Consider the following 56,355-nt stretch of genomic DNA (forward strand, 5'->3'; position numbering starts at 1 on the left):
CTGGCGACGCGCCTTGCCGAGCGCATCGAGGATCAGGCTTTCGACGTCGTCCCACGGAGCGAAGGCGGCATCGAGCGTTCCCTGCGCTGGCGTCGGACGGTCGCCCGGATCGAAGGCGTGCGCAGAAAATCCCGCAAAAAACAAGGACAGCGCCAGCGCGATGGCGCGACCGTGCTGTCGCTTCAACTGCCGCATTATTTTTTGCGTTCCAGTACGGCTGCGAAGAAACCGTCGGTCTGATGCAGATGCGGCAACAGCTTGAGATAGTCGCCCATGTCCAGCGCGATCTTTTGCTCGGCCAGCACGGTGCTCATCGGCACCAGCGCATAGTCCGGATTCGCTCGCAGGAATTCGGCGATGACGTCTTCATTTTCTTCGTTGAGGAAACTGCAGGTGCCGTACACCAGGCGGCCGCCGGCCTTCACCAGACGTGCTGCGCTGTTCAGGATGCTGATCTGCTTGGCGTGCATCTCGGCGACGGTTTCCACAGTCTGGCGCCACTTCATGTCGGGATTGCGGCGCAGCGTGCCGAGGCCGCTGCATGGCGCATCGACCAGCACGCGGTCGATCTTGCCGGCCAAACGCTTGACCTTGGCGTCGTTCTCGTGGGCGATCATGACCGGATGTACGTTGGACAGGCCGCTGCGCGCCAGGCGCGGCTTGAGCTTGGCGAGGCGCTTTTCCGACACGTCGAAGGCATACAGGCGGCCGGTGTTGCGCATGCCGGCGCCAAGCGCCAGCGTCTTGCCGCCAGCGCCAGCGCAAAAATCGACCACCATTTCGCCGCGCTTGGCGCCGACGATCTGGGCCAGCAATTGGCTACCTTCGTCTTGCACTTCGATGGCCCCGTCCTTGAACAGCGGCAGGTTTTGCAACGTGGGTTTTTTCTGCAGGCGCAGGCCCAGCGGCGAATAAGGCGTCGGTTCGCACAGGATCGGCGCGGCCGCGAGTTCGGTCATGACGTCGTCGCGATTGGCCTTGACGGCGTTGACGCGCAGGTCCAGCGGCGCCGGCTGGTTCATGGCTTCAGCAAGTTCCATGGCGGCGGCTTCGCCATCGCGCGCGATCAGCTTGTCGAGCAGCCACGGCGGCATGTTGGCGCGCATTGCCAGCGGCAGCTTGTTGCGATCGATCTGCGCAGTGCGCGTAAGCCAGTCGACTTCTTCCGGCGACAGGCCGGCAATCGATTCGATACTGACCGTATCGGTCAGGCCCAGCAGGGCCATGCGACGCATCATCGGACCGACGCCTGCTTCTGCGAAATTGGTGTAGACCGACTTGTTGCGCAAGAGGCCGTAAACAGCTTCGGCGATGACGCCGCGTTCGCGGCCGCCAAGCTTGGGATTTTCGCGGAAATAACGCGACAGCGTGACGTCGGCCGGGCCGGTGAAACGCAAGATTTCGCGCAAGACTTCTTCCGTGTGGGGAACGATTGCGGGTGGCAATCTCATACTGCTTCCTTCAAAAAATGTGATTCAGGCTTGCTCGGCGGACGGATCGACGCGGACGCGACCGCCGTCCAGGCTAAGCTTGCCTTCGACGAACCAGCGCACAGCGCGCGGGTAAATAAGATGCTCCTGTTCCAGCACGCGTTCGGCCAGCGTCTCTTCCCTGTCCGCGCCAAATACAGGCACCGCAGCCTGCGCCACGATCGGACCATGGTCGAGGTCTGGCGTGACGAAATGCACCGTGGCGCCATGCAATTTGACGCCTGCGGCCAAAGCTTGCCGGTGCGTCGCCAGTCCCGGAAAGGACGGTAGCAACGACGGATGAATGTTAAGCATCCGACCGGCATAGTGATCGACGAACGGCGTGGTCAGGATACGCATGAAGCCGGCCAACACTACCAGATCGGGCGAAAAACCATCGATCACGGCCCGCAGGGCAGTATCGAATTGCTCGCGCGAGGGGTAGTCCTTGTTGGCGACAACCGCAGTGGCGATGCCATGCTGCCGGGCAAAATCGAGACCGGCCGAATCGCTTCGGTTGCTGATGACTGCTGCGATGGAAACAGGCCAGTTTTCTGCCTGTGCGGTCCGGACGATGGCTTCCATGTTGCTGCCTCGGCCGGAAATCAGGATAACAATGCTTCTCATGGTCGGCATTGTAACCGCTGCCCGCAACCTGATTGCCAAAAATTGGCGCAAGCAAGACGGCGGGCGAGGGAATTTTTACTGAAACGAGTAAAAAACGCGGAAAGCGACTTTTTTGTCGGCCCAGAAGTCGGCGGCATCACGAAACACGTCTAGCAAGGTTTCACGAGCTTCCTTGTCAAATTTCTGGGTATTCGGCAATTGCTCGATAACAACAATGAAGCCGGGTTGTGGGCCAGCCTTGTATGTCAGGTCGGTAAGGCAGTCACCGAGCGCATCGAAATTCTTGCCGAAATGGCGAGGAAAATGAAAAGCGCCGGCAATGATCGCAAGGACCTGCTGCTTGGTCGTCGCCTCGGCACAATAGGCGTACAGAAAGTGCTGGCCAAGACGAGCAGCCTCTTCCTGCAAGTCGTTCACGCGAAAGGCGCGGATAGACTGCACAACATTTGGCGGCACCGTTTTAAATAAACTCATTTCTCCCTCAGATTTTGCAATGAATGCTGCAACCAGGATCGCCTCCTCATTCCCTGATGCGCTGGAATGTCCGGTAATGATCCCCGGTGTAATAGTACTCACCCGACGTTTGCGGATTGCCGCCGGAAATGATCCGGCGCGCGCCGCGATTACGCGCTTTAGGCGTTTTCACGGTGAATTCGTGATAATACCCGCGCTTCTGCCTGGGTAAAACCCCTTCGTAGTTGCCAAAAACAACACCGTCCTTCGCGTACGGATAAGGTCCGCCCTGCCTGATCAGGTCTAGGGTCTGCCGCGCTTCAGGCGGCAGGGCGCCGGCCGCGATATCGCCAACGGCCAGCGGGCCTTTTGCGAATACGGAGCAAGATAACAACAGCGCAGCAAGGAAAACAAACCACTGTCTTACAAATGTCGTCTTCAAGAGCAGGCTCGCATTTTTATGTTGCAGAAGTATTAATTTTTCGCAATACCATTGCGTAGAGTAACGTTTTGCTTCAAACCAAGCAACTCGAATCTTTGTCGGGACATGCTTGACGCCGGGCTCAGGCTTGGAGCGCAGCGACCCGTTCTGGTTCAAAAAAAGCAAGAACCTGGTCGCGCATGGCGTAAGTGTCGCGTTCGCCGAGACTGATCAATTCCTGGGTAAAACTTTGTTCGAACAACAGGTAAGAAGCCAGCGCGGCGCCGCGCGCTTCGGTGGCGCCAATGCCTCCCAGCATCACACGCACCGGCCGCGGCAGGCTGGTGACATGGCGGCTGGCGATTTCGTCGATACGCTGTGACGGGGAAATCACCAGCACTTCGATCGGCTTGAGCGGCGTTTTGGCAAGCTGCTCCGGGGTCAGCATGGACAACGTCTGGTTGACCCGGTTGGTGCGCTCGATATCGGCGGCCAGGCCATCGAGGAAGATGCTCGACAAGGCATGCCCGGCCACTTGCGCCAGGCTGGGGTACTGCGCCAGTTGGGTCGGCGCTTCGGAACGCTCGCCCATGCGGCCGGCGCCTATCACCAGGATCTTGCTGGCGCCGAGATGGATGGCCGGCGAAATCGGCGCAATCTGGCGCATCGAGCCGTCGCCGAAATACTCGCGCCGACCTTCGTAAAAAATCGGGATCGCGGGAAAGATAAACGGAATCGCCGACGACGCCAGCAAATGCTCGACGCCGATCTGGTCGCGAATGGCGGCGCGTTGCGTACGCCGCCACGGCTCGATTTCCTGCATCGACTGATAAAACGTCAGATGCTGGCCTCCGCTATAGGACGATGCCGTTACCGCCAGCGCATGCAGGTTGCCGCTGGACAATGCGTCATCCAGCCGCGGCAAGTCCAGAAGACGATGCAGCATGGTCACCAGCGGCGTGTTGTCGAGCAAGGAATTGGGTGGATTGGCCTTCCATTTGCGCAGTAGCCAGCCGAACGAAAACAGCGACAGCCAGCGCGCGCCCGAGCGGATGACGCCGAGCGAGTCGGCGCGGTAGACCTGCTCGACCTTGAAATGGGCCCATACGCTCATCAGTTCGCGCACGCCTTCGCCGAAATCGTCGGCGCGGCAAGCCAGCGCAGTGGCATTGATGGCGCCAGCCGAAGTGCCGCAAATGATCTTGAAAGGATTCTGATGCGCCGGCCAGCCGGACTCCAGCAAAATCATGGACAAAGCGTTGAGGACGCCAACTTGATATGCCGCGCGTGCGCCTCCTCCGGTCAGGATCAATCCCGTTTTTTTATCTATTGACTCCATGCCAACAGCTTAGCAGGGCGCACGCTCTTTAGGCAGCAAAAATTCCAGATACCACCAAAAATATACAGGCAAAAGTTACGTAATTATTCTATTTTGGCGGCATCCGGATGGCGCCGTCGAGACGGATGGTTTCGCCGTTGAGCATGAGGTTTTCAATGATGGTCCTGGCCAGGTGAGCGTATTCCACGGCCTTGCCCAGGCGCGGCGGAAACGGTACGGCGCCGCCCAGCGAATCCAGCACTTCCTGCGGCATGGACATCATCATCGGCGTTTCGAAAATTCCCGGTGCAATGGTCATCACGCGGATGCCGCTGCGCGCTAGGTCGCGCGCCATCGGCAACGTCATGCCGACGATCGCGGCCTTGGAGGCGGAATAGGCAACCTGCCCGATCTGGCCGTCGAAGGCTGCCACCGAGGCGGTATTGATGATCACGCCGCGTTCGCCCTGCTCCAACGGTTCCAGCTTGCTCATGGCATCGGCCGCCAGGCGCGCCATGTTGAAGGTGCCGACCAGGTTGATATTCAGGGTCTTCTGGAACAAGGCCATCGTATGCGGGCCGTCCTTGCCGATCAGCTTGGCGCCCGGAGCGATACCGGCGCAATTGACCAGGCCGCGCAGGCTGCCCAGTTGCCGTGCCGCCTCGATCACCTTCAAGCCGTCTTCTTCAGTCGTCACATCGCAGCGCACAAATTTGCCCTGCAACTCGGCCGCCAGCTTCGCGCCGGCCTCTTCCTGCACATCGGCCAGCACCACCTTGCCGCCGTTTTCCGCCAGCATGCGCGACGTCGCCGCACCCAAACCCGATGCCGCGCCCGTTACGATAAACACCTGTCCTGCAATCTGCATGTCTCTGTTCTCCAATATTCCAATATAAAACCGGCATGGAATACCCATGCCGGTCGTTTTGTGATCATCCTCGCGGGATGGGAGAGCTTATTTTCCCACGGGTATGGTAATCACGACAGCAGTCGATGCGTCGGCCGACGTCGCAGTGGCTGCCGGTATCGGCAACAAAGGAACCAGCAGCAAGGCGACGATGTTGATGATCTTGATCAGCGGGTTGACGGCGGGGCCGGCGGTATCCTTGTACGGATCGCCGACGGTATCGCCGGTGACTGCCGCCTTGTGCGCGTCGGAACCCTTGCCGCCGTGGTGGCCGTCTTCGATGTATTTCTTGGCGTTATCCCAGGCGCCGCCGCCGGTGGTCATCGAAATCGCCACGAACAGGCCGGTGACGATGGTGCCCATCAGCAAGCCGCCCAGCGCCGCCGGTCCGAGCAGCAGGCCGACAATGATAGGCACAACCACTGGCAGCAAGGAAGGCACGATCATTTCCTTGATCGCCGACGACGTCAGCATGTCGACCGCCTTGTCGTATTCCGGCTTGCCGCTGCCGTCCATGATGCCCTTGATCTCGCTGAACTGACGACGGACCTCGATCACCACGGCACCCGCTGCGCGGCCCACCGCCTCCATCGCCATGGCGCCGAACAGGTAGGGAATCAGGCCGCCGATGAACAGTCCGACGATCACCATCGGATTGGACAAGTCGAACGACGTGCTCTTGCCGACCGAGTCCAGCGCATGCGTATAGTCGGCAAACAGCACCAGCGCCGCCAGCCCGGCCGAACCGATGGCGTAGCCTTTGGTGACGGCCTTGGTGGTATTGCCGACCGCATCGAGCGGGTCGGTGATCGCGCGCACCGATTCCGGCATGCCCGACATCTCGGCGATGCCGCCGGCATTGTCGGTAATCGGACCGTAGGCATCGAGCGCGACGATGATGCCGGCCATCGACAGCATGGCCGTCGCCGCGATCGCAATGCCGTACAGGCCGGCCAGCCAGTACGACGCCAGGATCGCCACGCACACCGCGAGCACCGGATACGCGGTCGACTTCATCGACACGCCCAGGCCGGCGATGATGTTGGTGCCGTGCCCTGTGGTCGAGGCCTGCGCAATGTGCCTGACCGGTTTGAAGTCGGTGCCGGTGTAGTACTCCGTGATGTAGACCATCAAGCCGGTCAGCACGATGCCGATCACCGCCGACCCCATCAATGGCACGCGCAGTTCCGGCGGCACCATGGTCCAGGTGACGACCGCAAAGCCGACCAGGCTCAACCCCGCCGCCCACCACAAACCGGTGTACAACGCCGACATGATCTTCTTGCCGGGCGCGACCTTGACCATCATGCAGCCGATGATCGACGCCAGGATCGAGACGCCGCCCAGCGCCAGCGGATAGAGCACCGCCAGCACCTCGGCCCCTTTGATCACCAGGCTGCCGAGCAGCATCGTCGCAATCAGCGTGACCACATACGTCTCGAACAGGTCGGCCGCCATGCCGGCGCAGTCGCCGACATTGTCGCCGACGTTATCGGCGATCACCGCCGGGTTGCGCGGATCGTCTTCGGGAATGCCGGCCTCGACCTTACCCACCAGGTCGGCGCCGACATCGGCGCCCTTGGTGAAGATGCCGCCGCCGAGCCGGGCGAAGATGGAAATCAGCGATGCGCCGAAAGCCAGTCCGATCAACGGCCGCAAAGCATCATGCAGCGACGCCGCGCGCCCTTCGCCATGCAGGAACAGCCACCAGAAAAAGAGCACCACGCCGAGCAGGCCCAGGCCGACGACCAGCATGCCAGTGATGGCGCCGCCGCGGAACGCCACGTTGAGCGCCTCGTTCATGCCTTTGGTGGCGGCCTGCGCGGTGCGCACGTTGGCGCGCACCGAGACGTTCATGCCGATGAAACCGCATGCGCCCGATAGCACCGCGCCGACCAGAAAGCCGATCGCCGTGATCCAGCCGAGGCCGGGTATCAATGCAACGAGGATGAAGAGCACCACGCCGACCAGGGCGATAGTTCGGTATTGGCGCGCGAGATAGGCTGCCGCGCCTTGCTGGATGGCAGTCGCGATGTCCTGCATACGCTGGTTGCCGGGGTCTTGCTTGAGAATCCAACTGCGGGAAATAAGACCGTAGATCACTGCGATAACGCCGCATGCCACGGCAAACCATAAGGCTCCTGCCATCATGTCTCCTCCTTGTTTTTCACGACAAAGCAACAATCACGACCTTCCGCGCCAACGACCGTTATGGCGTCATTGCGGACACTGCGCACTGCAATACTTTCCGTGGCCTTTTTTATGGATTTGCTGGGCCGCCCCTTGCTGCCGATTCTTCCGAGTTGCAACTCCCTGTATTCAATGGACTGCGAGCATTCGCTTCAGGCGTAAAAAAAGCGGACACATGGTCCGCTTCATTTTATGACGACAGTGCGGCAAATGCACTCTCTCTGATTTGCTCCACCGGTCCGACGCCGGCGATCTTGCGATATTTCGGCGCTCCCGGCTGGCCCGACGCAGCCCACTTGCCGTAATAACCGACCAGCACCTCGGTCTGTTCGTGATAGACCGACAGGCGCTTCTTGACGGTTTCTTCCTTGTCGTCGTCGCGCTGGATCAGCGCTTCGCCGGTGACGTCGTCCTTGCCTTCGACCTTCGGCGGATTGAACTTGACGTGGTAAGTGCGGCCAGAAGGCTGGTGCACGCGACGGCCGCTCATGCGCTCGATGATGGCGCTGTCGGGTACGTCGATTTCCAGCACGTAGTCAATCATGACGCCGGCATCCTTCATGGCGTCGGCTTGCGGCGTAGTGCGCGGAAAGCCGTCGAACAGGTAGCCGTTGGCGCAGTCGGGCTGCTTCAGGCGGTCCTTGACCAAGCCGATGATGATGTCGTCGGAAACCAGGCCGCCCGCGTCCATGACCTTCTTGGCGGCAATGCCGAGTTCAGTACCGGCAGCGACGGCGGCGCGCAGCATGTCGCCCGTCGAAATCTGAGGAATGTTGAATTTTTCCTTGATAAAAGTGGCTTGCGTACCTTTACCGGCACCAGGCGCTCCTAGAAGGATGAGGCGCATATGTTTTCCTAAATTGAAGTTTTGAATTCTGTTGCGATGGCGACCGATCTACAAACTGCCCACACCGCTGCCATCGAAGGCGATTGTCTCTGCTGACGTCGCTTGTATCTTTGCTCTGTACGAAACTTACCACAAAATCTTACCGAATCATGACAAACGCCTATTTTTTAGGCAACCCGGCCTCCTGAATTATCGTCGCCTAGAATGACGGCAGACTTACAAAACCGCGACAGGAGCGCGCTTCAGGCGAAACCTATCGTCTCGATCGGATTCGCCCGACTTACAGCGCGGAAATAGCCGCCACCAGCGGACTGTCCGGCGGAGCTTGGAAATGCTTGCGCACGCGCTCCAGATCTTCCGGCGTATCGACACCGGCTTCGGGCAGCAAGGAAGTGACGTGGACGGCGATCGAGTAGCCGTGCCAGAGCACGCGCAACTGTTCCAGCGCTTCGATGCGCTCCAGCGGGGAAGCTGTCAGCGTCGGGTAGATCTGCAGGAATTTGTTGGTGTAGGCGTACAGGCCGATGTGCCGCAGCGGCGCGAACTCATGGCTGTGCAACTCCGACAGACTGTCTTTCGACTGCGCAAAGCCGTCGCGATGCCACGGAATCGCGGCGCGCGAGAAATACATCGCCCGTCCCTCCTTGTCCAGCACCAGCTTGACGACGTTGGGGTTGAACATCTCCGGCAGCAATTCGATCGAATGCGCCGCCGTCGCCATCGGCACGTCGGCCTTGATATGGCCGGCGGTGGCAGCGATCAGGCCGGGATCGATCAGCGGCTCGTCGCCCTGCACGTTGACCACCACGGCGTCGTCGGCCAGATCCAGCGCCGCCGCCACTTCGGCGATGCGGTCTGTGCCGGACGGATGATCGGCGCGCGTCATGGCGACATCGATGCCGTGCTGTTCGCAGGCGGCATAGATATCGCGGTGGTCGGTCGCCACCACGATGCGCGCCGCGCCCGACAGCGCCGCCCGCTCCGCGACGCGCACGATCATCGGCTTGCCGCCCAGATCAGCCAGAGGCTTGTTCGGCAAACGGGTGGACGCGAGGCGCGCGGGAATGATGACGGTAAAGGACATGTCGGATGCAATCAAACGTTCAGCGGGAAAACAGGAGCGGGCCTTATTCGGCAATCGGCTCGGCGGCGGGTGCAGCGGGCGAAGCACCCAGATCGCGCGCTTCGTCGGCCCACATGATGGGGATGCCGTCGCGGATTGGATAAGCCAGCTTGTCGCCGTTGCAAATCAGTTCCTGGGCTTTTTTGTCGTACTCGAGCGGTCCCTTGCAGATGGGACAGACGAGGATATCAAGCAGTCGGGCGTTCACGGAGTTTCTCCACAATTTGTTCAGCCAGCGCGCCGTCTATGCGCGCCGTCACAGGCACGACCCAGATGCGGGGGTCATTTTTGATGGCCTCTATTGCCCTGCATTTTACTGCATCCTTCTCGGTGATCAGGATCACGGCGGCTGGCAGGCCGGCGAAGGGGTTGTGCGCGAAATCGTAGTGGTCAGGCAATGCCAGCGCCTCAAAGTTCAGGCCAGCCTGCGCCAGGGTGGCAAAGAAACGCTCCGGATTGCCGATGCCGGCCACGGCTGCGATGCCGTTCGCCGCGCTCAAGGATGCCAGCGGCTGTGTGCAGGACCGGTCCTGCAGGAGCTCGACCCGGTCCGCCGCCAGACGCATCGCGAAAGCGCCGGCAGGCACCACCGTGTCGCCGCTGCCGACATTGCATACCGTGAAATCACGCCGGCGCGAAACCGGTTCGCGCAGCGGCCCAGCCGGCAGTAGCCAGCCGTTGCCGTTGCCGCGCGCATCGGACAGGACGATTTCGACGTCCCGCGCCAGGGCATAGTGCTGCAGACCGTCGTCCGACACGATCACGTCGACCTCGGGATGCGCCGCCAGCAAGGCTTGTGCCGCGGCGACGCGGCCGCGTCCGACCATGACCGGGCAGCCGGCGCGCTCGGCGATCAGCAAGGGTTCGTCGCCGACGTCCTGCGCGCGCGACTCCGCGGTCACGGGCCGTGCTTCGGCCTGCGCCGAACCATAACCGCGCGAAATCACGCCGGGCGTATAACCGGCCTGGCGCAAGGCGTCGACCAGCCAGATCGCCAGTGGCGTCTTGCCGGTGCCGCCGACGAAAATGTTGCCGACCACCACCACCGGCGCCGCCACGCGGATCGCCTGCTTCACGCCGAGCCGATACAGCGAACGCCGCAGCAGCGCGACAAAACCGAACAGCAGCGACAACGGCCACAGCAGGCAGGCCAGCCAGCCGCGCCGCGTCCAGGCGCGCGTCAGCATGGATTCAAAGGATGAGTGGTCGGACAAAAGCTGGCCTGAGGGAGAACTACTTGCCGCTGCCGGTCTGGGCAGCGAATGTGACCTTGGCGAAACCGGCCGTACGCGCCGCTTCCAGCACGTTGATCACGCTCTGGTGGGTAGCCAGCGCATCGGCGTTGACGATCACCACCGGATCGGGCTTGGCGCCGCCGTCGGCATTGCCGACATTGGCCTGTTGTACCGCGCTTTGCAGCTCGCGCGCCAGTCCGGCGGCGTCGCGTGCGGCGACCTGCACGTTGTTGACGGCGTAGCGGCCTTGCGCATCGACCGCGACGTTCAGCTCGAAGGGCTGTTCCAGCGCCTTTTCGGCGTTGGCGGTCGGCAGCGTGATTTGCAAGGCGGTGAACTTGCTGTAGGTGGTGGTCACCATCAGGAAGATGACGATCACCAGCAACACGTCGATGAAAGGAATCAGGTTGATTTCCAACTCTTCCCGCGCGCGGCCTTTGCGAAAATTCATGACGCTTCCTTTACCGTTACTGGCGCGAGCCGTGCACGACGTCGACGAACTTGACCGCCTGCTGCTCCATATCGACCACGAAACTGTCGACCAGCGCGCGGAAGTGGCGGTAGAACACCAGCGAAGGCATCGCAATCGCCAGGCCGAATCCGGTGTTGTACAAGGCAATCGAGATGCCGTGGGCGAGTTGCGCCGGATTGGTGCCGGCGGCGTTTTGCGAGGCGAAGATTTCAATCATGCCGATGACCGTGCCGAACAGTCCCATCAGCGGCGCCAGCGAAGCGATCGTGCCGAGCGTGGTCAGGTAGCGTTCGAGCCGGTGGGCGGCAGCCTGGCCGGCCTCTTCGATGGCTTCCTTCATGACTTCGCGCGGCGTGTCGACATTGCGCAGGCCGGCTGCGAGCACCTGCCCCAGCGGCGAATTCTGTTCCAGCTTGTCGATCACGTCGTCATTGACGCGGCCGTTTTCATAGACGCGCACCACTTCCGGCAACAAGTCCCCCGGCAGCACGCGCGAGCGGCGCAGGTACAAGAGTCTTTCGATGATCAGCGCAAGGCCGATGACGGAGGCGATCAACAACGGCCAGATCGGCCAGCCTGCGGCTTGGATGATTGCGAACAAGAGGGACTCCTTTATTACAGATACGTGAGAATGCGGGTTGATTTTCCGGTGCAGAATGTAACGCGTTGCTCCCCGCCGGGCAAGGCCAAGATGCATTTCTCCGGACGGCGCGGCCAAACGGCTTTAAAATCGCGCTTTGAAATCCTGTGCAGGTTACCCACATTTTCTGTGCATAACTTTGTGCACAAGCTCCTCTCAAGCAGACAAGAGCTTTGATTTCAAAGCGTTTTCTCCTTCTGTACAGAAAAGACGCACAACGCAGGCAACATCACCGCAAGCCCATCGGATTCCAGCCAGCCCCATGACCTACGACGATTTTTCCAGTCCCGCCCCATCCGTGCCGCAGTCCGGGCCGCCGGTGCTCGCCGTATCGGCGCTCAACCAGGCGGTCGCGCGCGTGCTCGAACGAACCTTCCCTTTGGTCTGGGTGTCCGGCGAAATATCCAATTTTACCCGCGCTGCGTCCGGCCACTGGTATTTCACGCTGAAAGACGACTCCGCCCAGGTGCGCGCCGTGATGTTCAAGGGCCGCGCCCAGCATGCCGGTTTTTCGCCGCGCGAAGGCGACAAGGTCGAAGTGCGCACGCTGGTCACGCTGTACGCGCCGCGCGGCGACTATCAGCTCAACGTCGAAGCGATCCGCCGCGCCGGCGTCGGCAATCTCTACGAAGCCTTCCTGCGCCTGAAAGAAAAGCTCGAAAACGAAGGCCTGTTCGACCCGGACCGCAAACGTCCCCTGCCGGTCTTCCCGCGCTGCGTCGGCATCGTCACCAGCCCGCAGGCTGCGGCGCTGCATGACATCCTGACCGCGCTGCGGCGCCGTGCGCCGCATGTGCGCGTGATCCTGTATCCCACGCCGGTCCAGGGCGAAGGCGCGGGCGCAAAGATTGCCCACGCCATCCGGACCGCCTCGCAGCGCGCCGAATGCGACGTGCTGCTGGTCGGCCGCGGCGGCGGCAGCATGGAAGACCTGTGGGCCTTCAACGATGAAGCCGTGGCGCGCGCGATTGCCGCCTGCCCGGTGCCGGTGATTTCCGGCGTCGGCCACGAAACCGATTTCACGATTGCCGATTTCGCCGCCGACCTGCGCGCGCCGACGCCCACTGCCGCCGCCGAACTGTGCGCAATGCCGCGCGCCGAATGGTTGGCGCAGTTGCAGAATCACGCCGCCGACCTGACGCGCGCATTGAAGCGCCATCTCGCCGAGCGCGGCCAGACCGTCGACTGGATGTCGCGCCGCCTGGCCAGCCCCGCGTCATACATTGCGCATGAACGCGTCAAGCTCAACGCGTTGCAGGCCCGGCTCGAGCACGCCACGCGCACGCCGGTGACCAAGGCACGCTACCAACTCCAGCATTTGCAAACACGTTTGCACAACCGCCTGCCCGACACCCGCGCGGCGCGCCTGCTGCTCAGCGACCGTCAGCGCCGCATCGGCAATGCGGCCGCACTGATGACGCAGCGGCGGCGCCAACTGCTGACGGCGCAAACAGCCCAGCTCGAATTGCTCAACCCGCAACGCACTCTCGAGCGCGGCTACGCCATCGTCACCGATGCCAAAGGCAAGGTGCTGCGCGCGCCGTCCGAACTGCAGCCGCGCAGCAACGTCACGCTGCGCCTGGCCGAAGGCAGCGCCGACGTCGGCATCGCCAGCGTGCAACCGATGCTCGATTAACGGGATCGGCAATAGGGATGACAAAACGCCGCGCCGGATTCCTACGCCAAAATCAGGCGTAGGCCACCGGTTTGAGAGAGTGCAAAGAATCGCTATCCGCTTTAGAATCACAGTCTGAGAATAAAAACGTTTGTTTCAATCAACAATACCGAAAGGATTCACCATGGCACATACCCTACCGGCACTGCCTTATGAACTGGACGCACTGGCGCCAACCATTTCCAAGGAAACGCTCGAATACCACTACGGCAAGCACCATCAGACCTATGTGACCAATTTGAACAACCTGATCCCGGGCACCGAATTCGAAAACCTGTCGCTCGAAGACATCATCAAGAAGTCCTCCGGCGGCGTTTTCAACAACGCAGCGCAAATCTGGAACCACACGTTCTACTGGAACAGCCTGACGCCAAAGGGCGCCGGTGCTCCGAGCGGCGCCCTGGCTGACGCCATCAACGCCAAGTGGGGTTCGTTCGATGCCTTCAAGGCGGAATTCACCAAGCAAGGCCTGGCCAACTTCGGTTCGGGCTGGACATGGCTGGTCAAGAAAGCCGACGGCACGCTGGACATCGTCAACACCACCGGCGCCGGCACACCGCTGACCACCGACAGCAAGGCGCTGCTGACCATCGACGTCTGGGAACACGCCTATTACATCGACTACCGCAACGCACGCGCGAAGTATGTCGAAGCATTCTGGGGCATCGTGAACTGGGATTTCGCAGCGAAGAATTTCGCATAAGCAAATTCGTTTTTTGCGCGCCACGAAAAAGCCTGCTCGATGCAGGCTTTTTTATGCCCGGGGAAAAGGGAGTGTGCAACAATCACTGCACGTCATCCGCACCCTCATGTAAAGGAGCGATCACATCATGGCAACCGTACACCTGCACAACGACGCCGGCTATGCGCAACGGATCCGTGCGCGCACCCATCAACTCCAGGCCGACGAACCGTCCGACAACGGCGGCGGCGACACCGGCCCCGCTCCTTACGAGCTGCTGCTGTCGGCATTGGCCGCCTGCACTTCGCTGACCTTGCGCATGTACGCCGATCGCAAGGGATGGGAACTCGGCAGCATCCATATCGATGCACGCTTTTCGCGCGACGACTGCGGACTCGAAAATATCGAACGCACGATCACGTTCGGCAATGCGCTGACGCCGGAACAGCTCCATCGCCTGGCGGAAATCTGCGAAAAAACGCCGGTCACCAAGACGCTGCTGGAAGGCACGCCGATACGGACAGCCTTCGTCTGATCCGGCGACCAAAGAGATTTTCGATTTTTATCGAAAAACATCAAAAAATCGCCTCTAAAGTCGCAATGGAAAAGTCATTTAAAACAAATAAACACAATAAATATCAACGACTTACATAAATCATCGAATAATTCGATGATACCCCGCAAATCTTTCCGTTTTTCTTTTGATTTCCCTCCGCTCATACTCCGTTCTGTCCACTTGATCCCGCAAGCAAGAGGCGATTTCCGCAGAGGAAAACCGCCCTTGCCTGCACTAACCGACGGAGAAAATCATGCTTCAAATACGCAAGGGAAACGAACGCGGCGTCGCCGATCACGGTTGGCTGAATTCACACCATACCTTTTCGTTCGGCCATTACTACGATCCGCAACATCTGGGTTTCGGTCCGCTGCAAGTCATCAACGAAGACCGGGTGACGCCTGGCATGGGTTTCGGCACGCACGGCCACAGCGACATGGAAATCATTTCCTATGTCCTGGACGGCGCGCTCGAGCACAAGGACAGCATGGGCACAGGCTCGGTGCTGCACTACGGCGACGTCCAGCGCATGAGCGCCGGCAGCGGCGTGCGCCACAGCGAGTTCAATCACTCGAAGACGGAACCGGTGCACTTCCTGCAGATCTGGATCCAGCCGAACGTGAAAGGCATCGCGCCGAGCTACGAGGAAAAGAACTTCACCCCGGAGCAAAAGCAAGGCCAGTTGCGCCTGATCGCCTCGTCCGACGGCCGCGACAACTCGGTGCTGATCCATCAGGACGCATCGGTTTACGCCTCGATCCTGAACGGCGGCGACAAGCTGGAGTACGAACTGGGCCAGAAACGCCTCGGCTATGTGCACCTGATCCGCGGCAACCTGACCGTCAACGGCACCGCGTTGTCGGGCGGCGACGCTCTCAAGATCAGCGCCGAAAGCCTGGTCACGTTCGAAAAGGCCGAAGCGGCTGAATTCCTGCTGTTCGATCTGCCTTACTGATCAACGCAAGCCAACCCGATGCGTCGCCAACCCGGCGGCGCGTCGCCACACCTACCAACAAGGAAAACATCATGGCAAACATTCTATTCATCAACAGCAGCGCACGCAGCACCGGCTCGATCTCGCGCCAGGTCGCCGGCGAATTCGTCGCCAAACTGCAAGCGGCGCAACCGGGCAGCGTGGTGGTCGAACGCGACGTCGCCGCCAATCCGATTCCGCATCTGGACGAGCAAAAACTGGGCGCATTCTTCACCCCGGCCGACAAACGCACTGCCGAACAGCAAGCGCTGGTCAAACTCTCCGAAGAACTGATCGCCGAAGTCAACGCCGCCGACATCATCGTCATCGGCGCGCCGATGTACAACTTCTCGATCACCTCCACGCTGAAGACGTGGATCGACCATGTGGCGCGCGCCGGTGTGACCTTCAAGTACACAGAAACCGGTCCGGTCGGCCTGGTCCAGGACAAGAAGGTGTACGTGTTCACCTCGCGCGGCGGCGTCTATAGCGAAGGTCCGGCCAAGGCGATGGATTTCCATGAAACCTATCTGCGCGCCGTGCTCGGCTTCATCGGCATGACCGACATCACGTTCATCCACAGCGAAGGCCTGGGCATGGGCGAAGCGGCGGTCGAAAAAGCCGTCGCTCAAACCCGCCAGACCATCGGTACATTGATCGCTGCCTGATCCCGGGCTGTATCAATGAAAAAGCGCGGCAGCCACAAGCTGTCGCGCTTTTTTCGTCCGAAAATCTTCACAGTCCTTCGTCGGCGATCTGCGACAGCATGCGTTTCAGGATATCGGTTTCGCGCATGCGGTTGAGCCACCAGGTCAGCGCCGCGCCGTCTTCGCCGACGCGCCAGGCCAACGAAAAGGTTTCATCCGCGCGCGGCTCTTCGACTTCCTTGACGACCAGCGCGCCGGATGCGATCGCCTTGCGCACGCATGGTTCGGGCAAGAAACCGAAACCCACGCCCGCCAGTTGCAAGGCGTATTTGCTGCGCATGTCCGGCACCGTCAGCGTGTCCTGTCCGAACAGCAGGCCGACCGTGCGCGGCGCCATCCGGCGCGCCGAATCGGCCACGCTGATGGCGCGGTAGGGATGCAGGTCGGCCTTGCTCAACACCTTGTCCACTTTTGCCAGCGGATGGCTCGGCGCCACCACGAACATGAAGCGCACCGTACCGATCTGTTCGGCGACATAGCCGCCGCCGGCCGGCCCTTCGCCCGGCGCCGCGATCAGCAAATCCACGCGACGATCCAGCAAGGCTTCCCAGGTGCCGGCCAGCGACTCGCGCGCAATGCGCAGGCGCGTGCGGTCGGCGACCTGGTAAAACGCCACGATGTCCGGCTCCAGCGAAGCCGCGGAATACAACGAATCGAGGCCGATCGTGAATTCGGTCTCCCAGCCTGAGGCGACGCGACGCACCCGGTGCTCAAGATCTTCAGCGGCCTTGAGCAGGTAGCGCCCTTCTTTCAGCAATTCTTCGCCGGCGCGCGTGAGCGCCACTTTCGGTCCCTGGCGTTCGAATACCTGTACGCCGAGATCCTGCTCCAGTTTCGACACCGTATAGGAGATCGTCGACGGCACGCGGTGCAGTTCAAGACCTGCCGCCGAGAACGAACCGCGCCGGTCGATCGCATCGAGAATCAACAAGGCGTCGAGACTGATTCTGAACATGGAGATTCCTGCAAAAAGTGAGGTTGAACGCCGACGATCAGGCTTCGATGGAATAACCCGCAGCCACCCAGGCGTCGATGCCGCCGGTCAGCGGACGCACGCGCTTGTAGCCGCGCTGCATCAGTTGCTTGGCGACCAGCGCCGCCGAAGCTTCGTTGGGACAGGCGCAATAGACGATCACTTCATCCTCCATCGGCGCATCGAAGACGAAAGTATGAATCTCCTGATTGGAGATCGTCAGCGCGCCGGGAATGCGGCCGGTCTGTTGCGACGCCGGCGAACGCACATCGACGATGGTCGGACGCTCCCCGCTCTTCAACAAGCTGTCAAGCTCGCCAACCGAAATGCGCGCCATTTCCAGCGACTTGCGAAAACGCCGACGCTGCCACCATTTGCTCGCAACGAACACGGCAAAAGCAATCGCCACCAGCATCATTCCGTATTGACCCAGCTCGGCCAACACATTGAGCACATCGTCGATGGCGGTGTTGAACAACGCACCGAGGAAAATCGCCAGCCCGGCCCACAAGGCCGCGCCGACGCCGTCATACAGCAGGAACCTGCCGCGCGTCGTGCCGACCGTGCCGGCCAGCGCGCTGGCGATCGAAGCGAAACCGGGAATGAATTTGGCGACCAGCAGCGAACGCGCACCCCAGCGCGAATAAATCGACTCGGTCTGACGCACGCAGGAATCGGGAGACAGGGAAATGCGGCACAGCGTCGACATGATGCGACGGCCGTAACGCTTGCCGGCAAGATACCAGGCATAGTCGGCGATCAGCGCGGCAAACACCGCCACCGACAGCAGCAAGGCCACGGGATACTGGCCGCGGTAAGCCAGCGCCCCGGTGATCACCAGCGTCGGATAAGCAGGAATCGGCGCGCCCAACTGCTCGGTCAGCACGTTCACGAATACGATGATCAGACCGTACTGTTCAATCAGGTGGTACAAATAACTCATCGCCGCTCCACTGCCCTTGTGTTTACTTGCGTTCAACTATCCGAATGTTCGAATTTTGCCCCTGGCGCACATTATAAAGAGGAAGTCGCCGCCAGCCCGGCCTTTATCCCGATATATTCGGCCCGGATCATCGCGACCAGAATCGCAGCCGGCAACAGCAGCGCGAGGAACAACGCATAGCGGTAGGCAAACGCCCCGCCGATGGCACCCGCGCCGAACGCGACGATAGGCCAGAAGAACTTGATGCAGCGCTGGCGCACACCGGCGTCGGCCGCGCCGCGCAACACATCCACCACATCAATCACCAGTTGCGTGACGTTGCCAGTCATGACCGTAGTTGGCGTCAACTGCGGCAGAATCAAGCGGGAGGCGGCGTTTTGCACGCCCATGGCGGCGGCGCCGAACATACCTGCCAGCAAGGCCGCCGTCGCACGCGCATCGGCCACCGGGGCGATGCTCTGGCCGATGCTCATGAACGCCAGCAGGAACAGCAACTGCAGCGCCAGCACATAAGGCAGCGCCGGCTTGCCGCTGCGCTCCAGCCAGATCACCGCCATGCGCGTGAGCACCACCGAAGCGATGAAGGCAGGGAAAGCCAGGAACTTGATCAACACGCCGTGCGAGGGATTCGCCAGTTCGCTGCCGATCAAAACGAAGTTGCCGGTGACGTGCGCAGTGAACAATCCGAACAGGGCGACGAAGCCGACCGTATCCACATAACCCGCCAGAAAGCTCATGGCGATGCTCTGGCAAGTGGCGCGATTGAACTTGTCCATGTCAGTCCTCGATCTTCTGCGCCAGCGCCGCATCGATGGAATAGCGGCCGGCGCCCATCAACGTGATGCCGCCAAACACGATCATCAGCAACCAACCGAATTGGCCTTCCGCCACGCTCCAGTCGGCATGCACCAGGAACATCGACACCGCCAGCAGGAACAACACCGCGGCACTGGCAAGCCGCGTCAGGATGCCGGGCACAATCAGCACCGGGCACAGGACTTCGGCAAAGATCGCGAACCCCAGCGTGAAAGCGCGGCCGACGTGCAGTGGATCGTCGATATGTTGCAGCTCGCCGGCGAAGTTGATGATCTTCGGCAGGCCATGCACATACAGCAACAGCAAGGCGCCGCTCAGGCGCAAGAACAGCAGGCCGAGATCCTGGGCCGGCGCCCACAGCAGGCGCGGCAGCCAGGATTGTTTTGAAGTGTGAAAGGTTTGCATTGCAATTTTCCTCAATCAGAAATGTCCCGCCAGCACATAGCCGGCGACTACGTAACCCAGTGTCATGGCCACCACCAGCGACGCGCCGACCGGCGTCGGCGGCGTCGGCGAAGGCAGGCCGAACCAACGGCAGACGGCGCCGATCAGCGTGCCCAGCACGGCTCCGGTGAACAGCGCGCTCATGATGTCGCCTTCGCCTGCCTGGTTGCCCTGGCGGCCAGATAACGATCAGTCAGCCAGTAGCCGCTGCTCATCAGGAACACCAGCAAGGCGCCGCTCAGGACCGGCGGCGACGGCACCGGGATCTGCGCCAGATGGCAGCAGAAACCGACCACGAAGGAGAGTGCGAGGCCCCAGATGATTTTTGAATAAGTCATGACGTTCTCCTGCGCTCAGAAGGCGAAGCAACTGCAACCGAGCGCGCCCCAGAAGCCCGAAAAATTCGAGGCCGGCACCGACGAGCGGCGTGCGATGTCGTGCGAGTGCGCATGGACATTGCAGGCTCCCGCGCACTGGTGCGGCAGAATCAAACGGCGTTGCTGCTGCTGGCTTTGCGCACCTTGCTTGAGCGGCCGATAGTGGCCCGGCACGTTCTTGACCGGCGACCATTCCGGCAGCACCGGAATCGGCGGCGGCGCCAGCGGGTCGAACTCTTCGGCGCCGTAGACGATCTTGCCGCCGACCACGGTCATGACCGATTCGATGGCTTTGATGTCGTCTTCCGCGACGCTGAAGAAGTCGGACGACAGCACCGCGAGGTCCGCCAACTGGCCGGCCTTGATGCGGCCCTTCTTGTCCTGCTCGCTGGAGAACCAGGCGCTGCCGGCGGTCCATAATTCGAGCGCAGTCTCGCGCGGCAAACCGGATTCCGCCAATTGCAGGCCGCCTACGGTTTTGCCCGATACCAGCCAGTACAGCGCGGTCCACGGATTGTAGCTGGCCACGCGGGTGGCATCAGTGCCGGCGCCGACCGGCACGCCCATGTCCAGCATGCGCGCCACCGGCGGCGTGGCCTTGGCGGCTTCCTGACCGTAGCGGTCGACGAAATATTCGCCCTGGAAAGCCATGCGATGCTGGATCGCCAGACCGCCGCCGAGCGCGCGCACGCGTTCGATGTTGCGCGGCGAAATGGTCTCTGCATGGTCGAACATCCAGTGCAGGCCGTCGAACGGAATGTCGCGATTCACCTTTTCGAAAACATCGAGCATGCGGCTGATCGATTCGTCGTAGGTCGCATGCAGGCGGAACGGCCAGCGGTTGGACACCAGATGGCGCACGACTTTTTCGAGTTCGTCTTCCATGCCGGCAGCGAGTTCGGGACGCGGTTCGAGGAAGTCTTCAAAATCGGCCGCCGAGAACACCAGCATTTCGCCGGCGCCGTTGTGGCGGTAGAAATCGTCGCCCTGACCCGGCTTGACCAGGTCCGTCCAGCGCTGGAAGTCTTCCAGTTCCTGGCCCTTGCGCTGGGTGAACAGGTTGTAGGCGATGCGAATCGTCAGTTGTTGTTCGCGCGCCAGTTTGTCGATGATGGCATAGTCTTCCGGATAATTCTGGAAGCCGCCGCCGGTGTCGATGACGCTGGTCACGCCGAGGCGATTAAGTTCGCGCATGAACTGGCGCGTGGAATTGATTTGCTGATCGAGCGGCAGCGACGGGCCCTTGGCCAGCGTCGCATACAGGATCATGGCGTTGGGGCGGGCGATCAGCATGCCTGTCGGGTTGCCGGCGGCGTCGCGCTGGATCTCGCCGCCCGGCGGATTGGGCGTGTCCTTGGTGTAACCGACGGCACGCAACGCGGCCTGGTTGAGCAAGGCGCGATCGTACAGATGCAGGATGAACACCGGCGTATCGGGCGCGGCGGCGTTGATTTCTTCCAGCGTCGGCATGCGGCGCTCGGCGAACTGGAACTCAGTCCAGCCGCCGACCACACGCACCCACTGCGGGTGCGGCGTGCGCAAGGCTTGCTCGCGCAACATGCGCAGCGCGTCGGCCAGCGACGGTACGCCTTCCCAGCGCAGTTCGAGGTTGTAGTTCAGGCCGCCGCGGATCAGGTGGATGTGCGAGTCGTTCAGGCCCGGCACCGCGCTGCGACCGTTCAGGTCGATCACTTGCGTGGCGTCGCCGCGATGACGCATGGCTGCTTCGGCGTCGCCGACGGCGAGGAACTTGCCGTCCTTGATCGCTACGGCATTGGCCAGCGGTTGTTCTTTGTCGATGGTATGGAAACGTCCGTTCAGCAGAATCAGGTCGGCGCTCATGTTCACTCCTGGGTTGTTCGTCATGCGTTGTCGAGGGGACTACGAAAACTGCGGGATCCCGTTCATCGATGAAGCAGGATCCCGGATGAGGGCTTGATGGCCGATCAATGGCCTTCCGAAGCGTTGAACATGGTCTTGGCGTAGATCAGGCCCAGGCCGTATGCGCCGCCGTTGGCGATGGCGGTCGCGACGGTTTGATTGTAGGTCTCGGTGCGGGCCCAGTCGCGCTGCAATTCGAGCAGATATTGCAAGGATGTCATCGGCCGCGCGCCCAGTTGAATCATGCGTTCGACGGCGCGTTGATGGGCTTCGTTGGACACGTCGCCGCTGGCGTCGGTGATCACATAGACTTCAAAGCCCTGGTCCAGCGCCGACAAGGCGGGGCCGACGATGCACACGGAAGTCCACAGGCCGGCCAGCACGATCTTGCTCTTGCCGATGGCGTTGACGCGGTCAGCGATGCGCTGGTCTTCCCATGTGTTCATGGTGGTGCGGTCGATCACTTCCTGTTCGGGGAAAACGGATTTGATTTCATCGAAGATCGGGCCGGAAAAGGACTTTTCGGCGACCGTCGTCAAAATCGTCGATACCTTGAACTCCTTGGCGGCCTTGGCAACCAGCGCGGCATTGTTGCGCAGGGTGACGGCGTCGATCGAATGCGTCGCAAACGACATCTGCGATTGGTGATCAATCATGATCAGGGTGTGGTTGGTTGGGTTCAGCAGGGTGCTGCCTGGTTGTGCCTTTGCGATTGCCATGATGCTCTCCTTGTAGGTATGTGCGATTAATTCGATAAATGGGATGAACCGTGCTGCCTTGTTTGATGTGCCGCTTTCACTGCGGCTTCATCAATGGAGCGAAGTATGGAGGAGTGGAAGACGAAAGAAAAACGGAAAGATTAATGATCAATTATCGAAATATTCGAAAATTAAATGAAAGGCGTTTTTTCACTCCAACTTTTGCTTTCCAGGCAATAAAGTTTTGCTTTCCAACCTATTTCTGCAATAGCGCTTTGCCCGCATACTGCACGACACGGCAATGCACCACCACCCATGCAAAGGAACCACATGAACACAATTCCCGCTTTCGGTCTCGGCACCTTTCGCCTGAAAGACCAGCAAGTCATCGATTCTGTCGCCAACGGCTTGGAACTCGGCTATCGCCACATCGACACCGCGCAGATTTACGGCAATGAAGCCGAAGTCGGCAAGGCGATCGCCGTCGGCAAGGTCGCGCGCCAGGATCTGTTTGTCACCACCAAGATCTGGACCGACAATCTGTCCAGGGACAAACTGATCCCCAGCCTCAAGGAAAGCCTGTCCAAGCTGCAAATGGAGCAAGTCGACCTGACGCTGATCCACTGGCCTGCGCCCAACGACAGCATCGCTGTCGCAACCTACATGGAAACGCTGGCCGAAGCCAAGGCGCAGGGCCTGACCAAGCTGATCGGCGTGTCCAATTTCACCATCGCGCATCTCAAGCAAGCCATCGCCGCCGTCGGCGCCGCCGAGATCGCCACGCTACAAATCGAGATTCATCCCTTCCTGCAAAACCGCAAGGTGGTGGAGTTCGCGCGCAGCCAAGGCATCCATCTGACGGCCTACATGCCGCTGGCCTACGGCAAGGTCATGACAGATCCGACCATCGTGGAAATCGCCGGGGCGCATCAGGCCAATCCGGCGCAGATCGCGCTGGCGTGGTCGTTGCAACAAGGCTTCGCGACCATCCCGTCGTCGACCAAACGCGCCAACCTGGAAAGCAACCTGGCGGCAAAGAACATCCGCTTGTCGGATGCGGAAATGCGAGTCATCGCCGCGCTGGATCGCGGCGAACGCCTGGCCAATCCCGGTTTTGCGCCGCAATGGGATTAAGCTGATTCGTGCGCAGCCCATCAGCCATCAATGAGCGGATGGGCTCTGCCAACCTCACCTTCCCTTCGACGCAAAAACTCGACTCTGCATTTTTTATTTAAATTGCTTGCAATTTAATTTTGTTAAATTTAATATTCGATCCATGCACTGACTCCACCGTTCAAACCTGCAAAGGTTTCCCCGATGAGAGAAGCGCATGCATGCAGCATCCAGCTCGTCGAAACATCAAATATATTGCACACAATTTAATTGCTTGATTTTAATCTACCCAACCACTGAAAGGAAACATCATGAAATCCATCAAACAGATTCTCGCCCTCAGCGCTATCGCTCTTGCCAGCGCCGCCGCCGTGCAGACCGCATCGGCAGCATCGGTCGAACCGCAAACCCAGGGTTTCCTCGACGCCCTCGCCGCTGCCGGCGGCCCGCCGATCTACACATTGACGCCTGAACAGGCGCGCAACCTGCTGGCCGGCGCGCAATCGGGCCAAGTCGCCAAGCCTGCCGCCGACATCGAAGACCGCGTGATTCCGGTCGGCCCCACCGGCAGCACCCGCATCCGCATCCTGCGCCCGCAAGGCAACAAGGAAACACTGCCGGTGGTGATGTATTTCCACGGCGCCGGCTGGGTGATGGGCGATGTCAATACGCATGACCGTCTGGTGCGCCAGATCGTCGACGGCGCCAAGGCCGCGGTCGTGTTCGTCGACTATGACCGTTCGCCGGAAGCGCGTTATCCGATCGCCATCGAACAAGACTACGCAGCGACCAAATACGTCGCCGAACATGCTGCCGAATTCAACATCGACGCCAGCCGTCTGGCGATTGCCGGCGACAGTGTGGGCGGCAACATGGCGGCGGTGGTGAGCCTGCTGGCGAAGGAACGCAAAGGTCCGACGATCAACTATCAGGTGCTGTTCTATCCGGTCACCGACACCAATTTCGAAAACGGTTCGTACAACCAGTTCGCCAACGGCCCATGGCTGACCAAGGAAGCGATGAAGTGGTTCTGGAACGCCTACCTGCCGGCCGGCGCCAACCGCAAGGATCCGCATATCGCGCCGTTGAACGCGACGCTGGAACAATTGAAGGATCTGCCGCCGGCATTGGTCGTCACCGACGAGAACGACGTGCTGCGCGATGAAGGCGAAGCCTATGCCGCCAAGCTGGCCAAGGCCGGCGTGCCGGTGACGCAAGTGCGCTACCTCGGCACCATCCACGACTTCGTGATGCTCAATGCACTGGGCGATACTGCCGCCGCGAAGAGCGCCGTCGAACTGGCGACGTCCAACTTGCGCAAGGCATTCGCCAAGTAATCAGGCCGACGCGGGCAACAAAAACCGCCCGCTCCCTTGATGGAGGCGGGCGTTTTTGATTAGATGCGGTGCTTTACGCTGCAACCGCCACCGGCTTGCCATGCTGCTCACCCTTGATGCGCAACACCATGACGGCGCCGATCAGACAAGCCACGCCCATCAGTATCGACGACGCCGTGTAATCGCCAAGGTTGGCGCGCATGAAGCCCGATATCGTGGTGGCAGTGGCAGCGCCCAGTTGGTGACCGGCGACGATCCACCCGAACACGATGGGCGCCGCCAGGCGGCCGAACACATCGTTGGCCAGACGCACGGTCGGCGGCACGGTGGCGATCCAGTCGAGTCCGTAAAAGATCGCGAACACGGTCAGGCCGAAGTAGTCCAGACCGAATGCATAAGGCAGGAAGATCAGCGCAATGCCGCGCAGGCCGTAATACCAGAACAGCAGCACGCGCGGATTGAAGCGATCCGACAGCCAGCCCGACAAGGTCGTGCCGATCAGATCGAGCATGCCCATCGCCGCCAGGATGCTCGCGCCGCCGACTTCGGAAATGCCGTAGTCGTTGCACATGGCGATGAATTGCGTGCCGATGTAGCCGTTGGTGCTCATGCCGCAGACAAAGAAGCTGAAGAACAGCAGCCAGAAGTCGCGCACCTTCATCGCCTGGCGCAGCGAATCGAAGGCAATCGCCAGCGGATTGCCCGCCTTGACCTCGGCATCGGCCGGCGCATCGGCGGCCTGGCCGTAACGGCGCAGACCGACGTCGGACGGACGCTCCGGCAAGAACAGCGCAACCAGCGGCACTGCCACGGCGGCAACGATGGCGACCAGGAACGCCACCGAACGCCAGCCGTAATGTTCGACCATTGATGCCATCAACGGCAAAAACACCATCTGGCCGGTGGCGGCGCTTGCCGTCAGCAAGCCCATCGCCAGGCCGCGGCGCATCTCGAACCAGCGGCTGACGATGGTCGCACCCAGCGTATTGGCGGCAACGCCGGTGCCGGAGCCGACCAGCAAGCCCCATGTCATTACCATGTGCCAAGGCATTTGCATCAACGTGCTCAAGGCGGTGCCGACCGACAGCAGCACCAGCGCGCCCATCACCACCGGGCGAATGCCGAAACGTTGCATCGCTGCCGCGGCGAACGGGCCGATCAGGCCGTACAAAGCGATATTGAAGGAAATCGCCAGCGAGATGGTGGAACGATTCCAGCCGAATTCATGTTCCAGCGGCAGGATCATGACCGACGGCGTGGCGCGGATGCCGGCCGAAGTCAGCAAGACAAGGAAGATGATAGCCACCACTATCCATGCGTAACTGAAACGGTGCGAGGTGCGCGTGGCGATGGCTTGCGTGATTTTATTCATGACGCTCGATCGGTAATAATGGTGAAAAATGGTGAATAAAAAACCATCAATGCAAGACACATTGATGGTGCTCATGGCGCGACGTCAAAACAAACGACCCGGACGTTGCCGGATCAGGCTTCCTGCAATCTGTCGTAGGCATCGTCGATCATGCCGGACAAGGCCGCATGCATGTCCTCGCCCAGCAGGCCGTCGATTTCCAGTTGCGCCTTTACCCAATGGGGGCGAGCCGCATCAAGCTTGGCCTTGCCTGCAGGACTCAGGGCCAGCCCGAAGGAGCGCTTGTCGACATGCTCGTCCGGCGGCATATCGACGGTCGCGATCCAGCCGGCGCTCATGAGCGGCTTGATGTTGCGGCTCAGGGTGCTGCGGTCCATGCCCATCTCCGCCGCCAGGCGGATATTGGCAATCGGACCGTGCCTGCCCACCCGGCTCAGCAGCGAGTACTGGCTGATGGTGAGTTCGTCCGGCAACAAATGCCGGTCATAAATCGACGTGATGCGCCTCGTCAACCTGCGCAAACGGGTACAAGTGCATTGGTTAAACATAGCGGATTCTGCCTCTCACAAATCAATGCATATGCATTGATGTATATGCATGCTAATGACCCGTCCCCTTCCTGTCAAGCCGTCTTTTTTATTCGTGGACAAAAAATGGCGCCGCAACGACGACGCCATAGAGATAAACGGAACTGGAAGAATCAGGCGCTACGCGATGCAGCCTTCTTGCGCGACGCCTTGACGGGCTTGGTCGGGGCGGAGGCGACACTTTCGGACTGCGTCGGCGCGGCGTCATTGGCCGCCGCCTCCACCGCCCGCTGACGCGCGAAATTGATGCGCGCTTTCATGCTCTCGTTGGCCTGCGGCCCCGGCGCAAACACGAAATCCGGCGAGGTCAGGCGTTTGCCGGTCTTGCCGTCGATCATCACCGGCTCGGCCACTTCGCCCGAGGTTGCATCGACCAGCAGCACGCTCGGGCCTTCCGGCGCAAAATGCTTGTTGCCCCAGGTGTTGAGCGCGACCAGGACGGAACGGAAATCGCGCCCCAGGTCGGTCAGGATATATTCGTAGCGCGGCGGCCGCTCGCTGTACTGGCGGCGCTCCAGCAGACCGGATTCGACCAGCGAGTTGAGGCGGCGCGTCAGCATGTTGGGTGCGATGTCCAGGCTCTTCTGGAACTGGTCGAAACGGGTCAGCCCGTGCAGCGCGTCGCGCAGGATCAGGATGCTCCACCACTCGCCCACGCGTTCGAGCGTGCGGGCTACCGGGCATTGCATGTTGCCAAAGCTTTTACGTTCCATAGACAACTCCCATCAAACTGACTATCATTTCCAACTAACTATCATTTTGCAATTAACATTATAGAACAATCAGGACCTGCTCGCACTCGCGGATTTAACGTGAACAGGCCCTTGGGAGACCTGCCATGTCCGTCAACTTGCTCTATCTGGAAGACTTCGCTCCAGGCCAACAATTCAGCCATGCCTGCGATGAGCCGCTGAGCGCCGAAGCCATCAAGGAATTTGCCGCCAGCTACGACCCGCAGCCCTTCCATCTCGACGAGACCGCCGCCGCGCAAAGCTTCTTCGGTGGACTGGCCGCCAGCGGCTGGCATACCGCGGCGCTGACCATGCGCTTGCTGGTCAAGACTCTACCGATCAAGGGCGGCATCATCGGCGCCGGTTTCGAGGAATTCCGCTGGCCGCGCCCCACCCGTCCGGGCGACCGCCTGCGCGTCGAAATCGAGGTGCTGGAACTGAAGTTCTCGCAATCGAAACCGCAGCAAGGCTTCCTCAAACATCGCGTCACCACCTACAACCAGGACAACCAGCCGGTGCTGGTCATGACCGGAAATTTACTGGTGCCGCGCCGGCCCCACAATTGATCAGTTCTCGAAAATGAACTGAGTAGCCTTGTCGGCCGGCAAGGGTCTGCCGTAGAAATATCCCTGGATTTCATCGCATCCCCAGCTACGCAACAACTCGCGCTGGGTCACGGTTTCCACGCCTTCGGCGATCACCGACAAGCCGAGGTGATGACCGAGGTTGATGACCGCCTGCACGATTGCCGCATCCTCGCTGTTGGGACGCAAATGACGCACGAAGGACTGATCGATCTTGAGCTTGTCGATGGAAAACCGCTTGAGGTAGGCCAGCGACGAATAGCCGGTGCCGAAGTCGTCGATCGCCAGCGTCAAACCGCGCTGGCGCAAGTCTTCCAACAACTCGATGGTGCGCTCGACGTCGCGCATGACAATGCCTTCGGTGATTTCCAGTTCGATAAAAGTCGGATCGATCATGCTCTCGCCCAGCGTCGTGGTGACGCGGCGCAGGAACGATGGATGGTGGAACTGGCGCGGCGAAATATTGACCGCGATGATGAACTTGCGCGAGGTTTCCAGGCTCCAGATCTTGGCCTGGCGACAAGCTTCGGCCAGCACCCAGTCGCCGATCGGCACGATCAAGCCGGACTCCTCCGCCAGCGGGATGAAATCGGCCGGCGGAATCAGCTCGCCGTTGCGGCGCCAGCGCACCAGCGCCTCGAAGCCGACCAGGCCATCGTCGACCAGGCCTTGTTGCGGCTGATAGTGCAGCTCCAACTCGTTGCGTTCGATCGCATGCCGCAACTGCGCCTCCAGCGCCAGACGTTCCTGCGCACGCGTGTTGAGCGCATTCGAATACGCCACGAAACAGTCGCCGCCGGCATCGCGCGCCGCCTGCAGGGCAGCATCGGCGTTTTGCAGCAAGTGTGCCGGCTCGGCGCCGTCGCGCGGATATTCGGCGCCGCCCATGCTCATGCTGGAAAATATCTCATGCTGGCCGAACTCGAACGGTTGGCGCATGTATTCCTGCAGGCTGGACAAGGCTTCCTGGAAGCTCGGGTGATCGCCCTCCGATTTGTACAGGATCGCCACATTGGCGCCGTCGAGGCGGAACACTTCGCCGCCGTGACGCTCGGCCGCGCGTTTGATGCGGCCGGCCATTTCCTGCATCAGGCGGTCGCCGAAGGCATGGCCGAGGCCTCCGATGACGCGCTCGAAGCGGTCGATCATGCCCAGCACCACCGTATGCGGCTGATCGTTCATCTTCCTGAGACGGCGCTCGAACGAGCCGCGGTGCGCCAGTCCGGTCAGCGGATCGTGCGCAGCCTGGAAGGCGAGCATATTTTCCGAACGGAAGCGCGCCCACACGTGATACATCATGAACAAGGCAGTCAGCAGCATGCCGACGCTGTAAATGTGCACGAGCCGCGTGATCTCATCAACGCCGGCGTTGGCCGTGTCGCCGACTTCGTACACACTCACCTCGACGTCGCGCTTGGCCTTGTCGAGCAGATCGCGGATGGTGTTGGTCTTGACATTGAGGTCGGTCAGCAGAGTGCGCGCCTGTTCGCGATTGACGGGCGCAGTCGTCATGATTCTTTCCAGCGTCGGGCCCATCGTCAGCACCGCGTCGTAGTCGCTGCGCAACGCACCCATCTGCACCGCCTGCGCGAGGTCGCGGCGCACCGACTCGAAATTGTCGGCCATCTCTCTCCCGGCCTGCGCTTCGAGATGATCGAAACGTTCGCGACCGATCGAGGCGACATAGTATTTGTTGAGAGCAAGCTGGTAGCGCAGCAGCGCGCTTTCAAAGTCGGAGAGATGGCGCAGCGTTGGAATCTTTTCCTGCAACAGCGGCGTCGTCGACGCACGAATATCCTTGGCTGTGCGCGCCATGGCGAAAAACAACGCAATACCCGCGGCGATCACGACCACCAGCAAACCGTAAATCGCCCAGCGATAACGTCGGCTCACCACTTGCATACTTGAACCCCTGCGTAGAAACCCATCCCCGGAAACGGCACTCGTCGCGCAACAAGCCGCTGTGATGCGCGCCCTGTAACGGTTAACCTGTATTTCCCTGAGTCAGGCTTGAGTCATTATTCGGCAGGCGCCCAGCCTGCAGCATTGTTTCTTGCCCGAAGCTCGTCTGTCGGAGCGTCTTGCTATTAAAACCCGTTTCATCGATAACTTGGCGCAAAAAATTATACCGGGAATAGCGGGACTTACGGCATTTCCGGCGGTCCGACTGTGATAAATCGGGCAATTTCCAGGAAGTTTCCGTCAGGCATCGTTGTGAGCAAAGAAATCGTGTGGCGCTTATGTGGAATCTATGCAGCGTCAGGCTGCGCCGATGGCTGGGCGAGCTGGAACGCCTTGAGGGTGTGGCAGGCCTCGTCGATCGCGGCCAGCGTGGGATACGGCGCCATGTCGACCTCGAAGCGGCGCGCATTGAAAATCTGCGGAATCAGGCAGCAATCCGCCATGGTGGGCGTGTCGCCGAAACAGAAGCGGCCACGCTGCGGGCTGGCGGCAAGCTGTCGTTCCAGCGCGGCGAAACCGAGATCGATCCAGTGCCGGATCCATTGTTGCTTGGCCTCTTCGCTCACGCCCAGTTCCTGCTTGAGCATGCGCAGCACGCGCAGGTTGTTGAGCGGATGGATGTCGCAGGCAATCGCCAGCGCAATCTCGCGCACATGGGCGCGGTCGGTCAACCCTGAAGGCAGAAGCGCCGGCGTCGGGAAACGTTCTTCGAGATACTCCAGGATCGCCAGCGATTGCGTGATGTGGCGTCCACCCTCTTCCATCACCGGCACCAGCGATTGCGGATTCAATGCGCTGAACGCCGGCGCAAACTGCTCGCCGCCGTTATTGAGCAGATGCACCGGCACGGTGTCGTAGGACTGGCCTTTCAGATGCAACGCAATGCGCACGCGGTACGAAGCCGAACTGCGGAAATAACTGTACAGATGGATGGTCATGGGCGCTGTCTCCTGGATTTTTTGAAACTTCTCAAATCGATCGCGCCGGCAGCACCGTGCCCGTCACCTCGCCGAAACCGATGCGCGGCAAACCGTCGCGCGCCGCCCAGCCGCGCATGACGACGGTATCGCCGTCTTCGATGAAAATGCGGGTCTCGCCGTCGGCCAGATGGACTGGATGCTTGCCTCCCGCGGTCAGTTCCAGCAGCGAACCGGCCGAGTCCGGCGTCGGCCCCGACAAGGTGCCCGAACCCAGCAGATCCCCCGCGCGCAGGTTGCAGCCGCCGACGGTATGGTGCGCCACCAGTTGCGGCACGGTCCAGTACGCGTCGCGGAAATTGCCCAGCGACAGGCGTTGCGGCGCAATGCCGGCGGCGCGCATAGCCCTGGTTTGCAACAGCACTTCCAGTTGCACATCGAATGCGCCGCTGTCGCGCAAGTCCACCGAATCCAGATACGCCATTGGCTGCGGATCGGCGGCGTCGCGCGTCCAGGCGGAGCGATACGGCGCCAGCGCTTCCAGCGTCACGATCCACGGCGAAATCGTCGACGCGAAATTCTTCGCCAGGAAAGGACCCAGCGGCTGGTATTCCCAGGCCTGCACGTCGCGCGCCGACCAGTCGTTCAGCAGGCACAGGCCGAACACATGCGACTCGGCCTGACCGATGGCGATCGCATCGCCGAGCGCATTGCCCTTGCCCATGAACACGCCGACTTCCATCTCGTAATCGAGGCGTTTGCAAGGACCGAACACCGGCGTGTCGGACGTCGGCGCCTTGGTCTGGCCGAGCGGACGGCGGAACTGCTGGCCCGACACCGCAATCGAGGACGAGCGGCCGTGATAGCCGATCGGCAGCCATTTGTAATTGGGCAGCAGCGGGCTGTCGGGACGGAACAGCTTGCCCACCGCCGTGGCGTGATGGATCGACGTGTAGAAATCGGTGTAATCGCCGATCTGCGCCGGCAAAGCGTGCTCGGCCTCGGCTTGCGGGACCAGGCAGGACTCCAGTTGCGACTGATGCACCGCCTCCTCGCGCAGCAAGGTCGACAACGCCAGGCGCAGGGCCGACCAGGATGCCGCGTCAAGCTCCATCAGCGGATTCAGATTGCTGCCCGAGGTTGCCGCCACGATGGCCTTGTGCGTGATTTCGCCAAAGCCGCCGAATGCGCCGCTCTCGAATGCCGCACGCAAGTCGAGGATCTGGTCGCCGATCGCCACGCCGGCGCGAAAATCCTCATCGTCGCCCTTGCGGCGGAATATACCGTACGGCAAATTTTGCACGGGAAATCCGCAACCGTCGCGATTGGCCGAGGCGACCCAGCTCTGCAGCGCGGGATCGTGGGTTTCGTTCAAGGAAATGCTCATGTTTGCTCCGGACGATGTTGCGGGTTGAAGTGCTTCCTGATATCCATCCAGCATCGATAATAGTCCTTCTGCAGCGTCGGCGAAGCCAGCGCATGGCGCGTCGGCTTGATGATATTGCGCGTCTCGATCATGAAGGCCATGGTGTCGGCCACCTTGTCCGGCTTTGTCGTGTCGCTGCGGCTGGCCTTCTCGAAGGTGGCGCTGTCGGGACCGTGGCCGGTCATGCAATTGTGCAGGCTGGCGCCGCCCGGAAGGAAGCCCTCGGCCTTGGCGTCGTACTCGCCATGGATCAGTCCCATGAATTCGCTGGCCACGTTGCGGTGGAACCAGGGTGGACGGAAGGTATGTTCCGCCGCCAGCCAGCGCGGCGGAAAGATCACGAAATCCAGCATATCCACGCCCGGCGTATCGCTCTGCGCCTGCAACACCAGGAAGATGGACGGATCGGGATGATCGTAGCTGATCGAACCTATCGTATTGAAGCGACGCAAGTCGTACTTGTAGGGCGCGTAATTGCCGTGCCATGCCACCACGTCCAGCGGCGAGTGGCCGATCCTGGCCTGCCACAGCTTGCCGCCGAATTTGGCGATCAATCTGAAATCGCCTTCGCGATCTTCATACCAGGCATGCGGCGTCAGGAAATCGCGCGGATTGGCGAGGCCGTTGGAACCGAGCGGTCCCAGGTCCGGCAGGCGCAGCAGCGCGCCGAAGTTTTCGCACACATAGCCTTGCGCCTGACCGTCGGGCAACCTGACCTGGAAACGCACGCCGCGCGGAATCACCGCGATCTCCTGCGGCTCGATATCGATCGTACCCATTTCGGTCAGCAATTGCAGACGGCCGGTCTGCGGCACGATCAGCAATTCGCCGTCGGCGGAATAAAAGAAACAGTCCGTCATCGACCGGTTGGCCGCGTACAAGTGGATCGCGCAACCGCTCTGTGCATCCGGCGAACCGTTGCCGGCCATGGTCATCAGGCCGGCAACGAAATCGGTCGGCGCGCCCGGCATCGCCTGCGGATCCCACCGCAACTGGTTGGGCGGCGCATCGACTTCATCGAAACCGCCGGCGATCAGACCGTTGTCGATACGTTCGAACGGCTCATGCATCGCCGCCGGGCGGATGCGATACAGCCACGAGCGGCGATTGTGGCTGCGCGGCGCGGTGAAGGCGGTACCGGAAACCTGCTCGGCATACAGGCCGTAGGCAACCTGCTGCGGCGAATTCTGGTTCGCCGGCAAGGCGCCGGGCAAGGCTTCGGTCGCAAATTCATTGCCGAAGCCCGATTGATAGCCGGCCGTCTTGCCGGCTGTTGTGCGATTGGCGATTGCCGATTCTGCAAGCGTATTCATGGTCTGTCCTTCTCAAGAATGCGAACGTTTACTGCGGTCGGTACCAATGCAGGCGCGCCACCATCAGCGCCGACACGATCGCCGGCACCGCCGCCGCGACGAACAGTGAACTGTTGGCCCATTGCATGGCGATCAGTTGGCCGCCGATGACCGGCCCCAGCACCGAGCCGATACGGCCGATGCCAAGCGCCCAGCCGATGCCGGTCGAACGCAACTGGGTCGGATAAAACGTGCCTGCCAGCGCATTGACGGCGGGCTGGCCGCCCACCACGCAAAAGCCGGCGACGATCACGCAGAGGAACAGCAGGACCGGCATCGTCGCCACACGGCCGATCAATGCAATGAAAATGCAGGCCGCCACGAAACAGGCGCCCAGCACCTTGGTGAAACCGAAACGATTGATGAACCAGCCCAGCGTCAGCGTCCCGACGATGCCGCCGACCTGCAGCGAGGTGCCGATCAGCACCGCCGTGCCGGTGGAATAACCGGCGTCCTTGATCAGCGTCGGCAGCCAGTTGGACAGGAAATACAGATTGATCAGGTTCATGAAACTGATCAGCCACAACAGCAGCGTCACGCCGGCACGACCCTCGCGGAACAGTTCCGCCACCGGCATGCCTTCGCTCCTGGCTTCCTTGACGACGACCGTGCTGCCCTGGTCGATCTCCAGGTCCGGCTGGACCTTGCGCAGCCAGCGCGCCACTTGCTGCATCGGGCGCTTGCGCAGCACCAGAAACTGGATCGATTCAGGCAGCCACGCCAGCATCGCCACACCCAGCAATGCCGGAATCAGGCCGCCGACCAGGAACACCGAACGCCAGCCGAATGCTGGAATCAACGCCGCACTGACGAAACCGCCCACCGCCGCGCCCACCGTGAAGCCGCACGACACCAGCATCATGCGCGTCACGCGCGAACCGTTCGGGCTGAACTCGCCGACCAGCGCCATCGCGTTCGGCATGATGCTGCCGAGGCCGAAACCGGTAATGAAGCGCAACACCAGCAATTCATCGATGGTCTGCACACGCGTGGTCAGCAGCATGCAGATGGCGAAGAAAAAGGTCGAAACAATCAGCACCGGACGGCGGCCGTATCTGTCGCCCACCGGCGTCAGCGCCAGCGAACCGAGCAGCATGCCGAACAGGCCCGCACCGAACACCGGGCCGAGGCTGGCCTTGTTGACCTGCCAGTCGCCGATGATGGCCGGTGCGACATAGCCCATGGCCTGGATGTCGAAACCGTCGATGATCAGACACAGGCCGCATAGCAGCAACAGGCCAAATTGAAACGCGCCGAAACGGCTTTGCTCGACGACCTGATCGACATTGATCACATCGGATTTCATTTGTACTCCTCCTGATTTTTTGTGGATGTGCTGAATGACGGCGACGCATGAACGACAAATGCGCCCGGCTGCAAGACAGCTTTATTGTTGTAAGACTCAGACTGTAGAGCAATGATCCTGTTTTTACGATATAAATGTCGAAATGTAGTTCATTGATTTTATGAATAGTAGGTCTCTCCACATGATCGAACCCAAAGATATCGACCTCAACCTGCTGGTGGTGTTTCAGGAAGTGTTCCAGGATCGCCAGATCTCGTCGGTGGCCCGCCGCCTGAACCTGTCGCAGCCGGCTGTCAGCAATGCGTTGGCGCGCTTGCGCCGCACCTTCGGTGACGAACTGTTCGTGCGCACCGCCCAGGGCATGCAGCCGACGCCGTTCGCCCAGCAACTGGCCGAGCCGGTGGCGGCGGCGCTGATCCATGTGTCGAAGGCGCTGAACCGGCAAGATGCATTTTCGGCCTCGGCCAGCAAGCGGCATTTCACGATCGCCATGACCGATGTCGGCGAGGTCTACTTCATGCCGGCGCTGATCGACGCATGCAACCGGCTCGCGCCGGGTATCCAGATCAGCACGGTGCGCGCCGGCGCCATCGACCTCAAGACCGAAATGGAGTCAGGCCGCGTCGACCTCGCCATCGGCGCTTTCGACAATGTTTCGGGCGCGTTATACCAGCGGCGGCTGTTCCGGCAAAACTATGTCAGCATGTTCCGCCAGGGCCATCCGCTGAGCGGCGGGAATGTGACCCTCAAGGAGTTCCTCGCGGCGCAACACCTCGTGGTATCGTCGCAGGAAAGTCCGTACGACCGCATCAACCAGAATCTGGAAAAGGCCGGCATCCGCGCCAACGTCAATTTCCGCGTGCCGCATTTCACCGCCGTGCCCTATATCGTCAGCACCACCGACCTGGTCGTGACGGTGCCGCTGAAGCTGGCCGAAAGCGCGGCCCGGCCGTTCAACCTACAATACATCCGTCCGCCGCTGCGGCTGCCTTCGTTGCAGACCAACGTCTTCTGGCACCGCCGCTTCAACCAGGACGAAGGCAACCAGTGGCTGCGCGGTTTCATTTCGGAGCATTTTGCCGAACAATAGGACAACGGGAACTTATTTCATAAATAGTTCAGGAGACATCATATGCAGTACCTGCACTACGACCGCGAACAACTCGACCGCCAATACAACGTGCGCATCGGCATTGCACGCTTCCAGGACATTTTCGACCGCTGGAATGCACAGGCAAAAGCCTATCGCCAGCAACACACGGCGCGCACCAACCTCCATTACGGCATGCACCGGCTGCAGACCCTGGACTATTTCCCCGCCGAGGAAGAGAATGCGCCGCTGCTGGTGTTCGTGCATGGCGGCTACTGGCGCTCGCTGGACAAGGACGGCTTCAGCCACGTCGCCGCGCCTTACCTGCAAGCGGGGATCGCGGTCGCCCTGCTCAACTATCGCCTCGCCCCCGAAGTCGACATGCCCGGGATCGTCGCGGATGTCTGCGCAGGCTTTGCCTGGCTGTACCGGCAAGCCGCGACGCTCGGCTTCGACCCACAACGCATGCATGTCGCCGGGCACTCGGCCGGAGGCCATCTCGCGGCGATGCTGGCAAGCACGGACTGGCATGCTTTCAACCTTCCCGCCGACGCCGTCAAAGGACTTTGCTGCATCAGCGGCCTTTACGATCTGGAACCTATACGCCTGTGCTACCTGAATGAAACGCTGCGTCTCGATGAACCGCAAGTGGCGCAATTCAGTCCGCTGCATCACCTGCCGCCGACGACGATGCCGGTTGTGCTGACCGCGGGCGGCACCGAGTCGGCGGAATTCCACCGCCAGATGGCCGCCTATGCCGAACGCCTGGCGCATGCGGGCTTCTCCGTGCAGCGAGTCAGACTGTCGGACGGCCATCATCTCGACGTGATCGACAAGTTCGGCGACAGGGACGGCGAACTGGCGCGCGCATTGGTTGCGATGATCGGAAACTGAGGCGGAGAACCCGCAACGCAGTGTTATCATGCCTCTTCTCCTGAATACGGTTTTCGGTTGCGCGCTGCCGTATTCCCCACTCTGCTTTGCTGTTCGTTATCGATGTCCCGTCCTCCCTTGCTGCAAATCGTCCCGCTCGCCGCGCTGACCGGCGTCGGCATGCTGACCACCGATCTCTATCTGCCCGCGTTGCCCCATCTCGCCCTTGATCTCGGCAGCGATGTGCCTGCCGTGCAGGCGACGATTTCCTCATTCATGATCACATTGGCGTTGTCGCAACTGCTGTGGGGCGCGCTGGCCGACCGGCTCGGCATGCGCAACACGCTGCTGGCAGGCATCGCCTTGCTGGCCGCCACCGGCGTCGCCTGCGCGCTGGCATCGGACGTCAATGCGTTGATCATCTATCGCGCCGTGCAAGGCATCGGTGCGGGCGCCGCGACGGTGGTGGTGCCGGTGCTGCTGCGGCGGCGCTTTGCCGACGCCGATGCAATGCGCGCGATTTCCTGGGTGAGCATCGCCGAATCCATCATCCCGGCGGTTGCGCCGGTGATCGGCGCCGGCATCCTGCTGGTGTCGGGCTGGCGCAGTAATTTCTGGCTGGTAGCGACGCTGGCGCTGGGCCTGTTGCCGTTCATCCTGACGCTGGTGCCGGGACGCCAGGTGCTGCATACCGAGGATGAAACCGTCAGCTACGCCGCGCTGCTGAAGAATCGCATTTATCTGCGCGACGCCACCGTATACGGACTGACCTTCGGCGCGCTGGTCACTTTCGTCGCCAGCGCGCCGCATCTGATCGAACAATGGAGCGGATACGGTCCCGGCATGTTTGCGCTGATGCAAGTCTGCGGCGTATCGGCCTTCATCGTCGCAGCTTCGCGCGCTGGCGCCATGGCGCATCGCTGCGGCATCTACAAGCTGATGCAGTCGGGCGCGGCCGTGCAACTGCTGTCGGTGGCCGGGTTGATTGCGCTGGGCTTGCTGGACCAACGCCATGTCGCGCCGCTGATCCTGTGCTGGATGCTGTTCTGCGCCGGCCTGGGCCTGCGCGGCCCATCCACCGTCACCCGCGCGTTGTCGGTGCCGAAATCGCTGACCAGCCTAGCGTCAGGTTTCCTGATGTTCCTGGCGCTGACCTTGTCGGGAATCGGCACCCAGCTCGCCGGCTTCCTGTTGCATCGCGGCCTGCTGCCCGTGGCCTTGCTGGTCGCCGCGATGATCCTCGCCAGCCTGCTTCTGCAGCGCGACGGCGCCGCAACCCAATGACAAGAAACAAACATTCGACCGGTATCTCGGAAACAATCCTGATACATATCGGAATAATTCTCATTCTCCAAATCATTTATAATAGAGCGCTTTAGGGAAACGCCTTTCCGCTCGCTGGCGCCAGACAAACTCGCCGCCAGCCTGCCTATCAAAGAAAAACATGTTCAAGAAAATCTGGTTCCAGGTGCACTGGTTCATCGGCATCACTGCGGGCACCGTCCTCATGGCGATCGGCGTTACCGGCGCCGTCCTGTCTTTCCGCGAAGAAATCATCGACTGGATCAATCCCGGCGTCGTCCATGTCGCCGCACGCCAGCAAGCAGTCCTGACCCCGCAGCAAATCATCGAACGCCTGCACGCCGCCGTTCCCGACGAGCGCGTAGCCAACCTCACGCTCTACGCCGAACCGGGCGCTTCCGCGCGCATCAATTTCGCCCCACCGCCCGGCGTGCGCCGCGGCGAACTGCGCTATGCCGATCCGTATACCGGCGCACTGCTGCCGCCGCCGGCCGGCAATGCATTCTTTGAGTTCATCGAACGCTTCCACCGCTGGCTGCTGCTGCCGGTCGACAACGGCAAGGTCGTCGCCGGCAGCCTGTCCATGTGCCTGCTGGTCCTGGCGCTGTCCGGCCTGTACATGCGCTGGCCGCGCCGCGCGCTCAACTGGCGCGCGTGGTTCAGACTGGATTTCGGCTTGTCCGGCCGCTCTTTTCTGTGGAACCTGCATTCGGTGATCGGCACCTGGGCGCTGGTGATGTATGTGATTTTCACGACCACCGGCATGTATTGGGCGTTCGACTGGTTCAAGCAAGGCGTGAATGCGCTGGCGGGCCAGGAGACGCCGATGCGCATGGCGCCGCCGCAGAAGAAGGACAAGAAAGACAAGGGCGAAAAAGCCGAAACCCCACCCGCCCCGCTTGACCTGACGCTGGCCTGGAGCGTCTTCCAGCGTGAAGCCGGTCCGTACACGCTGGTCAGCATGCGCCTGCCGGAAAAAGCCGCGCAGGCAATCCAGTTCACTTACCTGCCGCCCGATGCCGCCCACGAACGCGCGCGCGACCGCCTGACCATCCTGCCCCTGAGCGGCGAGGTCAGGCAGAATGAACGATTCGCCGACAAGAGTCGCGGCGGACGTTTCATCGGCGCCATTTATCCGCTGCACATGGGCACCTATTTCGGCCTGCCGGGGCGCATCGTCATGGCGCTTGCCGCGCTGATCATGCCGCTGTTCGGCATCACCGGCTGGATGCTGTACCTTGACCGCCGCCGCAAGAAACGCGCAGTGCGCGCCGAACGTGCGCTGCTCGATCAAAGCGGGACGGCGACGATCAGGCCCGCCGTCACGGCCGGAGACAAGGCTCCAGACGAGGAAAGCATCCTGCTGGCCTATGCCACGCAAGCCGGCCAGGCCGAACGCATTGCCCTGCACACCGCTGCCGTCCTGCAAAAAGCCGGTGTGACGGTGACCGTGCAATCGCTAGCGATGCTGGATCCGGAACGCCTGCGCCACTTCCACCGCGCGCTGTTTGTTGCGAGCACCTTCGGCGAAGGCGAACCGCCCGACAGCGCGCGCCGCTTCGCCAGACAACTCGCGCACCAGCAAGGCGGCGCGCTAAGCCATGTGCAATACGGCTTGCTGGCGCTGGGCGACCGCCATTACGAAAAATTCTGCGGCTTCGGCCACAGCCTCGACCATTGGCTGCGCAGCCAGGGCGCGCAAGCATTCTTCCCGATGATCGAGGTCGACAACAATGCACCGGCCGACCTTGCCAGATGGCAGCATGAACTCGCGGCGCTGACCGGCGGCGCACCGCTGGAAGAAGCGCCAGCAAAGGAACCGGAAGCCGCTTATGCCGGCTGGATCCTGCGTGAACGCAAACTGCTCAATCCCGGCAGTTGCGGTTCAGGCATCTACCATCTGGAATTCGAATCGCCGGCCGGACTAGACCCGCAATGGCAATCCGGCGCGCTGGCGGAAATGCTGCCGCGCCACGCGCCCGACCGCATTGCGCTGTTCCTTGAACGCGTCGGACTGGATGGCGATATCGCCGTGCGGCACCAAGGTGCGACGCGTAAGCTCGCCGATGCCCTTGCGCGCAGCGTGCTGCCCGCCGCCAAATCAGACATTACGGACATTGCTCCGCAAGCGCTGGCCGACAGCCTGCAGCCGCTGGCGTCGCGCCGGTATTCAGTGGCGTCGGTGCAGGAAGACGGACGCGTACACCTGCTGGTGCGGCAGGTGGCGCACGAGGACGGCTTCGGCCTGGCCTCGGGCTGGCTGACCGAATACGCGCAGCCGGGCGACGCCGTCGACATGCGCCTGCTGGAAAACAACAGCTTCGCGCTGGCGCCCGAACCCGGCCCGGCTATTTTCATCGGCAACGGCTCCGGCCTGGCCGGCCTGCGCAGCCACCTGCGCGCACGCATCGCGCGCGGCCAGCGCCGCAACTGGCTGCTGTTCGGCGAACGCAAGCGCGCCAACGACTTCCTCTACCGTGAAGAAATCGAGCAATGGATGCAGGACGACATGCTCAGCCGCGTCGACATCGCCTTCTCACGCGACCAGCCTGAACGCATCTATGTCCAGGACAAGCTGCGCCAGGCAGCCGACATGCTGAAGGCATGGATCAGCGAAGGCGCGGTGCTGTACGTCTGCGGCAGCCTCGACGGCATGGCCGCCGGCATCGACGCCGCCTTGTCCGAGCTGCTCGGCGAAGCGGCGCTGGACGATCTCATCGCCCAGGGCCGCTATCGCCGCGATGTCTATTGATAATTGTTATCTTGCTGCCGCAGCCCGAACTCGGCCTGCGGCAGCGCCCACATCACCGCATCCATTACAATCGGCACCGCTTCGGCCTGTACGCACAGGCACAGTTGCATCTTGCGTGCATGATCCAGCGGCGACATGCGCATGAAGCACACGCAATAGCCGCAGCTTTCCATGACGACGTGGCGCAAGCGCGTGACATCGCTGCTCTCCACCGTAATATGCATCATGCGTTCGCGCTGCTTGGGAAACGCCACCGGCTTATGCTGTCCCGATCCGTCCGGCCGGGAGGCGCCGGACGGCGCCGCCGGCGTGTTCGCCATCAGCGACGGCAACACCTGCGGAAACAGCAGCTTGTTCAGCACGGAAGAACGTTTTCTCCACACCATGGGATTCATAGCAAACCTGTCGTCGAGTAAGTGACGAGGCAAGCTTAGCCAGCTTTTTATAAAGAACATCTAAAAAGACAGACTGTCCGGGTAAACATCCGGTAAAAATCCGCTGCGCCGCCGCAACTGCAACCGACACTGTAGGCAACTTTCCCCTTTTACTGTAGGACTCCGCCGTTTCACGGTATCAAAGGCCACGGCAAGGCGCAAGTGCGTCGGGAGTGAGCCTATACTCAAGACATGATTCTTACCGCCGATCATTGCCTGCCGGATCGTCACGATGAAACCAACAACAGACAAGCACATGATTGACCGCGCCATTTCACGCCTCGCCTGCCCGCTGCTGCTCGCCGCTTCGCTGGCGCTGGCCGGTTGCGGCTCCTTGCCGCGCATCGTGCCCGACATGGGGATCCAGCCGGCCAAGACGATACAGATCAAGGGCGGTCGCGGCATCCTCAGCGCCGAACAAAGCCAGGCAGTGCTCGACAAGTTCAAAAACGCCAAGCAGGAAAACCTGATCCTGGAAAAACATCTGGCAGTGGAAGAAGCCATTACCGGTTCGCCGCTGGTCGCCGGCAACAAAGTCACGCTGCTGATCGACGGCCCCGCCACCTACGCCTCGATGTTCTCGGCTATCCGCGAAGCGCGCGACCATATCAATATGGAGACCTACATTTTCGAGAACGACGACACCGGCAAGCAATTCGCCGACCTGCTGATCGACAAGCAAAAGCACGGCGTACAGGTGAACCTGATGTACGACAGCGTCGGCACGCTCAACACGCCGCGCGAATTCTTCCAGCCGCTGATCGACGCCGGCGTCCAGGTGCTCGAATTCAATCCGGTCAATCCGGCTCTGGCGCGCAAAGGCTGGGAAGTCAACCAGCGCGACCATCGCAAGCTGCTGATCGTCGACGGCACGACCGCCTTCGTCGGCGGCATCAACATCAGCAGCGTGTATTCCAGCGGCTCGTTCCGCAAGTTCAGGAAAAAGGACGACGAAGGCAAGGACATGGCGCCCTGGCGCGACACGCAGGTGCGCATGGACGGTCCGGTCGCCGCCGAATTCCAGAAAATGTTCATCGACACCTGGGAAAAGCAGCACGGCCCGCAACTCGCCGCCAGGAACTACTATCCGAAAATCGCCAGCAAGGGCGGCGAAATCGTGCGCGGCATCGGCAGCTCGCCGGAAGATCCCTACAGCGTGATCTACGCGACGTTCATCTCCGCCATCCAGCACGCCGAGTCCTTGGTTTACCTGACCAATGCCTATTTCATCCCCGATCCGCAATTGCGCGCGGCGTTGAAGGATGCCGTCAAACGCGGCGTCGACGTGCGCCTGATGTTGCCGGGCAAGAGCGATTCGGCGCTGGTGCTGTACGCCTCGCATTCCTTCTATACTGAATTGCTGGAAGGCGGCGTCAGGATTTACGAACGCCAGGACGCCCTGCTGCACTCCAAGACGGCGCTGATCGACGGCGTGTGGTCGACCATCGGTTCGACCAACCTCGACTGGCGCAGCTTCGTCTACAACCAGGAAATCAACGCCGTCATTCTCGGCCCGCAATTCGGCGCGCAGTTGCAAGCCTTGTTCGACCGCGATCTCGCGGCATCGAAGGAAATCACGCTGGAAGCCTGGAAAGATCGCCCCATCAGCGACCGCATGAAGGAATTCGGCGCCGGCTTGTGGGCGCGCTGGCTATAGAGGAAACCGTATGCATCGTTCTTGTCCGTTGCCATCCCGGCACATGCTTGCGCACGTCGGCGCTTGTCTTGGAAAGTGCCTGGGCGCTGTCCTGGCCGCCGCATGGCTGGCATCGCTTTCCCCACACGCCGGCGCCGCCGACGCGCCTTCCGGCGCGACTGCGCTGCAAGAGCAATACCAGGCTCTGCAAACGCAATTGACGCACAACCAGTTCATGCAACCGCTTTACCTCAACTCGACCGAGAGTACGTCCAGCGTCAAGGGCGACATCTACGCCGTGGTCGATTATCCGTTCGCGCAGGTGCGCGGCGCGCTGATCTCTCCGGCAAGCTGGTGCGATGTGCTGATCCTGCACCTGAACACCAAATACTGCCGTGCCGGCGTCGGCCCGCATCCCGCAACATTGAGCATGCGCATCGGCAAGAAGCACGACCAGGCGCTGGACGACACCTACCGTCTCGATTTCAGCTATCGCATCGCGGCCAACAACGAGGATTATTTCGACATCCGTCTCGGCGCAGACAAAGGACCGATCGATACGCGCGACTACCGCATACAGCTAGAGGTGATCCCGATTGCCGACGGCCGCAGCTTCCTGCACCTGACGTATTCCTATTCCTACGGACTGGCCAGCCGCGTGGCGTTGCGCGCCTACTTGGCAACCATCGGCAGCGACAAGGTCGGTTTCACCTTGCAGGGAAAACCGGACAAAGGCAAACCCGATTACATCGGGGGTATGCGCGGCACCGTCGAACGCAACACCATGCGCTATTACCTCGCCATCGACGCTTACCTGAGCGGTCTGGCGATGTCGCCGACGCAACAACTCGAACAACGCCTGCAAGCCTGGTTCAGCGCCACCGAACGCTATCCGCGCCAGTTGCATGAGCTCGACAAGAATGAATACCTGGCGATGAAACGCAAGGAGTATGCGCGCCAGAACATGGAAAAGGCACCCGACTAGCGCGCGTTCAACATCGTGCGCCTGTCAGGCCCCGGCCTGCGTTGCACCAAGGTGCCAGCGCGCTTCGATCTCGCTGGCGGAAACCGGTTGCGAATGCAGGTAGCCTTGCATGATGTCGCAGCCGGCGGCGCGCAGGAAATCATGCTGTTCCTGCGACTCGACGCCTTCGGCGACCACCTTGAGATGCAGCTTGTGCGCGATGGCGATGATGGCTTCGGTAATGGCGATGTCGTCGGGATCGGTGGGAATGCCCTTGACGAAGCTGCGATCGATCTTGAGGGTGTCGAGCGGATATTGCTTGAGGCTGGCCAGCGACGAATAACCGGTGCCGAAGTCGTCCACCGAAATCGTCACGCCCAGTTCGCGCATGCGCTTCAACAGCACCACGGCCTCCTGCGGATTCTGCATGATGGCGCCCTCGGTGATTTCCAGCTCCAGCATGGCGGAGGGCAATCCGCTTTGCGCCAGCGCGTCGTCGATGGTCGCCAACAAATCGTCGGACGAGAACTGGCGCGGCGACAGATTCACCGCAATGCGCCCGAACTGATAGCCGCCATCGAGCCATGCCTTGCCCTGGCGGCAAGCCTCGCGCAATACCCAGGCGCCCAGAGGAACGATCAGCCCGGTCTGCTCTGCCAACGAGATAAACATGTCCGGCGCCACCATGCCACGCGTCGGATGGCGCCAGCGGATCAGCGCCTCGGCGCCGCAGACGGACCCGTCGTGCGCCGAAAACTGCGGCTGGTAATACAGCTCAAATTCCTTGCGCTCCAACGCGTGGCGCAGGCTGTTCTCGAGCAGCATCTGTTCCAGCGCATGATTGCTCATCTCCTTGTTGAACAACTGGAAGGCGTTCTTGCCGCGCTCCTTGGCATGGTACATGGCGATATCGGCGTTCTTGAGGATGGCGATCGCATCGTCGCCATGTTCGGGATACGCGGCGCTGCCGATGCTGGCGCTGATGAACATCTCGTGGCCGTTGATCACGAAAGGACGCAGGATGCTGCCGATCAGGCGCCGCGCAATCGCGGCGATGATGTCCTGCGGCGGTGAGCCGCCCAGCACCACCACGAATTCATCTCCGCCGAAACGCGCCAGTACATCGTCCGGACGCAACTGTTCGCGCAGACGTTCGGCCGCCGCCATCAGCAACTGATCGCCGGCATGATGGCCGAGCGTATCGTTGACGGTCTTGAAACGATCGAGATCGATGAAGAACAAGACCAGCGTCTCTCCGGCGAGCTGCGCCGCTTCGATCTGCTGCGCGAAAATCCGCATCAGGCTGTTACGGTTGAGCAGGCCGGTCAGGCTGTCGTGATCGGCCAGGAAAGCCAGCCTGGTCTCGGCTTCCTTGCGAATGGTGTTGTCGGTGAAGACGCCGACATAATTGGAGATCCCGCCCTGATTGTCGCGTATCGCCGAGATCGACAACCATGCCGGGTACCAGTTGCCGTCCTTGCGCCGGTCCTTCATCTCGCCCTGCCAATGACCGTCCGACGCCAGGCGCTCCAGCATGCCGCGATTGATCTCCGCCTGCGCGCTGGGTCCGGTCATCATGCGCGAACGTTTGCCCATGGCTTCTTCCGGGCGGTAACCGGTAATCCGCGTAAAGGCAGGATTCACCGCCAGGATACGGAACTCGGCATCGGTGATGAGGATGCCTTCGCTGGCGGACTCGAACACGCGGTCGGACAAGCGCGACTGCCATTCGGATTGCACCTGCTGGTTGACGTCCAATGCCATGTCCACCAGCGCGACCGTTCCCTGATGCCGGCACACACTGCCATGTACTTCCACCCAATGGCGCTCGCCATTGCGGCTGAGGATACGGTAGGTGGAACGCACATGCGTTTCCGCGCCGTCCAGACGCTTGCGCTGGCTGTCCCGCAGCAGCGCCAGATCTTCCGGCGCGGTCAGGTCGGCGATATGCAGGCCGACCAGTTCTGCGCCCAGTCCGTAGCCAAGCATTACCGCCATTTTATCGTTGGCCTGCAACACGCGGCCATCGCCGGCAAGCACATACACACCGACCAGCGACTGCTCCGCAAAATGCCGGAAACCGAGGCCGAGGTCTTCATGCGTCACCTGAGGCGGGACCGACGCGCGATGCGGGATGTGCGGGATGGCGTCGCTATGTATGCGGGGATGGATGGGCGAATGATTCGGCGGATGCGGCATCCTCGCCTGCGGCGAACGGCCATAGCGCGCCTGAATGGCGACAAACGCATTCGATAGTCGTCTCTGTAATGCTCTCAATCTGTTTCCCGTATCAGGCCCCGCTCCGATCTGTCGCCGGTCGCTGCGTGCTGCCTGTGTCTCCGATAATTATTTTCCGTTTCTTCCGTGTGGGTGGAAGATTGCCGACCGTTGGTCACGGTCGATGGCCGCAGTGGCGGCTCTTCGTCTTGTGCATCCAGCTTTTTATGGCGCGTGGTAACGCGCAGGCGCTAGATTAGCATGACGGCACGCCGCCCGAGGATTTCGCACGAAAATATCAGCGCGAGCTTACAAGCGCCTTGCAACATTGCCGTTCGTCATATCCGCTGGCCGGTGGGAGAATTTATTGCAGGTCTGTCAGGCCCAGCGAAATATATTGACGCATGCCCGGCTGCGCCATCTTCTTCCTGACCGCTTCGGCGATGCGGGCGCGATGTTCGGTGTACAGCGCCACGATGTTGTTGCTGGTCAGGCCGCCAATGGCGATCAATGTGGCGCGGGAAACGAAACCCGGCAGCACGGTGCCGTTGTTGCGGATGACAAAAGTCACGCGGTCGTCGCCGGCGTCCCTGGGATTTTCAAGCAAAAACTGTTTCGACATGCCGCTTCGGATAGACGTTTCTGAGGGGCCGCATCGTACCACATCCGTCGCCCGATCATCAGCGCATACGACGAATTTTCATCGCCATCGTTATATACGCTAAAATATAGCGAAACATGCCGCTCTAGAGACGGCAACCCATGTCGAATCAAGCCTAACGCCATCAGGAAGCAACCATGAAGAAAGCCCTGGCCTTGCGCCATGTCTCATTTGAAAACCTGGGACAGTTGGAACCGCTGCTGACGAAGCGCGGTTTCGATGTCAGCTATTTCGAAGTCGGCGTCGATTCGTTCTCGGCCATCTCGCCGCTCGACGCGGATCTGGTGGTGGTGCTGGGCGGGCCGATCGCGGTATACGAGGTGGAAGCCTATCCCTACCTGCGCGCCGAAATCGCCTGGCTGCGCGGGCGTCTGCTGGACGATCTGCCGACACTGGGAATCTGCCTCGGCGCGCAACTGATGGCGGCAGCCTTGCATGCGCGCGTTTATCCGGGCGCATCGGGCAAGGAAATCGGCTGGGGATCGCTACAACCGGGCGAACATGCCGACGCGCTGCCCTGCATTGATGAGTTGATCGGCGAGGATACCCGCGTGCTGCATTGGCACGGCGATACCTTCGACCTGCCGACGGGCGCCAAGCACCTGGCCGCAACCGACCGCTATCGCAACCAGGCGTTTTCGTGGGGACGCAATTGCCTGGCGCTGCAGTTCCATCCTGAATTCGACGTGCGCATGGTGGAGCAATGGCTGATCGGCCATGCTCATGAAATTGCCCACTCCCGGGAAGCCAGCCTGGCTGCCTTGCGCTCCGGTACGCACGAATACGGAAACCACTTCCAGCAAGCCGCGCGCGCTTTCTGGAACGGCTGGCTCGCCAGCATCGCCGCTGTCGCGGCAGAACCTGCTACAGCGGACCAGCCCTAAATCTTCCCCTCCAGCACCTGTTGCACCACGTCCGGCAGTTCATCAAGGTAATCCTGCGACTTGGGCAACACACGCGCGATGCCGCATCGCTGTGCTTCGCGCAAATGATCCTCGTCGGAAAAGCCGCTGCACATCACGGCAGGAATGGTCATGTCCTGCTCACACAACTCTTTGTAGAAATCCAGGCCGCTCATGTTTTCATCCAACTGATAATCGATCACCAGCAAGTCGAAAGCGCCGTCATGCAAGAGGCTGCGCGCCTGCGCGATGCTGCCGGCGCTGCTGACCTTGTAGCCGCGCTTTTCCAGACGACGGCGCGCCAGCATACGGAGGCCTTCATCATCGTCAACGATCAAAATGGCAGGTTCCGATACGCTCATATAACGCTACGCACCATGGACGGCACTTTGATGATCTGCAAGAAGAAACCGAGACGGCGCACGGCTTCGATAAAGGCATCGTATTCCACCGGCTTGGTGATGTAGAGATTGCAGCCGTACTCATAACAGCGCTCGATTTCCCTGGGATCATCGGTGGTGGTCAGCATGATGACGGGGATGCTCGACGTGGCTTCGTTTTCCTTCATGCGCTTGAGAACCTCGACCCCGCTCACGCGCGGCATGTTGACGTCGAGCAGCACCACCAGGGATTCAAACCGTTGCTGCACAGGCGCGCCGGTGGCGTTGAAAAAATAATCCAGCGCCTCCTGACCGTCCTTGAGACGCAGGAAACCGTTCGACAAACCAGCCCGACGCAGGTTTTTTTCCACCAGCAAGGCATGGCCGTCATCATCTTCGACAAGCACGATGCCCACTTCTTCTTTATCAGCCATGTGTCTTTTCTCCTTAAGCCAGTTGTCCCTCGGCCTGTTCGGCCGGCCGTATCGGCAGGGAGGTGTAGAACGTGGTGCCGACGCCTTCGGTCGACTCCACCCAGATCTTGCCGCCATGACGCATCACGATGCGTTTGATCAGGGCAAGGCCGACGCCTTCTCCCTGGGCGACATCGGCATGCAGGCGGTTGAACGCGGAGAACATCTTGCCCAGATAATCAGCCGGGATGCCCAGGCCGTTGTCCTTGACATAATAGGTGCGAAAACCCGGCTGGCCGGGGTCCGGGGGCAACGCACCGATTTCTACCGTACCAGGCCGTCTGGCATCAAGATAATTGATGGCATTGCCGATCAGGTTGCCGAAAATCTGCTCGATCGCAGTCGGGTCGCCGTAGCACGGCGGCAATGGCTGCGACACCACCAGCGCCTGGCGTTCCCTGATGGTATTACTCATGGCATCGATCACGCGCCCGACGACGTCGTCGACGTTGGTCAACTGTGGCTGATACTCGACGCGGCCGACGCGCGACAGCCGCAGCATGGAATCGATGATCGACGCCGAGCGCGTGACGGCGGTGCGGATGAATTTCAGCGAGACTTCCACGTCGTCCTCGATCAGGTCATGGATGCGCTGCTTGTCATTGTCGCTGAGATCGCTTGCCGAAATGGTGTCATGCAATTCGCGAATGGCGTGATGCAACTCCTTGCTGAAACCCTGCAGATTGACCAGCGGCGAGCGCAGGTCATGCGACACGCTGTAGATAAACATCTCATTGTCCTGCGTCTGGCGCTGCAAATCTTCATTGAGTGAGGTCAGCTCGCGCGCGTGCCGCTCCAGATCTTCCCGATACTGGCGCGCATTTTCCTCGGCCTGCTTCAGACGGGCGCTGCTTTCGTGCAATACCTTGTCGAGTTCGGAAATCTCGTCGTTGCCGCCGACGCGTTCGGCCAGCACGCCGCCTTCGCTGAGCTTATGCGCATTGCCGGTCAGCACGGAAAGACGGCCGCCGACGTCCCTGCTGAAAATCCGCGCGGCCGCGGCCGCTGCCAGAATCGATCCGATCAGAGCAACGATCAGTGCAATGTTCTGCAGCTTGCGCGCCTCCGCCACTTGCAGTTGACGCTCCTGATCCAGCCCGTCCTCGACTTTCATGAAATCCCGCAGTTGCCGCTGGATCACCTGAATCAGGAAGACTGCCTTCGGATCGCGCAAGCCCGCAATCAATTCATCGCGCTTGCCGTTCCTGAGCAAATCGCTCTGGATATCGGTCCATTGACGGTATTGCTCCACCGAAGCGCGAATCCGATCGACTGCCTGCGATTGCTGCGGATTGTCGACCACCAGATCGCGCAGTTCGCCGATTTCCTTTTCGATGCTGTCCCACAGGTCGCTCTTGCCGAGCTCTGAAGGGTTGCTGAGGATGATCGCCGCGCGCAGGCGGGCCGACTGCAGCAGCACCGGCTCGCGCACCTCCGTCGCCTGGATGATGACATTCTTGCTATGCAGGGACCACATCTCCGCCTGCCTCGCGTTTTCCTGACTCGTATAGAGTATCCCCAACAAACCCAGTTCGAATGCGCCGGGAATCGCAACCAGCAGCAGGCCTTTTTTGAATAGCTTCATAAACGGCTTCTCTCTCCGGAAAAACACGTCAGCAATGAATCGGCACGTCCCCTGATGGGCGGTTTGTCCCCTTGCCCATCTTCTTTTTCTTGATGGATTCTCGCGAGGATTTGCAAAGAATGAATCCCGCATCTTGCATAGACGTTACCGAAAGTTACGTCTATGCCAACAACGTTATTTATGGGCAATCGTCTCACAAACGATTTCAAACCGCCATGTATTTTTCTGGCGACGGGAAGGAAGGAAACAGTCTCTGCCGAAAGGAGGAAAGTTAGAACTCATTTCACGCCTATTGATGGAATGCGTTCTAAAAATGGCAGAAAGACAATACCGCCGCGTAGGCGGCGGGTATTGTCGTCAATCAGGCCGCACGCATGGTTTTGTGCGCTGCATAACGCTCATGCCATGACAGGGCCTCGGCCAGAATATGCGGCGTATGACCGCCGGCGCCGCTACAGGCGCGTGCGAAATAATCGCGCAACGGCTGGCGATAATCGGGATGAACGCAATGTTCGATGATCAGCGGCGCGCGCTCGCGCGGCGCCAGCCCGCGCAGATCGGCCAAGCCGAATTCGGTGACCAGCACGTCGACGTCGTGCTCGGTGTGATCGACGTGCGACACCATCGGCACCACGCTGGAAATATCGCCGTCCTTGGCGATTGCCTTGGTGACGAAAATCGAAATCTGGCCGTTGCGCGCAAAGTCGCCCGAACCGCCGATACCGTTCATCATATGGGTGCCGCCGACATGGGTCGAGTTGACGTTGCCGTAGATGTCGAATTCCAGCGCCGTATTCAACGCGATAATGCCGAGTCGGCGCACCAGCTCGGGATGGTTGCTGATCTCTTGCGGACGCAGCACGATGCGCGAACGATAGAAGTCGATGTCGCGCATGAATTTTTCATTCATGGCCGACGACAGCGTGATCGACGACGCCGAGGCGCAAACCAGTTGGCCTGAGTCGAGCAACTCGATGGCGCTGTCCTGCAGCACTTCCGAAAACATCGTCAGATTGCGGAACGAGGATTTCGTCAGGCCATGCAGCACCGCGTTGGCAATAGTGCCGATGCCGGCCTGCAGCGGCGCCAGGTCCGGTCCCATGCGCCCTGCGGCTACTTCGCCTTCGAGAAAAGCAATCACGTGGCCGGCGATAGCATTGGTTTCGGCGTCGGGCGGCAATACGCTGGAAGGACTGTCGGGAGTGTCGGTAACGACGATGGCCGCGATACGCGCCGGATCGACCGGAATTGCCGCGACGCCGATGCGCTGTTCAGGCGCGGTCAACGGAATCGGAAGCCGTCCCGGCCGGTCCTGCGGCAAATAGATATCGTGCAGGCCGGCCAGCGCCATCGGCACGCTGGTGTTGATCTCCACAATGACCTGCCGGGCCTGTTGGACGAAGCTGGCCGAGTTGCCCACCGACATGGTCGGAATGATGCCCTCGGCGGTGATGGCGATGGCTTCGATGACGGCGATGTCGACCGGCGCCGGCATGCCGGACCGCAACTGCTCGGCGGTTTCCGACAAGTGCTGGTCGATGAACATGACTTCGCCGGCATTGATTTTCTTGCGCAGCACGCTGTCCACCTGGAACGGCAGGCGGCGCGCCAGCAGTCCGGCTGCGGCCATCAGTCCGTCGCTGTCGTTGCCCAGCGATGCGCCGGTGATGACGGTGAAACGCAATTCTTCGGTTTTGGCGCGCTCGACCAGCGCGCGCGGGATGGCTTTGGCGTCGCCGGCGCGGGTAAAGCCGCTCATGCCGATAGTCATGCCGGTGTGAAAAAGACGGGCTGCCTCGGTAGCCGACATGACTTTATCGGCCAGCGCGGGCTGGATACGTTCGGAATGCATCAGGTTCTCCTACTCGTTTTTGGAAAGACAGAATGGATTTCTGCCATCTTTTTTGATCGAGTATAGAATCGGCAAATCATGCCCTGTATGATTTAAACTACTTCTTTTCAGTCGTTTTTCGCATACTTCTTTTCATCCCTCCGATATCCATGGACATCCGCACCCTGCGTTACTTTTCGGAAACTGTCAGGCTCAACAGCTTCAGCCGCGCCGCCGACATCCTGCATGTGACGCAATCGACCGTCAGCAAGATGGTGCGCCAGCTTGAGGAAGAAATCGGCACGCCGCTGCTGATTCGCTCCGGCCGCAATCTGCAACTGACGGACACCGGACGCATCGTGTACGAGCAGGCGCAACAGATTCTCGGCAACGTCCAGCGCCTTCATGCCGAGGTCGACAATACCAGGAACCTGCGCCAGGGCCATCTGGAAATCGGCATCCCGCCGATGGTCAACATCCTGTGCACGCCGGTGCTCAAAGCCTTTCGCGAACGCCATCCCGACATCGCCATCACGCTGACGGAAGATACCGGCCCGCAAATCGAGCAACGCGTTGCCGCCGGCACGCTGGAAATCGGCATGACGGTCTTGCCGGTCGCCCCCGAACTGGAACTGAACGTCACGCCGGTGGCGCGCTATCCGATCTGGGCAGTGGCGCAGACCGGACGTTTCCGGAAAAACCTGCAGACCCTGCCCTGCAAGGCGCTCGGCGGCATGCCGCTGGTCTTGCTGAACAATGAATTCGGCCTCACGCGCGCGCTGCGCAACATGTTCCGCAACGCCGGCATCGAACCGGAAATCGTCGCCCAGAGCGGCCAGTGGGACTGGCTGGTGGCGATGGCGCTGGCCGGCATGGGCGTGGCGCTGCTGCCCGAGCCTTTCATCCACCGCCTCGCCACCGATCAGTTGCAATCGGTGCGGCTGGCCGAACCGGAAGTCCAGTGGCAAGTCGCCTACGTCACGCGCGGCGGCTACCTGTCGCATGCTGCACGCGCCTGGCTGGCGCTGAGCGAAGAACTGTTTGCCGGCGGCAAGGCCGGGGCGCCCATGCCGGCATGAAAATTTCGACTGGATGAGCGCCATGTAAGTCATACCGGCACTGACAGGCTGTTTCTATACTGCCACATTGACGCCTCTTCGGTTTCCGCCATCCGCCAGCATGCCCCCGCTCCCCCTTTTCGCTTCTACCGTCCGGCGCTGGGCCGCCAGCTATCCCTTGCGCAACGCCAGCCTGTCGGAAGGCCTGCGCGCCGCCTTCGGTGCCGGCACCATGATTTTGCTGGGCGAGTGGCTGCATAATCCCCTGTTTTCATGGGCCGCCATCGGCGCCTTCCTGACCTGCCTGGCCGACAGCGCCGGCTCGAATCGCGCACGGCTGGCTTCGATGGGCGGCTTTGCCGTGGCGTCGACGCTGGGCGGCATGTTCGCCGCCACCTTGTCGGGCGCAGGCATGACGGCCGGCTTGCTGGCGATCATGTGCATCGCCTGCATCGCCGGCTTCGCGCGCATCTATGGCGCGGCAACCGGCCTGGTGCTGATGCTGGCAGCGGGCGTCTCGGCCATCCTGGCCGATTTCCCCATCGTTGCACTGCCCTTGCAGCAAAACCATGTGCTGATCTATTTTTCCGGCTGTGCCTGGGCCACGCTGCTGGGACTAACTGTGTGGCGCATCCATCCGTTCGCACCCGCGCGCAGCGCTGTTGCGCGCGTCTACGGCTCGCTGGCCGAGCTTGCCCGCCTGGGCGGCGATACGGGTCAGAGCGGCGCCACGGAAGAAAGCGCCGCCCAGACGCGCCGTCATGCGCGCGCCGACATCGCCGCTGCGCGTGCGACGCTCATGGCGGTGGCGGCGGACCGCGCCGACGCCCGGCAGTTGTACGAAAACCTGTTGATCAAGCTGGCGCGCGCCGATTCGCTGCTCGATTGCATCACGGCGCTCGGCGACCTGAATCTGTCGCCCTACGAAAGCCCGGATTCGCGCAGACGCATCTCGCGCATCCTGAAAGCCATGGCCCTGCTGCTTGAGGAAATCCAGCGCGGCATGGCGAACGCATCCGGCAAGGATGAAGGCGACAGCGCCGAAGATGCACGCGCCGTCCTGCGCCTGTTGCAACTGGTCGGACGCATGCCGCCGAAAGCAGCGCAACTGCTGCAACTTCCCGATCTGCATGACAGCAATGGCCTGTCCGTGCTGGCGGACTGGAAGCGCGCGGCGCGGCCTGACGTACCGCCGGCGTCGCTGAAGCAAGGCGCAATGGAATTGCTGCGCATCGCCGGCCTGCACCTGAGCGCCGGCTCCGCCGAAGTCCGGCATGGCTTGCGCTGCGCCGCGGCAGCCGGCGCGGTGTACCTGATCGTCCATGTGTTCGACCTGCCGTTCGGCTACTGGGCCACCATGGCCACCATGCTGGTCATGCAACCGTCGATTGCCGACAGTTGGACGCGCAGCATGGAACGCGCCATCGGCAGCGTCGTCGGCGGCTTGCTGGCGGTGGTGCTGTGCATGTTCATCCACTCGCCGCTGGTGCTGGCGCTGCTGGTGTTTCCGTTGTCGGCGCTGTCGATGGGATTGCGTCCGGTCAGCTACGGGCTGTATGCCACCTTTCTGACGCCGGTATTCGTCCTGATCGCCGATGTTGCCGGCGATCCGCAACAACAGTTGAGCAATGCACTGCTGCGCGCCGGCAACAACGTGATCGGCGCCGTGGCCGCCATTGCCGCCACCTACCTGCTGTGGCCGCGCCGGCAACCCGTCAATCTGCATCGCAGCCTGTCGGACATGATCCTGGTCAATCTTGCCTACCTGCGCAGCGCGCTGCAGTCGGCGCCGGACGCAGGGGAAATGCGGACGCGCCGACGCGAAGCCTGCGTGGCGAATATCGAAAGCGGCCTGTTGCTGCAAAGGATGCTGCGCGAACAGGGCATGAATGATCGCCTGATCCAGCGCGCGCGCACCAGCGTCGCCCTCTCGCGCCGGCTGGCGGGTGCGGCCACGCATATCTGGCTGAATGCAAGGATGGGAGAGGCAGACCATACCGACGCCGAACTCGATCGCTGGCTGCAACGCATGAGTGAACTGTTCGGGCGCCGCCTGACTGCCGCGACATCATGCACCGCGCTGTTGCAGCAACGACCGGCAATGCACGGTCCGGCACAGGCGGATGTGGTGGAAACCGTGTGCCTGCTGGCAGCGGCGATGTATCCGGACTTGCACCTGCGGTAAAAGCGACGCGCCGGACTTTGCCTATTTCGCCGATTGTTCCTGCAGTTGCGTCATCACTTCACGCGTAGGCGGCAAGGTTTGCACCGTGATCTTGACCATGACGCCCCATTCAGCCCAGTCGCGTACTACGCGATCGCAAATGGCGACCACATGGTCGACTTCTCCGCCCAAAGGCGGACCGGCGTCGAGCAAAGCCTGCAGCGCAGGCAAACGCGCCTCCTCGGAGGCGACGCAATAGTCGGCGATCGCAGCGGCGACATGCAGCATTTCTGCCAGCCGCAATTGACGCGACTCGCCATCGAAACTCGACTGCGATGGCAACTCGTGATGCAGGACCGCTTCGCAAAACAGGCGCGGAATATCCCAGTCCTGCATCATCGCCGCGGCCAGATCGAGATGTGTATAACCGAACGCCGCCGTCTCGGCGGCCGGCAATTCCCTGATGTCGACATGTGCGGCCAGTACCTTGGAATAAGCGTCCGGCCGCGCCGACGCCAGCCCCAGGCTGCCGATATTGGCGAGCAGGCCGCTGGCGAACATCTCGCTCGGCGGCGCTTCTCCGTAGTATTCCGCCAGCGCCTGCGCGGCACAGGCCATGGCCACGGTGCGCGCCCAGAAACGGCCGTAATCGAAACCGGCGCAGCCGCCATCGCGACGCTCGGCCGTCAGTGAAATCGCCAGCGCCAGTTGGCGCACGGCGTCCAGGCCGATCATCAGCAGCACGTCCTTACTGATGGCGATGATCGGACGGCCCTTGTTGACGGAGGCGCCGTTGCCGATCTTGATGATGCGGCCCGCCAGCACAGGATCGGCCTGGATCTGCATGACCAGATCAGGCAACGAAACCTCTTCCTGGCGGCACATGCGCATGATGTTGAGACGAACACCGCTGGGCGAC

General features: G+C 61.2%; 55 protein-coding genes (2 of these 55 cut by a window edge). 17 read left to right on the forward strand and 38 right to left on the reverse strand.

The features are described 5' to 3' along the window. The 14 genes from RV1423_RS12115 to RV1423_RS12180 all read right to left on the reverse strand — a co-directional run. Positions 1–195, reverse strand: partial view of a phospholipase D family protein gene (locus RV1423_RS12115; RefSeq protein ID WP_034296832.1) — the start only. The gene continues 390 nt to the left of window position 1, outside the view; the window shows 195 of its 585 coding nt (coding positions 1–195); its start codon is at positions 193–195; its stop codon lies off the left edge, out of view. Next, a complete protein-coding gene (locus tag RV1423_RS12120; RefSeq protein ID WP_034296834.1) occupies positions 195–1,451 on the reverse strand; it encodes an RsmB/NOP family class I SAM-dependent RNA methyltransferase in 1,257 nt (418 codons plus the stop codon). Before RV1423_RS12120 ends, RV1423_RS12115 begins: the two co-directional genes overlap by 1 nt. Positions 1,452–1,475: 24 nt before the next feature. Then, complete coding sequence (gene purN / locus RV1423_RS12125) at positions 1,476–2,105, reverse strand: phosphoribosylglycinamide formyltransferase (protein WP_034296835.1); 630 nt, start codon at positions 2,103–2,105, stop codon at positions 1,476–1,478. A 66-nt stretch (positions 2,106–2,171) separates the two neighbouring features. Continuing rightward, the gene (locus RV1423_RS12130; protein WP_373419958.1) at positions 2,172–2,672 is read right to left on the reverse strand and encodes a barstar family protein; all 501 of its coding nucleotides are present in this window, start codon (positions 2,670–2,672) and stop codon (positions 2,172–2,174) included. Continuing rightward, on the reverse strand, positions 2,617–2,991 hold the full coding sequence (locus RV1423_RS12135) for a ribonuclease domain-containing protein (RefSeq protein WP_034296838.1): 375 nt from the start codon (positions 2,989–2,991) through the stop codon (positions 2,617–2,619). The genes RV1423_RS12130 and RV1423_RS12135 overlap by 56 nt, the downstream gene beginning before the upstream one ends. A gap of 121 nt (positions 2,992–3,112) precedes the next feature. Beyond that, positions 3,113–4,309, reverse strand: a complete 1,197-nt coding sequence (locus RV1423_RS12140) for a patatin-like phospholipase family protein (RefSeq protein WP_034296840.1) — start codon at positions 4,307–4,309, stop codon at positions 3,113–3,115. An 88-nt stretch (positions 4,310–4,397) separates the two neighbouring features. Further along, on the reverse strand, positions 4,398–5,156 hold the full coding sequence (locus RV1423_RS12145) for a 3-hydroxyacyl-CoA dehydrogenase (protein ID WP_034296842.1): 759 nt from the start codon (positions 5,154–5,156) through the stop codon (positions 4,398–4,400). 87 nt (positions 5,157–5,243) lie between these two features. Further along, entirely contained in the window at positions 5,244–7,343 is a 2,100-nt protein-coding gene (locus RV1423_RS12150; RefSeq protein ID WP_231502238.1) for a sodium-translocating pyrophosphatase, read from the reverse strand. Positions 7,344–7,575: 232 nt separating this feature from the next. Next, positions 7,576–8,232 (reverse strand): adenylate kinase, encoded by a 657-nt coding sequence (gene adk, locus RV1423_RS12155; RefSeq protein ID WP_034296845.1) that lies wholly within the window; start codon positions 8,230–8,232, stop codon positions 7,576–7,578. A gap of 280 nt (positions 8,233–8,512) precedes the next feature. Beyond that, on the reverse strand, positions 8,513–9,316 hold the full coding sequence (gene kdsB, locus RV1423_RS12160) for a 3-deoxy-manno-octulosonate cytidylyltransferase (RefSeq protein WP_034296847.1): 804 nt from the start codon (positions 9,314–9,316) through the stop codon (positions 8,513–8,515). Positions 9,317–9,359: 43 nt separating this feature from the next. Continuing rightward, positions 9,360–9,563, reverse strand: a complete 204-nt coding sequence (locus RV1423_RS12165) for a Trm112 family protein (RefSeq protein WP_034296848.1) — start codon at positions 9,561–9,563, stop codon at positions 9,360–9,362. Beyond that, positions 9,544–10,542 (reverse strand): tetraacyldisaccharide 4'-kinase, encoded by a 999-nt coding sequence (lpxK, locus tag RV1423_RS12170; protein ID WP_034296850.1) that lies wholly within the window; start codon positions 10,540–10,542, stop codon positions 9,544–9,546. Before lpxK ends, RV1423_RS12165 begins: the two co-directional genes overlap by 20 nt. Positions 10,543–10,588: 46 nt before the next feature. Then, positions 10,589–11,041, reverse strand: coding sequence for a biopolymer transporter ExbD (locus RV1423_RS12175; RefSeq protein ID WP_034296851.1), 453 nt, complete (start codon positions 11,039–11,041; stop codon positions 10,589–10,591). A gap of 16 nt (positions 11,042–11,057) precedes the next feature. Further along, on the reverse strand, positions 11,058–11,663 hold the full coding sequence (locus RV1423_RS12180) for a MotA/TolQ/ExbB proton channel family protein (RefSeq protein WP_034296853.1): 606 nt from the start codon (positions 11,661–11,663) through the stop codon (positions 11,058–11,060). Positions 11,664–11,964: 301 nt separating this feature from the next. On the opposite strand from RV1423_RS12180, the gene xseA reads away from it, so the two are divergent. The 5 genes from xseA (at position 11,965) to RV1423_RS12205 (ending at position 16,256) form a co-directional block, all read left to right on the forward strand. Further along, positions 11,965–13,338 carry an exodeoxyribonuclease VII large subunit gene (gene xseA, locus RV1423_RS12185; RefSeq protein ID WP_034296854.1) on the forward strand — a complete coding sequence of 458 codons (1,374 nt, stop codon included), beginning with the start codon at positions 11,965–11,967 and terminating at the stop codon, positions 13,336–13,338. A gap of 163 nt (positions 13,339–13,501) precedes the next feature. Next, entirely contained in the window at positions 13,502–14,080 is a 579-nt protein-coding gene (sodB, locus tag RV1423_RS12190; protein ID WP_034296856.1) for a superoxide dismutase [Fe], read from the forward strand. A 127-nt stretch (positions 14,081–14,207) separates the two neighbouring features. Further along, complete coding sequence (locus RV1423_RS12195) at positions 14,208–14,594, forward strand: OsmC family protein (protein WP_034296857.1); 387 nt, start codon at positions 14,208–14,210, stop codon at positions 14,592–14,594. Between the two features lie 274 nt (positions 14,595–14,868). After that, positions 14,869–15,570, forward strand: a complete 702-nt coding sequence (locus RV1423_RS12200; RefSeq protein WP_034296859.1) for a pirin family protein — start codon at positions 14,869–14,871, stop codon at positions 15,568–15,570. 71 nt (positions 15,571–15,641) lie between these two features. Continuing rightward, positions 15,642–16,256 carry an FMN-dependent NADH-azoreductase gene (locus tag RV1423_RS12205; RefSeq protein ID WP_034296861.1) on the forward strand — a complete coding sequence of 205 codons (615 nt, stop codon included), beginning with the start codon at positions 15,642–15,644 and terminating at the stop codon, positions 16,254–16,256. Positions 16,257–16,323: 67 nt separating this feature from the next. On the opposite strand, the gene RV1423_RS12210 is transcribed toward RV1423_RS12205, so the two are convergent. The 8 genes from RV1423_RS12210 to RV1423_RS12245 form a co-directional block, all read right to left on the reverse strand. After that, on the reverse strand, positions 16,324–17,250 hold the full coding sequence (locus tag RV1423_RS12210) for a LysR substrate-binding domain-containing protein (protein ID WP_034296862.1): 927 nt from the start codon (positions 17,248–17,250) through the stop codon (positions 16,324–16,326). 37 nt (positions 17,251–17,287) lie between these two features. Continuing rightward, complete coding sequence (locus tag RV1423_RS12215; protein ID WP_034296864.1) at positions 17,288–18,211, reverse strand: DedA family protein/thiosulfate sulfurtransferase GlpE; 924 nt, start codon at positions 18,209–18,211, stop codon at positions 17,288–17,290. Positions 18,212–18,282: 71 nt separating this feature from the next. After that, positions 18,283–18,987 carry a YoaK family protein gene (locus RV1423_RS12220; RefSeq protein WP_034296866.1) on the reverse strand — a complete coding sequence of 235 codons (705 nt, stop codon included), beginning with the start codon at positions 18,985–18,987 and terminating at the stop codon, positions 18,283–18,285. A 1-nt stretch (position 18,988) separates the two neighbouring features. Next, on the reverse strand, positions 18,989–19,432 hold the full coding sequence (locus RV1423_RS12225; RefSeq protein ID WP_051516650.1) for a DoxX family protein: 444 nt from the start codon (positions 19,430–19,432) through the stop codon (positions 18,989–18,991). Positions 19,433–19,447: 15 nt separating this feature from the next. Next, positions 19,448–19,615 carry a DUF1427 family protein gene (locus tag RV1423_RS12230; protein WP_034296868.1) on the reverse strand — a complete coding sequence of 56 codons (168 nt, stop codon included), beginning with the start codon at positions 19,613–19,615 and terminating at the stop codon, positions 19,448–19,450. Then, on the reverse strand, positions 19,612–19,809 hold the full coding sequence (locus RV1423_RS12235; RefSeq protein ID WP_034296870.1) for a DUF1427 family protein: 198 nt from the start codon (positions 19,807–19,809) through the stop codon (positions 19,612–19,614). The genes RV1423_RS12230 and RV1423_RS12235 overlap by 4 nt, the downstream gene beginning before the upstream one ends. Positions 19,810–19,824: 15 nt before the next feature. Next, positions 19,825–21,690: an amidohydrolase gene (locus RV1423_RS12240; protein WP_034296872.1), complete on the reverse strand. Its 1,866-nt coding sequence runs from the start codon at positions 21,688–21,690 to the stop codon at positions 19,825–19,827. A gap of 104 nt (positions 21,691–21,794) precedes the next feature. Next, positions 21,795–22,448: a hydrolase gene (locus RV1423_RS12245; protein ID WP_034296873.1), complete on the reverse strand. Its 654-nt coding sequence runs from the start codon at positions 22,446–22,448 to the stop codon at positions 21,795–21,797. Between the two features lie 309 nt (positions 22,449–22,757). On the opposite strand from RV1423_RS12245, the gene dkgB reads away from it, so the two are divergent. Together dkgB and RV1423_RS12255 are read left to right on the forward strand one after the other, a co-directional pair. Continuing rightward, complete coding sequence (gene dkgB, locus RV1423_RS12250) at positions 22,758–23,561, forward strand: 2,5-didehydrogluconate reductase DkgB (protein ID WP_051516651.1); 804 nt, start codon at positions 22,758–22,760, stop codon at positions 23,559–23,561. Between the two features lie 290 nt (positions 23,562–23,851). Continuing rightward, complete coding sequence (locus RV1423_RS12255) at positions 23,852–24,877, forward strand: alpha/beta hydrolase (protein ID WP_034296875.1); 1,026 nt, start codon at positions 23,852–23,854, stop codon at positions 24,875–24,877. 73 nt (positions 24,878–24,950) lie between these two features. On the opposite strand, the gene RV1423_RS12260 is transcribed toward RV1423_RS12255, so the two are convergent. The 3 genes from RV1423_RS12260 to RV1423_RS12270 form a co-directional block, all read right to left on the reverse strand. Then, on the reverse strand, positions 24,951–26,249 hold the full coding sequence (locus RV1423_RS12260) for an MFS transporter (protein ID WP_034296972.1): 1,299 nt from the start codon (positions 26,247–26,249) through the stop codon (positions 24,951–24,953). Between the two features lie 113 nt (positions 26,250–26,362). Further along, the gene (locus RV1423_RS12265; RefSeq protein WP_034296877.1) at positions 26,363–26,797 is read right to left on the reverse strand and encodes a MarR family winged helix-turn-helix transcriptional regulator; all 435 of its coding nucleotides are present in this window, start codon (positions 26,795–26,797) and stop codon (positions 26,363–26,365) included. Positions 26,798–26,949: 152 nt separating this feature from the next. After that, positions 26,950–27,549 (reverse strand): helix-turn-helix domain-containing protein, encoded by a 600-nt coding sequence (locus tag RV1423_RS12270; protein WP_034296878.1) that lies wholly within the window; start codon positions 27,547–27,549, stop codon positions 26,950–26,952. Between the two features lie 125 nt (positions 27,550–27,674). Between RV1423_RS12270 and RV1423_RS12275 the strand changes: the two genes are divergently transcribed. Then, positions 27,675–28,133, forward strand: coding sequence for a MaoC family dehydratase (locus RV1423_RS12275; RefSeq protein WP_034296880.1), 459 nt, complete (start codon positions 27,675–27,677; stop codon positions 28,131–28,133). Here RV1423_RS12275 and RV1423_RS12280 read toward each other — a convergent pair whose 3' ends face one another. The 5 genes from RV1423_RS12280 to RV1423_RS12300 form a co-directional block, all read right to left on the reverse strand. Further along, positions 28,134–30,053, reverse strand: a complete 1,920-nt coding sequence (locus tag RV1423_RS12280) for a bifunctional diguanylate cyclase/phosphodiesterase (RefSeq protein WP_034296881.1) — start codon at positions 30,051–30,053, stop codon at positions 28,134–28,136. Between the two features lie 347 nt (positions 30,054–30,400). Next, positions 30,401–31,051, reverse strand: coding sequence for a maleylacetoacetate isomerase (maiA, locus tag RV1423_RS12285; protein WP_034296883.1), 651 nt, complete (start codon positions 31,049–31,051; stop codon positions 30,401–30,403). Positions 31,052–31,082: 31 nt separating this feature from the next. Next, positions 31,083–32,417 (reverse strand): fumarylacetoacetase, encoded by a 1,335-nt coding sequence (fahA, locus tag RV1423_RS12290; protein WP_034296885.1) that lies wholly within the window; start codon positions 32,415–32,417, stop codon positions 31,083–31,085. After that, positions 32,414–33,769, reverse strand: coding sequence for a homogentisate 1,2-dioxygenase (gene hmgA / locus RV1423_RS12295; protein WP_034296887.1), 1,356 nt, complete (start codon positions 33,767–33,769; stop codon positions 32,414–32,416). The genes fahA and hmgA overlap by 4 nt, the downstream gene beginning before the upstream one ends. A gap of 28 nt (positions 33,770–33,797) precedes the next feature. Further along, positions 33,798–35,114, reverse strand: a complete 1,317-nt coding sequence (locus RV1423_RS12300; protein WP_034296889.1) for an MFS transporter — start codon at positions 35,112–35,114, stop codon at positions 33,798–33,800. 181 nt (positions 35,115–35,295) lie between these two features. Here RV1423_RS12300 and RV1423_RS12305 point away from each other — a divergent pair, with 181 nt between their 5' ends. From RV1423_RS12305 to RV1423_RS12320, 4 genes are all read left to right on the forward strand, one after another. After that, positions 35,296–36,204: a LysR family transcriptional regulator gene (locus tag RV1423_RS12305; protein WP_034296891.1), complete on the forward strand. Its 909-nt coding sequence runs from the start codon at positions 35,296–35,298 to the stop codon at positions 36,202–36,204. A 42-nt stretch (positions 36,205–36,246) separates the two neighbouring features. Beyond that, positions 36,247–37,098 (forward strand): alpha/beta hydrolase, encoded by an 852-nt coding sequence (locus RV1423_RS12310; protein ID WP_034296893.1) that lies wholly within the window; start codon positions 36,247–36,249, stop codon positions 37,096–37,098. A gap of 102 nt (positions 37,099–37,200) precedes the next feature. Beyond that, positions 37,201–38,361, forward strand: coding sequence for an MFS transporter (locus RV1423_RS12315; RefSeq protein WP_051516652.1), 1,161 nt, complete (start codon positions 37,201–37,203; stop codon positions 38,359–38,361). Between the two features lie 160 nt (positions 38,362–38,521). Further along, entirely contained in the window at positions 38,522–41,131 is a 2,610-nt protein-coding gene (locus tag RV1423_RS12320) for a sulfite reductase flavoprotein subunit alpha (RefSeq protein WP_034296894.1), read from the forward strand. Here the strand turns inward: RV1423_RS12320 and RV1423_RS28540 are convergent. Then, positions 41,125–41,517, reverse strand: a complete 393-nt coding sequence (locus RV1423_RS28540; RefSeq protein ID WP_051516653.1) for a hypothetical protein — start codon at positions 41,515–41,517, stop codon at positions 41,125–41,127. The genes RV1423_RS12320 and RV1423_RS28540 overlap by 7 nt on opposite strands. Positions 41,518–41,797: 280 nt before the next feature. On the opposite strand from RV1423_RS28540, the gene cls reads away from it, so the two are divergent. Both cls and RV1423_RS12335 read left to right on the forward strand, forming a co-directional pair. Beyond that, positions 41,798–43,222 carry a cardiolipin synthase gene (gene cls, locus RV1423_RS12330; protein WP_081768800.1) on the forward strand — a complete coding sequence of 475 codons (1,425 nt, stop codon included), beginning with the start codon at positions 41,798–41,800 and terminating at the stop codon, positions 43,220–43,222. A gap of 43 nt (positions 43,223–43,265) precedes the next feature. Next, positions 43,266–44,186: a hypothetical protein gene (locus RV1423_RS12335; protein WP_034296898.1), complete on the forward strand. Its 921-nt coding sequence runs from the start codon at positions 43,266–43,268 to the stop codon at positions 44,184–44,186. A gap of 24 nt (positions 44,187–44,210) precedes the next feature. Here the strand turns inward: RV1423_RS12335 and RV1423_RS12340 are convergent, their stop codons facing one another. Both RV1423_RS12340 and RV1423_RS12345 read right to left on the reverse strand, forming a co-directional pair. Beyond that, positions 44,211–46,442, reverse strand: a complete 2,232-nt coding sequence (locus RV1423_RS12340) for a bifunctional diguanylate cyclase/phosphodiesterase (protein ID WP_231502232.1) — start codon at positions 46,440–46,442, stop codon at positions 44,211–44,213. A gap of 304 nt (positions 46,443–46,746) precedes the next feature. Continuing rightward, a complete protein-coding gene (locus RV1423_RS12345) occupies positions 46,747–47,004 on the reverse strand; it encodes a DUF1488 family protein (protein ID WP_034296899.1) in 258 nt (85 codons plus the stop codon). Positions 47,005–47,180: 176 nt separating this feature from the next. On the opposite strand from RV1423_RS12345, the gene RV1423_RS12350 reads away from it, so the two are divergent. Beyond that, entirely contained in the window at positions 47,181–47,927 is a 747-nt protein-coding gene (locus RV1423_RS12350) for a glutamine amidotransferase (RefSeq protein WP_034296900.1), read from the forward strand. Here RV1423_RS12350 and RV1423_RS12355 read toward each other — a convergent pair. From RV1423_RS12355 to RV1423_RS12370, 4 genes are all read right to left on the reverse strand, one after another. Beyond that, positions 47,924–48,307, reverse strand: a complete 384-nt coding sequence (locus tag RV1423_RS12355; RefSeq protein WP_034296902.1) for a response regulator — start codon at positions 48,305–48,307, stop codon at positions 47,924–47,926. The two genes, RV1423_RS12350 and RV1423_RS12355, sit on opposite strands and share 4 nt — an antisense overlap. Continuing rightward, on the reverse strand, positions 48,304–48,759 hold the full coding sequence (locus tag RV1423_RS12360; protein ID WP_034296904.1) for a response regulator: 456 nt from the start codon (positions 48,757–48,759) through the stop codon (positions 48,304–48,306). The genes RV1423_RS12355 and RV1423_RS12360 overlap by 4 nt, the downstream gene beginning before the upstream one ends. A 13-nt stretch (positions 48,760–48,772) precedes the next feature. After that, positions 48,773–50,383 (reverse strand): ATP-binding protein, encoded by a 1,611-nt coding sequence (locus RV1423_RS12365; protein ID WP_034296906.1) that lies wholly within the window; start codon positions 50,381–50,383, stop codon positions 48,773–48,775. A gap of 361 nt (positions 50,384–50,744) precedes the next feature. Next, positions 50,745–52,235 (reverse strand): succinate CoA transferase, encoded by a 1,491-nt coding sequence (locus tag RV1423_RS12370; RefSeq protein ID WP_034296907.1) that lies wholly within the window; start codon positions 52,233–52,235, stop codon positions 50,745–50,747. Between the two features lie 149 nt (positions 52,236–52,384). Here RV1423_RS12370 and RV1423_RS12375 point away from each other — a divergent pair, with 149 nt between their 5' ends. After that, positions 52,385–53,293: a LysR family transcriptional regulator gene (locus RV1423_RS12375; RefSeq protein WP_197034931.1), complete on the forward strand. Its 909-nt coding sequence runs from the start codon at positions 52,385–52,387 to the stop codon at positions 53,291–53,293. Between the two features lie 100 nt (positions 53,294–53,393). Then, complete coding sequence (locus RV1423_RS12380) at positions 53,394–55,457, forward strand: FUSC family protein (protein WP_051516654.1); 2,064 nt, start codon at positions 53,394–53,396, stop codon at positions 55,455–55,457. Positions 55,458–55,478: 21 nt separating this feature from the next. On the opposite strand, the gene RV1423_RS12385 is transcribed toward RV1423_RS12380, so the two are convergent. Next, positions 55,479–56,355, reverse strand: the 3' portion of a protein-coding gene (locus RV1423_RS12385; RefSeq protein WP_034296912.1) for an HDOD domain-containing protein. The gene runs 59 nt beyond the window's last position; the window shows 877 of its 936 coding nt (coding positions 60–936); its start codon lies off the right edge, out of view; its stop codon occupies positions 55,479–55,481.

Origin of the sequence: Herbaspirillum sp. RV1423 (genome assembly GCF_000577615.1) — a bacterium.
GTDB lineage: Bacteria > Pseudomonadota > Gammaproteobacteria > Burkholderiales > Burkholderiaceae_D > Herbaspirillum.

Excerpts from the sequence above, each read along its gene's own strand:
- RV1423_RS12175 (WP_034296851.1), bottom strand. The coding sequence starts at position 11,041 with ATGAATTTTCGCAAAGGCCGCGCGCGGGAAGAGTTGGAAATCAACCTG.
- RV1423_RS12200 (WP_034296859.1), top strand. The coding sequence starts at position 14,869 with ATGCTTCAAATACGCAAGGGAAACGAACGCGGCGTCGCCGATCACGGT.
- RV1423_RS12150 (WP_231502238.1), bottom strand. The coding sequence starts at position 7,343 with ATGGCAGGAGCCTTATGGTTTGCCGTGGCATGCGGCGTTATCGCAGTG.
- RV1423_RS12205 (WP_034296861.1), top strand. The coding sequence starts at position 15,642 with ATGGCAAACATTCTATTCATCAACAGCAGCGCACGCAGCACCGGCTCG.
- adk (WP_034296845.1), bottom strand. The coding sequence starts at position 8,232 with ATGCGCCTCATCCTTCTAGGAGCGCCTGGTGCCGGTAAAGGTACGCAA.
- RV1423_RS12345 (WP_034296899.1), bottom strand. The coding sequence starts at position 47,004 with ATGTCGAAACAGTTTTTGCTTGAAAATCCCAGGGACGCCGGCGACGAC.
- cls (WP_081768800.1), top strand. The coding sequence starts at position 41,798 with ATGAAACCAACAACAGACAAGCACATGATTGACCGCGCCATTTCACGC.
- fahA (WP_034296885.1), bottom strand. The coding sequence starts at position 32,417 with ATGAGCATTTCCTTGAACGAAACCCACGATCCCGCGCTGCAGAGCTGG.
- RV1423_RS12375 (WP_197034931.1), top strand. The coding sequence starts at position 52,385 with ATGGACATCCGCACCCTGCGTTACTTTTCGGAAACTGTCAGGCTCAAC.
- RV1423_RS12140 (WP_034296840.1), bottom strand. The coding sequence starts at position 4,309 with ATGGAGTCAATAGATAAAAAAACGGGATTGATCCTGACCGGAGGAGGC.
- RV1423_RS12265 (WP_034296877.1), bottom strand. The coding sequence starts at position 26,797 with ATGTTTAACCAATGCACTTGTACCCGTTTGCGCAGGTTGACGAGGCGC.
- RV1423_RS12245 (WP_034296873.1), bottom strand. The coding sequence starts at position 22,448 with ATGGCAATCGCAAAGGCACAACCAGGCAGCACCCTGCTGAACCCAACC.
- lpxK (WP_034296850.1), bottom strand. The coding sequence starts at position 10,542 with ATGCTGACGCGCGCCTGGACGCGGCGCGGCTGGCTGGCCTGCCTGCTG.
- sodB (WP_034296856.1), top strand. The coding sequence starts at position 13,502 with ATGGCACATACCCTACCGGCACTGCCTTATGAACTGGACGCACTGGCG.
- RV1423_RS12230 (WP_034296868.1), bottom strand. The coding sequence starts at position 19,615 with ATGAGCGCGCTGTTCACCGGAGCCGTGCTGGGCACGCTGATCGGCGCC.
- RV1423_RS12210 (WP_034296862.1), bottom strand. The coding sequence starts at position 17,250 with ATGTTCAGAATCAGTCTCGACGCCTTGTTGATTCTCGATGCGATCGAC.
- RV1423_RS12220 (WP_034296866.1), bottom strand. The coding sequence starts at position 18,987 with ATGGACAAGTTCAATCGCGCCACTTGCCAGAGCATCGCCATGAGCTTT.
- purN (WP_034296835.1), bottom strand. The coding sequence starts at position 2,105 with ATGCCGACCATGAGAAGCATTGTTATCCTGATTTCCGGCCGAGGCAGC.
- RV1423_RS28540 (WP_051516653.1), bottom strand. The coding sequence starts at position 41,517 with ATGGTGTGGAGAAAACGTTCTTCCGTGCTGAACAAGCTGCTGTTTCCG.
- RV1423_RS12315 (WP_051516652.1), top strand. The coding sequence starts at position 37,201 with ATGTCCCGTCCTCCCTTGCTGCAAATCGTCCCGCTCGCCGCGCTGACC.
- RV1423_RS12370 (WP_034296907.1), bottom strand. The coding sequence starts at position 52,235 with ATGCATTCCGAACGTATCCAGCCCGCGCTGGCCGATAAAGTCATGTCG.
- RV1423_RS12120 (WP_034296834.1), bottom strand. The coding sequence starts at position 1,451 with ATGAGATTGCCACCCGCAATCGTTCCCCACACGGAAGAAGTCTTGCGC.
- RV1423_RS12145 (WP_034296842.1), bottom strand. The coding sequence starts at position 5,156 with ATGCAGATTGCAGGACAGGTGTTTATCGTAACGGGCGCGGCATCGGGT.
- RV1423_RS12320 (WP_034296894.1), top strand. The coding sequence starts at position 38,522 with ATGTTCAAGAAAATCTGGTTCCAGGTGCACTGGTTCATCGGCATCACT.
- RV1423_RS12335 (WP_034296898.1), top strand. The coding sequence starts at position 43,266 with ATGCTTGCGCACGTCGGCGCTTGTCTTGGAAAGTGCCTGGGCGCTGTC.
- RV1423_RS12255 (WP_034296875.1), top strand. The coding sequence starts at position 23,852 with ATGAAATCCATCAAACAGATTCTCGCCCTCAGCGCTATCGCTCTTGCC.
- RV1423_RS12235 (WP_034296870.1), bottom strand. The coding sequence starts at position 19,809 with ATGACTTATTCAAAAATCATCTGGGGCCTCGCACTCTCCTTCGTGGTC.
- hmgA (WP_034296887.1), bottom strand. The coding sequence starts at position 33,769 with ATGAATACGCTTGCAGAATCGGCAATCGCCAATCGCACAACAGCCGGC.
- dkgB (WP_051516651.1), top strand. The coding sequence starts at position 22,758 with ATGAACACAATTCCCGCTTTCGGTCTCGGCACCTTTCGCCTGAAAGAC.
- RV1423_RS12305 (WP_034296891.1), top strand. The coding sequence starts at position 35,296 with ATGATCGAACCCAAAGATATCGACCTCAACCTGCTGGTGGTGTTTCAG.
- RV1423_RS12225 (WP_051516650.1), bottom strand. The coding sequence starts at position 19,432 with ATGCAAACCTTTCACACTTCAAAACAATCCTGGCTGCCGCGCCTGCTG.
- RV1423_RS12215 (WP_034296864.1), bottom strand. The coding sequence starts at position 18,211 with ATGAGTTATTTGTACCACCTGATTGAACAGTACGGTCTGATCATCGTA.
- RV1423_RS12360 (WP_034296904.1), bottom strand. The coding sequence starts at position 48,759 with ATGGCTGATAAAGAAGAAGTGGGCATCGTGCTTGTCGAAGATGATGAC.
- RV1423_RS12270 (WP_034296878.1), bottom strand. The coding sequence starts at position 27,549 with ATGGAACGTAAAAGCTTTGGCAACATGCAATGCCCGGTAGCCCGCACG.
- xseA (WP_034296854.1), top strand. The coding sequence starts at position 11,965 with ATGACCTACGACGATTTTTCCAGTCCCGCCCCATCCGTGCCGCAGTCC.
- maiA (WP_034296883.1), bottom strand. The coding sequence starts at position 31,051 with ATGACCATCCATCTGTACAGTTATTTCCGCAGTTCGGCTTCGTACCGC.
- RV1423_RS12365 (WP_034296906.1), bottom strand. The coding sequence starts at position 50,383 with ATGAAGCTATTCAAAAAAGGCCTGCTGCTGGTTGCGATTCCCGGCGCA.
- RV1423_RS12380 (WP_051516654.1), top strand. The coding sequence starts at position 53,394 with ATGCCCCCGCTCCCCCTTTTCGCTTCTACCGTCCGGCGCTGGGCCGCC.
- RV1423_RS12355 (WP_034296902.1), bottom strand. The coding sequence starts at position 48,307 with ATGAGCGTATCGGAACCTGCCATTTTGATCGTTGACGATGATGAAGGC.
- RV1423_RS12240 (WP_034296872.1), bottom strand. The coding sequence starts at position 21,690 with ATGAGCGCCGACCTGATTCTGCTGAACGGACGTTTCCATACCATCGAC.
- kdsB (WP_034296847.1), bottom strand. The coding sequence starts at position 9,316 with ATGTCCTTTACCGTCATCATTCCCGCGCGCCTCGCGTCCACCCGTTTG.
- RV1423_RS12260 (WP_034296972.1), bottom strand. The coding sequence starts at position 26,249 with ATGAATAAAATCACGCAAGCCATCGCCACGCGCACCTCGCACCGTTTC.
- RV1423_RS12280 (WP_034296881.1), bottom strand. The coding sequence starts at position 30,053 with ATGCAAGTGGTGAGCCGACGTTATCGCTGGGCGATTTACGGTTTGCTG.
- RV1423_RS12195 (WP_034296857.1), top strand. The coding sequence starts at position 14,208 with ATGGCAACCGTACACCTGCACAACGACGCCGGCTATGCGCAACGGATC.
- RV1423_RS12300 (WP_034296889.1), bottom strand. The coding sequence starts at position 35,114 with ATGAAATCCGATGTGATCAATGTCGATCAGGTCGTCGAGCAAAGCCGT.
- RV1423_RS12350 (WP_034296900.1), top strand. The coding sequence starts at position 47,181 with ATGAAGAAAGCCCTGGCCTTGCGCCATGTCTCATTTGAAAACCTGGGA.
- RV1423_RS12310 (WP_034296893.1), top strand. The coding sequence starts at position 36,247 with ATGCAGTACCTGCACTACGACCGCGAACAACTCGACCGCCAATACAAC.
- RV1423_RS12275 (WP_034296880.1), top strand. The coding sequence starts at position 27,675 with ATGTCCGTCAACTTGCTCTATCTGGAAGACTTCGCTCCAGGCCAACAA.